Annotated in this window: 57 protein-coding genes and 1 tRNA gene (1 of these 58 running past the window's edge); 25 read left to right on the forward strand and 33 right to left on the reverse strand. The window is 63.6% G+C overall.

Going from position 1 to position 54948, the window contains the following annotated elements; all coding sequences use genetic code 11:
* Window positions 1–143 precede the first annotated feature (143 nt).
* Both HNQ39_RS19035 and HNQ39_RS19040 read right to left on the reverse strand, forming a co-directional pair.
* Window positions 144–1508, reverse strand: coding sequence for a DUF7133 domain-containing protein (locus HNQ39_RS19035; protein WP_184200183.1), 1365 nt, complete (start codon window positions 1506–1508; stop codon window positions 144–146).
* Window positions 1474–2235 carry a hypothetical protein gene (locus HNQ39_RS19040; RefSeq protein WP_184200186.1) on the reverse strand — a complete coding sequence of 254 codons (762 nt, stop codon included), beginning with the start codon at window positions 2233–2235 and terminating at the stop codon, window positions 1474–1476. The genes HNQ39_RS19035 and HNQ39_RS19040 overlap by 35 nt, the downstream gene beginning before the upstream one ends.
* 66 nt (window positions 2236–2301) lie before the next feature.
* Here HNQ39_RS19040 and HNQ39_RS19045 point away from each other — a divergent pair, with 66 nt between their 5' ends.
* The gene (locus tag HNQ39_RS19045; protein ID WP_184200190.1) at window positions 2302–4464 is read left to right on the forward strand and encodes a heavy metal translocating P-type ATPase; all 2163 of its coding nucleotides are present in this window, start codon (window positions 2302–2304) and stop codon (window positions 4462–4464) included.
* Window positions 4465–4476: 12 nt separating this feature from the next.
* Here HNQ39_RS19045 and HNQ39_RS19050 read toward each other — a convergent pair whose 3' ends face one another.
* The 5 genes from HNQ39_RS19050 to rpmG form a co-directional block, all read right to left on the reverse strand.
* A complete protein-coding gene (locus HNQ39_RS19050; RefSeq protein ID WP_184200193.1) occupies window positions 4477–7668 on the reverse strand; it encodes a DEAD/DEAH box helicase in 3192 nt (1063 codons plus the stop codon).
* 242 nt (window positions 7669–7910) lie between these two features.
* Entirely contained in the window at window positions 7911–8609 is a 699-nt protein-coding gene (locus tag HNQ39_RS19055; protein ID WP_184200195.1) for an esterase family protein, read from the reverse strand.
* 2 nt (window positions 8610–8611) lie between these two features.
* Window positions 8612–9802 (reverse strand): ATP-grasp domain-containing protein, encoded by a 1191-nt coding sequence (locus HNQ39_RS19060; protein ID WP_184200198.1) that lies wholly within the window; start codon window positions 9800–9802, stop codon window positions 8612–8614.
* A 154-nt stretch (window positions 9803–9956) separates the two neighbouring features.
* Window positions 9957–10205: a L28 family ribosomal protein gene (locus HNQ39_RS19065; RefSeq protein WP_184200201.1), complete on the reverse strand. Its 249-nt coding sequence runs from the start codon at window positions 10203–10205 to the stop codon at window positions 9957–9959.
* Window positions 10205–10372, reverse strand: a complete 168-nt coding sequence (gene rpmG, locus HNQ39_RS19070) for a 50S ribosomal protein L33 (RefSeq protein WP_184200205.1) — start codon at window positions 10370–10372, stop codon at window positions 10205–10207. The genes HNQ39_RS19065 and rpmG overlap by 1 nt, the downstream gene beginning before the upstream one ends.
* 82 nt (window positions 10373–10454) lie before the next feature.
* Between rpmG and HNQ39_RS19075 the strand changes: the two genes are divergently transcribed.
* The 3 genes from HNQ39_RS19075 (at window position 10455) to HNQ39_RS19085 (ending at window position 12484) form a co-directional block, all read left to right on the forward strand.
* Window positions 10455–11420, forward strand: a complete 966-nt coding sequence (locus HNQ39_RS19075; RefSeq protein ID WP_184200210.1) for an NAD(P)H-dependent flavin oxidoreductase — start codon at window positions 10455–10457, stop codon at window positions 11418–11420.
* Between the two features lie 13 nt (window positions 11421–11433).
* Window positions 11434–11901: a hypothetical protein gene (locus HNQ39_RS19080; RefSeq protein ID WP_184200213.1), complete on the forward strand. Its 468-nt coding sequence runs from the start codon at window positions 11434–11436 to the stop codon at window positions 11899–11901.
* 106 nt (window positions 11902–12007) lie between these two features.
* Entirely contained in the window at window positions 12008–12484 is a 477-nt protein-coding gene (locus tag HNQ39_RS19085; RefSeq protein ID WP_184200216.1) for a hypothetical protein, read from the forward strand.
* Window positions 12485–12539: 55 nt separating this feature from the next.
* Here HNQ39_RS19085 and HNQ39_RS19090 read toward each other — a convergent pair whose 3' ends face one another.
* The 7 genes from HNQ39_RS19090 to HNQ39_RS19120 all read right to left on the reverse strand — a co-directional run bounded on the left by HNQ39_RS19090 (window position 12540) and on the right by HNQ39_RS19120 (window position 18514).
* Window positions 12540–12839 (reverse strand): winged helix-turn-helix domain-containing protein, encoded by a 300-nt coding sequence (locus HNQ39_RS19090; protein ID WP_184200219.1) that lies wholly within the window; start codon window positions 12837–12839, stop codon window positions 12540–12542.
* A gap of 9 nt (window positions 12840–12848) precedes the next feature.
* Window positions 12849–13502, reverse strand: coding sequence for a hypothetical protein (locus tag HNQ39_RS19095; RefSeq protein WP_184200222.1), 654 nt, complete (start codon window positions 13500–13502; stop codon window positions 12849–12851).
* An 11-nt stretch (window positions 13503–13513) separates the two neighbouring features.
* Window positions 13514–14191: a ribonuclease III gene (gene rnc / locus HNQ39_RS19100; RefSeq protein WP_184200224.1), complete on the reverse strand. Its 678-nt coding sequence runs from the start codon at window positions 14189–14191 to the stop codon at window positions 13514–13516.
* A gap of 214 nt (window positions 14192–14405) precedes the next feature.
* Entirely contained in the window at window positions 14406–15605 is a 1200-nt protein-coding gene (locus HNQ39_RS19105) for a pyridoxal phosphate-dependent aminotransferase (RefSeq protein WP_184200227.1), read from the reverse strand.
* A gap of 145 nt (window positions 15606–15750) precedes the next feature.
* Complete coding sequence (locus tag HNQ39_RS19110; RefSeq protein WP_184200230.1) at window positions 15751–16986, reverse strand: MFS transporter; 1236 nt, start codon at window positions 16984–16986, stop codon at window positions 15751–15753.
* 100 nt (window positions 16987–17086) lie between these two features.
* Entirely contained in the window at window positions 17087–18049 is a 963-nt protein-coding gene (cysK, locus tag HNQ39_RS19115) for a cysteine synthase A (RefSeq protein WP_184200233.1), read from the reverse strand.
* A 9-nt stretch (window positions 18050–18058) separates the two neighbouring features.
* On the reverse strand, window positions 18059–18514 hold the full coding sequence (locus tag HNQ39_RS19120) for an RrF2 family transcriptional regulator (RefSeq protein WP_184200236.1): 456 nt from the start codon (window positions 18512–18514) through the stop codon (window positions 18059–18061).
* 104 nt (window positions 18515–18618) lie between these two features.
* Between HNQ39_RS19120 and HNQ39_RS19125 the strand changes: the two genes are divergently transcribed.
* From HNQ39_RS19125 to HNQ39_RS30640, 6 genes are read left to right on the forward strand one after another with little or no spacing between them, the layout of a single operon-like run.
* A complete protein-coding gene (locus tag HNQ39_RS19125; protein WP_184200239.1) occupies window positions 18619–19695 on the forward strand; it encodes a GNAT family N-acetyltransferase in 1077 nt (358 codons plus the stop codon).
* The gene (locus tag HNQ39_RS19130) at window positions 19692–20102 is read left to right on the forward strand and encodes a hypothetical protein (protein ID WP_184200243.1); all 411 of its coding nucleotides are present in this window, start codon (window positions 19692–19694) and stop codon (window positions 20100–20102) included. The genes HNQ39_RS19125 and HNQ39_RS19130 overlap by 4 nt, the downstream gene beginning before the upstream one ends.
* Complete coding sequence (locus HNQ39_RS19135) at window positions 20099–20845, forward strand: M48 family metallopeptidase (RefSeq protein ID WP_184200246.1); 747 nt, start codon at window positions 20099–20101, stop codon at window positions 20843–20845. The genes HNQ39_RS19130 and HNQ39_RS19135 overlap by 4 nt, the downstream gene beginning before the upstream one ends.
* Window positions 20842–21513, forward strand: coding sequence for a glycosyltransferase (locus tag HNQ39_RS19140; RefSeq protein ID WP_184200249.1), 672 nt, complete (start codon window positions 20842–20844; stop codon window positions 21511–21513). Before HNQ39_RS19135 ends, HNQ39_RS19140 begins: the two co-directional genes overlap by 4 nt.
* 24 nt (window positions 21514–21537) lie before the next feature.
* Window positions 21538–22263: a zinc ribbon domain-containing protein gene (locus HNQ39_RS19145; protein ID WP_184200252.1), complete on the forward strand. Its 726-nt coding sequence runs from the start codon at window positions 21538–21540 to the stop codon at window positions 22261–22263.
* A gap of 51 nt (window positions 22264–22314) precedes the next feature.
* Entirely contained in the window at window positions 22315–23016 is a 702-nt protein-coding gene (locus tag HNQ39_RS30640; RefSeq protein WP_184200255.1) for a matrixin family metalloprotease, read from the forward strand.
* Here HNQ39_RS30640 and HNQ39_RS19155 read toward each other — a convergent pair.
* From HNQ39_RS19155 to HNQ39_RS19180, 6 genes are all read right to left on the reverse strand, one after another.
* Entirely contained in the window at window positions 23013–23519 is a 507-nt protein-coding gene (locus HNQ39_RS19155; protein WP_184200475.1) for a hypothetical protein, read from the reverse strand. The genes HNQ39_RS30640 and HNQ39_RS19155 overlap by 4 nt on opposite strands.
* A gap of 72 nt (window positions 23520–23591) precedes the next feature.
* Window positions 23592–25532, reverse strand: a complete 1941-nt coding sequence (locus tag HNQ39_RS19160; RefSeq protein ID WP_184200258.1) for a FecR family protein — start codon at window positions 25530–25532, stop codon at window positions 23592–23594.
* 136 nt (window positions 25533–25668) lie between these two features.
* Entirely contained in the window at window positions 25669–26739 is a 1071-nt protein-coding gene (locus HNQ39_RS19165; protein ID WP_184200261.1) for a type IV pilus twitching motility protein PilT, read from the reverse strand.
* Between the two features lie 28 nt (window positions 26740–26767).
* The gene (locus tag HNQ39_RS19170) at window positions 26768–27487 is read right to left on the reverse strand and encodes a hypothetical protein (protein WP_184200264.1); all 720 of its coding nucleotides are present in this window, start codon (window positions 27485–27487) and stop codon (window positions 26768–26770) included.
* Window positions 27484–28890 (reverse strand): cryptochrome/photolyase family protein, encoded by a 1407-nt coding sequence (locus HNQ39_RS19175; protein WP_184200267.1) that lies wholly within the window; start codon window positions 28888–28890, stop codon window positions 27484–27486. Before HNQ39_RS19175 ends, HNQ39_RS19170 begins: the two co-directional genes overlap by 4 nt.
* A 54-nt stretch (window positions 28891–28944) precedes the next feature.
* Window positions 28945–29017 (reverse strand) — tRNA-Ala (locus HNQ39_RS19180).
* Window positions 29018–29132: 115 nt separating this feature from the next.
* Here HNQ39_RS19180 and HNQ39_RS19185 point away from each other — a divergent pair.
* A complete protein-coding gene (locus HNQ39_RS19185) occupies window positions 29133–29564 on the forward strand; it encodes a DinB family protein (protein WP_184200270.1) in 432 nt (143 codons plus the stop codon).
* Between the two features lie 3 nt (window positions 29565–29567).
* On the opposite strand, the gene HNQ39_RS19190 is transcribed toward HNQ39_RS19185, so the two are convergent.
* Window positions 29568–30251, reverse strand: coding sequence for a hypothetical protein (locus HNQ39_RS19190; RefSeq protein ID WP_184200273.1), 684 nt, complete (start codon window positions 30249–30251; stop codon window positions 29568–29570).
* A gap of 18 nt (window positions 30252–30269) precedes the next feature.
* Between HNQ39_RS19190 and HNQ39_RS19195 the strand changes: the two genes are divergently transcribed.
* Together HNQ39_RS19195 and HNQ39_RS19200 are read left to right on the forward strand one after the other, a co-directional pair.
* The gene (locus tag HNQ39_RS19195) at window positions 30270–30920 is read left to right on the forward strand and encodes an HAD family hydrolase (RefSeq protein WP_184200276.1); all 651 of its coding nucleotides are present in this window, start codon (window positions 30270–30272) and stop codon (window positions 30918–30920) included.
* A 10-nt stretch (window positions 30921–30930) separates the two neighbouring features.
* Window positions 30931–31587, forward strand: a complete 657-nt coding sequence (locus HNQ39_RS19200; protein ID WP_184200279.1) for a hypothetical protein — start codon at window positions 30931–30933, stop codon at window positions 31585–31587.
* 741 nt (window positions 31588–32328) lie between these two features.
* Here HNQ39_RS19200 and HNQ39_RS19205 read toward each other — a convergent pair.
* Window positions 32329–32916 carry an ankyrin repeat domain-containing protein gene (locus HNQ39_RS19205; RefSeq protein WP_184200282.1) on the reverse strand — a complete coding sequence of 196 codons (588 nt, stop codon included), beginning with the start codon at window positions 32914–32916 and terminating at the stop codon, window positions 32329–32331.
* A gap of 86 nt (window positions 32917–33002) precedes the next feature.
* Window positions 33003–33884 (reverse strand): branched-chain-amino-acid transaminase, encoded by an 882-nt coding sequence (gene ilvE / locus HNQ39_RS19210; RefSeq protein WP_184200285.1) that lies wholly within the window; start codon window positions 33882–33884, stop codon window positions 33003–33005.
* A gap of 75 nt (window positions 33885–33959) precedes the next feature.
* Between ilvE and HNQ39_RS19215 the strand changes: the two genes are divergently transcribed.
* A complete protein-coding gene (locus HNQ39_RS19215; protein ID WP_184200288.1) occupies window positions 33960–34610 on the forward strand; it encodes a zinc ribbon domain-containing protein in 651 nt (216 codons plus the stop codon).
* Between the two features lie 138 nt (window positions 34611–34748).
* A complete protein-coding gene (locus tag HNQ39_RS19220) occupies window positions 34749–35507 on the forward strand; it encodes a PEP-CTERM sorting domain-containing protein (protein WP_184200291.1) in 759 nt (252 codons plus the stop codon).
* Here HNQ39_RS19220 and HNQ39_RS19225 read toward each other — a convergent pair.
* Window positions 35478–36194 carry a polyprenol monophosphomannose synthase gene (locus tag HNQ39_RS19225; protein ID WP_184200294.1) on the reverse strand — a complete coding sequence of 239 codons (717 nt, stop codon included), beginning with the start codon at window positions 36192–36194 and terminating at the stop codon, window positions 35478–35480. The genes HNQ39_RS19220 and HNQ39_RS19225 overlap by 30 nt on opposite strands.
* Window positions 36195–36237: 43 nt before the next feature.
* On the opposite strand from HNQ39_RS19225, the gene metF reads away from it, so the two are divergent.
* Window positions 36238–37083 (forward strand): methylenetetrahydrofolate reductase [NAD(P)H], encoded by an 846-nt coding sequence (gene metF, locus HNQ39_RS19230; RefSeq protein WP_184200297.1) that lies wholly within the window; start codon window positions 36238–36240, stop codon window positions 37081–37083.
* Here the strand turns inward: metF and HNQ39_RS19235 are convergent.
* Window positions 37080–37556, reverse strand: coding sequence for a hypothetical protein (locus HNQ39_RS19235; RefSeq protein ID WP_184200301.1), 477 nt, complete (start codon window positions 37554–37556; stop codon window positions 37080–37082). The genes metF and HNQ39_RS19235 overlap by 4 nt on opposite strands.
* Window positions 37557–37746: 190 nt before the next feature.
* Here HNQ39_RS19235 and HNQ39_RS19240 point away from each other — a divergent pair, with 190 nt between their 5' ends.
* The 6 genes from HNQ39_RS19240 (at window position 37747) to sdhB (ending at window position 43746) form a co-directional block, all read left to right on the forward strand.
* Complete coding sequence (locus HNQ39_RS19240; protein ID WP_184200304.1) at window positions 37747–38790, forward strand: rod shape-determining protein; 1044 nt, start codon at window positions 37747–37749, stop codon at window positions 38788–38790.
* 23 nt (window positions 38791–38813) lie between these two features.
* Window positions 38814–39752 carry a rod shape-determining protein MreC gene (mreC, locus tag HNQ39_RS19245; protein WP_184200307.1) on the forward strand — a complete coding sequence of 313 codons (939 nt, stop codon included), beginning with the start codon at window positions 38814–38816 and terminating at the stop codon, window positions 39750–39752.
* 14 nt (window positions 39753–39766) lie between these two features.
* The gene (locus HNQ39_RS19250; protein WP_184200310.1) at window positions 39767–40261 is read left to right on the forward strand and encodes a hypothetical protein; all 495 of its coding nucleotides are present in this window, start codon (window positions 39767–39769) and stop codon (window positions 40259–40261) included.
* 102 nt (window positions 40262–40363) lie between these two features.
* Entirely contained in the window at window positions 40364–41149 is a 786-nt protein-coding gene (locus HNQ39_RS19255; protein ID WP_184200313.1) for a succinate dehydrogenase/fumarate reductase transmembrane subunit, read from the forward strand.
* 1 nt (window position 41150) lies between these two features.
* Entirely contained in the window at window positions 41151–42965 is a 1815-nt protein-coding gene (sdhA, locus tag HNQ39_RS19260) for a succinate dehydrogenase flavoprotein subunit (protein ID WP_184200316.1), read from the forward strand.
* Window positions 42966–42978: 13 nt separating this feature from the next.
* A complete protein-coding gene (gene sdhB / locus HNQ39_RS19265) occupies window positions 42979–43746 on the forward strand; it encodes a succinate dehydrogenase iron-sulfur subunit (RefSeq protein ID WP_184200319.1) in 768 nt (255 codons plus the stop codon).
* 49 nt (window positions 43747–43795) lie between these two features.
* Here the strand turns inward: sdhB and HNQ39_RS19270 are convergent, their stop codons facing one another.
* The 3 genes from HNQ39_RS19270 to HNQ39_RS19280 are packed head-to-tail and all read right to left on the reverse strand — an operon-like array spanning window position 43796 to window position 46840.
* Window positions 43796–45394, reverse strand: a complete 1599-nt coding sequence (locus HNQ39_RS19270) for a tetratricopeptide repeat protein (RefSeq protein ID WP_184200322.1) — start codon at window positions 45392–45394, stop codon at window positions 43796–43798.
* On the reverse strand, window positions 45391–46218 hold the full coding sequence (locus tag HNQ39_RS19275; RefSeq protein WP_184200325.1) for an anti-sigma factor family protein: 828 nt from the start codon (window positions 46216–46218) through the stop codon (window positions 45391–45393). Before HNQ39_RS19275 ends, HNQ39_RS19270 begins: the two co-directional genes overlap by 4 nt.
* A gap of 1 nt (window position 46219) precedes the next feature.
* Complete coding sequence (locus HNQ39_RS19280) at window positions 46220–46840, reverse strand: sigma-70 family RNA polymerase sigma factor (RefSeq protein WP_184200328.1); 621 nt, start codon at window positions 46838–46840, stop codon at window positions 46220–46222.
* Between the two features lie 275 nt (window positions 46841–47115).
* On the opposite strand from HNQ39_RS19280, the gene sigH reads away from it, so the two are divergent.
* The 3 genes from sigH to HNQ39_RS19295 all read left to right on the forward strand — a co-directional run bounded on the left by sigH (window position 47116) and on the right by HNQ39_RS19295 (window position 50268).
* Complete coding sequence (sigH, locus tag HNQ39_RS19285; protein ID WP_184200331.1) at window positions 47116–47772, forward strand: RNA polymerase sporulation sigma factor SigH; 657 nt, start codon at window positions 47116–47118, stop codon at window positions 47770–47772.
* A 91-nt stretch (window positions 47773–47863) separates the two neighbouring features.
* Window positions 47864–48220: a tetratricopeptide repeat protein gene (locus HNQ39_RS19290; RefSeq protein ID WP_184200334.1), complete on the forward strand. Its 357-nt coding sequence runs from the start codon at window positions 47864–47866 to the stop codon at window positions 48218–48220.
* A gap of 2 nt (window positions 48221–48222) precedes the next feature.
* Complete coding sequence (locus HNQ39_RS19295; RefSeq protein WP_184200337.1) at window positions 48223–50268, forward strand: hypothetical protein; 2046 nt, start codon at window positions 48223–48225, stop codon at window positions 50266–50268.
* Here the strand turns inward: HNQ39_RS19295 and HNQ39_RS19300 are convergent.
* The 5 genes from HNQ39_RS19300 to gmd all read right to left on the reverse strand — a co-directional run.
* The gene (locus tag HNQ39_RS19300; protein ID WP_184200340.1) at window positions 50214–51371 is read right to left on the reverse strand and encodes an aminotransferase class V-fold PLP-dependent enzyme; all 1158 of its coding nucleotides are present in this window, start codon (window positions 51369–51371) and stop codon (window positions 50214–50216) included. The genes HNQ39_RS19295 and HNQ39_RS19300 overlap by 55 nt on opposite strands.
* A gap of 221 nt (window positions 51372–51592) precedes the next feature.
* Window positions 51593–52894, reverse strand: a complete 1302-nt coding sequence (locus HNQ39_RS19305; protein WP_221290121.1) for an ABC transporter ATP-binding protein — start codon at window positions 52892–52894, stop codon at window positions 51593–51595.
* Window positions 52884–53729, reverse strand: coding sequence for an ABC transporter permease (locus tag HNQ39_RS19310; RefSeq protein WP_184200343.1), 846 nt, complete (start codon window positions 53727–53729; stop codon window positions 52884–52886). The genes HNQ39_RS19305 and HNQ39_RS19310 overlap by 11 nt, the downstream gene beginning before the upstream one ends.
* On the reverse strand, window positions 53726–54679 hold the full coding sequence (locus HNQ39_RS19315) for a GDP-mannose 4,6-dehydratase (RefSeq protein WP_184200346.1): 954 nt from the start codon (window positions 54677–54679) through the stop codon (window positions 53726–53728). Before HNQ39_RS19315 ends, HNQ39_RS19310 begins: the two co-directional genes overlap by 4 nt.
* A 186-nt stretch (window positions 54680–54865) precedes the next feature.
* A protein-coding gene (gene gmd, locus HNQ39_RS19320) for a GDP-mannose 4,6-dehydratase (protein ID WP_184200349.1) crosses the window boundary here: on the reverse strand, window positions 54866–54948 show its final stretch. The gene runs 886 nt beyond the window's last position; only the last 83 of its 969 coding nucleotides appear in the window; the start codon falls outside the window, past its right edge; the stop codon is at window positions 54866–54868.

The raw sequence follows: 54948 nt of genomic DNA on the forward strand, positions 1-54948 counted from the left end.
CGGTGAGATCCTTGGCCGCGTCAAGGCCGGCACCGATCCGCTGACCCCTGCCGTGGTCGCAGAGATCGAGAAAGCACTCGCCGCTAAGTAAGCGCGTTTTGCTCTAAACCTAAAGCCGCCCCGCGCATGCGTGGGGCGGCTTTTTATTTTCCTGTCACGCGCCAGATGCGGCCTGCCCAGTCGTCGGCGATGAGCAGGGAGCCGTCGCGGTCCCACGCGAGCCCGGCGGGGCGGCCATTGACGGCGTTGTGGTTGGGATCGACAAGCCAGCCGGTGACAAAGTCCTGCGGTTTTTTACGTCCCGCGGGAATCTTGACGATCTTATAGCCCGTGAAGCGGCTACGGTTCTGGGAGCCGTGGAGCGCGACATAGGCATTTCCCGCGCGATCAAAGACCAGTCCCAGCGGGGCGGAGTGGGCGGGGAAGAGAACATCGGGGACTAGTGTCTTCTTTTTGAGGTCGGGGCGCTCGGGGAGGCGGGGATCGTGGTGCGGGCCGAGGTAGTAGTAGGGCCAGCCGTAGAAACCGTTTTCTTTAATCTCCGTGAGAAAGTCCGGGACAAGCTCATCGCCGAGGTAGTCCCGCTCGCTCACCACCGCCCAGAGCGCGCCGGTCTTGGGGTGAAAGGCCATGCCGATGGGGTTGCGTAGCCCCGATGCGAAGACCGCGAGCTTTCCAATGGGCTTGCCTGTAGGATCGAGGGCGTAGCGGACAATGCTGGCTCGGGGCGACTCCTCGATATCGGCGTTCTCCTTGCTCCCAATCGTCACATAGAGCCACTTGCCGTCGGGGGAGAAGGCGAGGTTGCGGGTCCAGTGTTGCCGCATTCCCGTCTCGGGGATATCGGAGATCACGGTCTCTGCTGGCTGGGGCGCGACCAGCGCACCGGGTTTGTAGGGCCAGCGTACCACGGAGCCAGTATTGGCGACATAGAGAAAGCCGCGATGAAACGCGATCCCAAAGGGCAGGTAGAGGTTGTCGGCCCAGACACTGCGCTGGTCCGCCTTGCCATCGCCGTCGGTATCGCGCAGGACGGTCACGCGGTTGGGCTGCTTCTGCTTCTTGATCTCTAGGCGGGACTCCACCACGAAGATATCCCCATTCTCTGCCACGGTCAGCCAGCGCGGGTTCTCCAGTCCCTCCGCCACCAGCGTGATCTTGGTGCCCCCCTTGAGAAAGCTTGTCGGTGGGTTTTCGACTTGCCGTGGGAGCCGGATGACACTCTTGCCACGGGCGGGTGGGGAGTAGCTCGCGCCCTCTTTCCCATTCTTCAGCACCCCGGGATCGTCGCTGGGGCCGCGGCTCAGGCGCAGGTCGACAGGTGCATTCCACGGCACCCGCACGCCTGCGGCGGGCACCTGCTCGCAGACCAGCCCCTTGGCGAGCGTGCTACTGCCCTCGGCCAGCGCTCCGACACGGAGGTGGGCTTGCTTTAGGAGGGCAAGGGCCTCTTGCTTGGTCTTGCCGCGTAGGTCAGGGACGAGGGTCTGTTGCTTTGGGGAGAGCATGCCCTATGATACGGGATTCCAGGGTCTCCAGGCACTCTTGTTTCGCCTCACGCACCCGCAGGCTCAGGCCGCTGGCGGTGAAGCGGATGGGATCGGCATCACGCGGGTCCCCGAGGGTGCCCAGCGCGAGCAGGGTGACCAGGAGCAGCTCCTCATCGGCGGTGGGCAGGAGGCGTAGGAGAAACCTGTGCTGGGAGGGGGTCAGGGCCGCTGCGGTGGACTCGCTGAAGTAGGGCAGAAGCCGGATGAGAGTGGCCTTGAGCGGGGGATGGGCCTCGGGTGAGCCGAGCCGGGCTCCGATCTCCAGCACCGCCGGGAGGTCGGAGGGCGTGGCCGTGGGAAGATAGTACTCTAGGAGAACCTCCGCGATCTGCGCCTGGAGCGTCCCCTTCTCGGAGGCGGTCGCGCGGTGGGCGCAGTAGAGAAACAGGGGGACGATACCGCTGAAAAGCAAGACTACAGGCCCGCTCTCAAAGCCCCAGAGAAGAAAGCTTGCCAGGGACGTGAGGGCGTAGGCAATGAGGTACTGCCGGTAGTTGGCGCGTGCTCTGGGGGCAAAGCGCTCCGCCTCGGGGTGGAGCTCCAGGAGGGTGGTAAGGGCGGTGTCGCGGTCCCAGCCCTCCAGGAGCTTCAGGCTGGTGTCTAGGCGCGTGGTGGCAACAAGCTGCGCGGCGAGCTTGCGCTTACCGTCGTGGCTGAGCTGAGCGTGCTGCTGCTGTTGCGTCATGGCCTGCTGCCTCTAGGATACCCGACAGGGAACCGGAGAGAGGGGAAGCGGGTATCCTAGAGTGTAATGGCTATCTCCCGCTACTTTATCGCCGCGATGGACTGTCCTACCGAAGAGCAGCTGATCCGCAACCGCCTGAAGACCGTCACGGGGATCGAGGCGCTCCAGTTCGACCTGATCGAGCGCATCTTGACTGTCACGCACACCGACGACGCCAAGTCCACGGCGGAGAGTGCGCTGGCGGAGCTTGGCATGCACGCCAAGCCGCTCACGGCGGAGAACGAGGGGACGCTCCAGGTGGCTCCCGCGCTCCCTCGGGCCAAGCTGATCCGACTCGTGGCGGCGGGCGTGCTGGCGGCGAGCGCGGAGGGGCTGGCATGGGCGCTGGAGGGGAGTGGGCAGGCACACGCCGATAATGCGCTTCCTGTGGTCGTGCTGGCGGTGGGCTCGCTCTTGCTCTCCGGGGCGGAGACCGCGCGCAAGGCCTGGATGGCGCTTCGGACACGAACACTCAATATTAACTTTCTGATGGGACTGGCGATTGTGGGGGCCGTGGTGATCCGGCAGTGGCCCGAGGCGGCGATGGCCTCGGTGCTCTTCACGGTCGCGGAGGTGATCGAGGGGCTCTCACTGGAGCGGGCACGCAAGGCTGTCCAGGGGCTGATGGAGGCCGCGCCCGAGACCGTGGAGGTGCTCTCAGACTGCGGGAGCTTTCACGAGAGCAAGCTGGCGCTCGTGCGGGTGGGCGACCGGGTACGGGTGCGGCCGGGGCAGAGCATTCCCCTCGATGGGACTGTCACCGAGGGGCTCTCGGCGGTGAATCAGGCGGCGATCACGGGGGAGAGCCTGCCGATGGAGAAGAAGCCGGGCGATGCGATCTTTGCGGGGACGCGCAACACGACCGGGACCTTTATCTTTGAGGTGACAGCGGCGCGTGGCGACACCACAATGGATCGGATTGTCGCCGCGGTGAAAGAAGCGCAGCAAGAGCGCGCCCCGACTCAGCGGTTTATCGACAAGTTCGCCCAGGTCTACACACCCACCGTGGTGATGCTGGCGCTCCTCTATGCCGTGCTCCCCCCGCTCTTTCTCGGGGCGGGCTGGGCGGAGCAGCTACACCGTGCGCTGGTGATGCTGGTGATCGCCTGCCCCTGCGCCCTGGTGATCTCGACCCCCGTGACCATCGTGAGCGGCTTGACTGCCGCGGCGCGGCTGGGCCTGCTGGTGCGGGGCGGGGCGTATCTGGAGGAGGGGCGCAATCTTCGCACGATCGCCTTTGATAAGACCGGCACCCTGACCAAGGGACAGCCCGCAGTGACCGATATTCTCCCCCTCACGGACCGTGCGCCCGCGGAGCTGCTTCATCTAGCGGCGAGCCTGGATGCGGCGTCGGAGCACCCCGTGGCGGAGGCGATTGTCACGCACTGTGCCCAGACCCACGACTGCCAGCATCTCCCTGTCGAGGCTTTTGAGGCCGTGGTGGGGCGCGGCGTGGCGGGGACCCTGGGCGGGCGTCGCCACTATGTCGGCAACCACCGCCTGACCGAGGAGAACCAGGTCTGCGGGCCGCATGTCGAGGCGCTCTTGGCGCGGCTGGAAGGCGAGGGAAAGACCACGGTCGTGCTCACCGATGCCCAGCAGGCACTGGCGGTGATCGGGGTGGCGGACACGGTGCGCTCCACGGCAATCGAGGCGGTGGCGCAGCTCAAGGCACTCGGGGTTGCGGTGGTGATGCTGACGGGAGATAGCCACGCGGCGGCAGCGGAGATCGCGCGGCAGGCAGGGATCACCGACGTGCGTGCGGAGCTACTCCCCGAGGACAAGCTCTCGGCGGTCACGGCGCTTGCCCAGCAGGGTGGTGGCGTGGGGATGGTGGGCGATGGGATCAACGATGGTCCGGCGCTGGCGCGTGCTCAGGTGGGATTTGCGATGGGACGTACAGGAACCGGGGTGGCGCTGGAGATCGCCGATGTCGCGCTGCTTCGCGAGGACCTGCGCCTGATCCCCGCCTTTATCCGCCTCTCCCGCATGGTCTCCCAGACCCTTACCCAGAACATCACGGTGGCACTGGGGCTGAAGTTGGTCTTCTTCATTCTCGCCTTGCTAGGAAAAGCGACCCTTCCGATGGCCGTCTTTGCCGATGTGGGCGGGAGCTTGCTCGTCACGCTCAACGGACTGCGTGTCTTGCGGATGGGAAAGCTGCCCCCCTCCTCCATCTCGGGGGGCTAGGGGGCCGACAGATCAAGAAAAGAGGGCCGCGATATCGTCGCGGGTGAGCGACTTGAAGAGGCTTGTCTCGGTTTGGATTAGCGAATCGACCAATGCCTTCTTCTTTTCCTGGAGCAGCACGATCTTTTCCTCGACCGTGTCCCGTGCTAGGAACTTGTAGACAAACACCGGGCGCGTCTGCCCGATCCGGTGCGTGCGGTCCGATGCCTGCTGCTCCACGGCGGGGTTCCACCACGGGTCGATATGGATCACGTAGTCGGCTGCCGTGAGATTGAGCCCGACTCCCCCTGCCTTGAGGGAGATGAGGAAGAACGGAATGCTCTCGTCGCTCTGGAACGTGTCCACGCGGCCCTGGCGGTCTTTCGTCCGGCCGTCCAGGTAGAGATAGGGGATCTGGCGCGCGTCGAGCTCGTTGCGCAAGAGCCCCAGCATCTGGGTGAACTGGGAGAAGATCAGCGCCTTGTGCCCCTCGGCACGGAGTGTCTCCATGGTCTCGAGGAGCGCTTCCAGCTTTGCCGAGCCCACCTTCGATGTCGGGTCCATCAGGCGCGGGTCGCAGCAGACCTGACGGAGGCGCAAGAGGCCCTCCAGCACCCGGAGCTGGGCATTGGAGCTCCCCTCGGCGTCTAAGATTCCCAGGATCTGTGCCCGGTACTTGTCGCGTGTCTGCTCGTAGAGCTTGCGCTGGGCCTTCTCCAGCTCCACCGTGATGATGCGCTCCGTCCGGGGTGGCAGGTCGCTCGCCACCTGCGCCTTGGTGCGCCTGAGGAGAAATGGACGGGTAAGTGCACGGAGAGCCGCCGCCGCGTCTTCGTCCTTGCCCCGCTCGATCGGCCCCAAGAAGCTCTCTTTGAAGAGCTCGAGCCCTCCTAGCAGGCCTGGATTGAGAAAGGCGAACTGGCTCCAGAGCTCTGCGGTTCCATTTTCAATTGGGGTGCCTGTCAGGGTTAGCTTGTGCTGCGCCTTGAGCAAGCGTGCCGCGCGGCTGGTCTGTGAGAGCGGGTTCTTGATCGCCTGCGCCTCGTCCAGGATCGCGTAGAAGAAGGGGTACTTGCTCAGCTTCTCGATATCGCGCAGCAGGATGCCATAGGTGGTGATGATCAGGTCGTGGCCATCGAACTCCTTGGTGTCCACGGCGCGTGCGCTGTCGTCGTAGCGGAGGAGCTTGAGCTGCGGGGCGAACTTCTCCGCCTCCCGCTCCCAGTTGAAGACCAGAGAGCGCGGCACCACCAGCAGGCTCGCCTTCTTGCTCTTGCCCTGGAGGGAGAGCAGCAACGCCAGGGTCTGGGCGGTCTTGCCTGTTCCCATGTCGTCGGCGAGGCAGCCACCAAAGCCGCTCGTACGGAGAAAGTGCAGCCAGTCGTAGCCGGCCTTTTGGTACGGACGAAGGACACTGGCGAGCGACTCCGGCAGCGGGGTCTCGTCCACTTTTTCGAAGCGGCGGAGCGCCTGCTTCTTCTTCTCAAACTCCGCATCCGCCACCGAGTCGCCGTCGCTGTCGGTGATTGCTTGCTCAAAGAGTAGTGCATGGAGGGGGGAGAGGCGCAGGGCATCCGTGTCCTTTGTCTCGCCCGCCAGCGCAAAGACATGCCGGAACTTCTCGATCCACTCGTTGGGGATCATCCCGATAGAGCCATCGGCGAGCTTGACATAGCGCTCTTTCTTGCGGATCGCGCGGCGCAGCTCCTTGAGGGTGGCGTGGGTGTCACCAAACTCCACCATGCCCTCGACATCGAACCAGTCGATCCCGCTGGTGACATTGAACGAGAGGTTCGGGCGGGCACGGTTGACCTTGACACTCTGGAGCGCCTCTTCCCCATAGACCGCAAAGCCCTCCTCGACCAGGCGTGGCAGGTGGTGGAGCAGAAAGTCCACGGGGGTCAGGCGTGCGCGAAGGGTGAACTCGCCCGCCTCGCCGCCCCGCTTGAGGCCGTGGGAGAGGAGGGCATCGTAGGCCGCTAGCTCGGTCGTGGTGTCGCGGTGGATTCGGTCTAGGAGGCCGGTCTGCGGGTTGAACTCCAGCAGGACCGAGACTGCATCCTTGCGCCAGGCCAGCTCGGTGCCGCCGTAGCCAAAGCGAAGCTGTGCCACGAGCTCTTTTTCTTGCTCGCTCAGGTAGAGGCGCTTCTCGGGGGTCTGCTCGCGGATATCCTCGCCAAAGAGCCCCTCCCCGGTGAGCGGCAGGCGCTCCGCGGCGCGGGGCAGGTACTCGCTCCGAAAGAACGGGACCTCTTCGGCGGGAACCACCACCGGCTCGCTCTCCAGAAGCGTGATGACAGACTTGGGAACACTACCAAAGCTGACCAGGCTATCGGGGAGCTTGAGCCAGAGGGGGTCTTTGATCAGGATCTCTGGGCGCTTGACCGTGATGGGCTCCCCGGCGATTAGCAGGCGCGGGGCGAGGGTCATGCTACCGTCGGTGCTGGTGGTCAGGTGGAGCGCGACACTACCGGCATCGGGGCGGACTCGGATTCTGCTCTGGAACGGCGCTCCCTCGGTTCCCGTGAAGACCAGCGCCTCGGGCAGGAGGGAGAGCAGGGAGTGGAGCTGGGAGGTCTCGTTGCCATAGTAGCTGTAGTACGAGAGCTGGGCGGCGGTCAGGCGCGCCGCGAGCTTGAGCTCCTGGGTGGCGTTCTCAAAGGTCTCGGCATCGGGGTTGCGGACGCGCCAGCTCCGCCCGATCTCGTCTTTGAGAACCCGCGCGATACTGTCGAAGTCTGTCAGATCGGTCACCCCGGTCAGGGCGGTCTGAGGGACGGCGTAGGCGATCAGCTGCCAGTTGCGGTACGACGGCTGCAGGGAGAAGGCTAAGATGCGTGCGCTTCGCCGGGACTTGGTTGCGGTGGTCTCGCTCCCGAGGATTGCCTGAAGGCGGCTCTCCCAGGTTTGGGGAGGATGCGAGTGGAGGTGCTGCTCTAGGCCCATCGCGGCGGTGGCGATATGGACACAGGGGCGATCTCCCGTGAAGAAGGGGCAGTTGCAGTCGCAGGAGATGCTTCCCTCTTCGAGGATCTCCACCCGGACACGGGCGCGGTCGTGTGGCCCCGCCTCGACAATCATGGTGGCGCTAGTGGGGGTACTTTCCTCAATCTGACACCGACCACGCCAGAGTAGGTTTCGTGCTTTCTCCAGGGTAATTCTGTCGGTTGCTTCCGCGATCTTGGCGCGGCGCAAAAGAGGCGCAGTCAGAAGGGGGCGACGCATGCAGGGAGATTATATCGCATATCCCCGAAGAGAGCGGGGGGAGTGGGAAGCGTCGAGTCCCCCCCGATCAGAACGGGGGGGCTTGAGAGCCTACGGCTGCGAAGGCCGTTCCGGCCATACCGAGTTTACTCGGGATTATGGGCGCAGCCCTTTGTGTCCGAGGCACGAGGACAGATAGACGCTCCCGTTCATGGGAGCGAGACGCCCCCCTCTAACGGGGGCGATACAGAATCGGGGGCGGTCTAAAAATACGTCCGGGCCATCTGCTGCCACCAGGGCCAGTCGTGGCCCGTGCCGTTGTCCCAGATGTCCAATCGGTGGGGGATGGAGCGGCGGGAGAGCACCTCGCTGAGGCGCTCGTTGTCGCGGCGGCAGATATCGTTCTCCCCGGTTGCCAAGATCAGAGTCAGCTCGCGGTAGCGCTCCCAGTACCAGCCGTCGTCGTCTTGGGGCAGGTACATCAGGGGCTGGTGGAAGTAGAAGTCCTCACCGCGGTAGTCGCCCAGGAAGCTAGTGAGATCGTAGGCACCGCCCATGCTGACGCAGTGGCTCACCACATCCGGGTGGCGCAGGGCGAAGTTGACCGCGTGGTAGCCCCCAAACGAGCAGCCCGTCACCCCGATCCGTCCTCCCCCCATCAAGGGAAGCACCTCGTGGAGTAAGTAGGCCTCGTACTCATTGTGACGGCGAATCTTATCCCAAGGCGCTGCCTGCTTGTTGTACCAGCTCTCCGCATCGACACTATCGACACAGTAGAGGTGCAGGTAGCCCGCCTCGATCTTGGCCGAGAGCGCGCTGACCATCCCGCGGTCCTCGTACTCGTAGAACTTGCCCAGGGAGGTCGGGAAGACCAAGACAGGCATTCCTGCGTGCCCAAACTCCAAGAGCTCCATCGTCCGGTTCAGACGAGGGCTGTGCCAGCTATGAAAAACACGGTTCATGACTAATCGGTTGCTTTCTCTTTGGGCGGAAGGCGCTGGAAGAAGTCCTGGTAGAAGCGCTCGGTGTAGGAGGTGAGTAGCTCGGAGATGCGGGCATGGCTCTCGGAGGCGAGGACAACTCCCGCGTGGTGTTTCTTCTTGAGCTGCCACCAGATCTCGGGAGCGTCGTAGCCGGATAGATCGGGCTCCTCTTGCTTGGCCAGCGAGACCAGCAGGCCGGCGTAGCGCTTGTAGGGCGGCTCCGGGGTGTAGCTCTCCCGCACCTCTAGCTTGGCCCACTCCGCCCAGAGGTTTAAGCCCGAGGCCGCCTCGATCATCTCCGCAATATGGGCACCGCCGACACGGGCGCTCGTCTCTAAGAAGTAGAACCGGCCGTCGGCGGCGCTCTGGATGTACTCCGTGTGCGAGACCCCGCGCACCAGCCCTAGGGTCTTGAGAACGGTGGCGTTGAGCTTCTTGAGCGCTTTTTCCTCCACCGAGCCGTAGGGGACATTCTGGGTGCAAAAGACACGCCCCTCGTGGCTCACTTCAAGTGGCGGGCGGGCGTAGCGGCTCACCAGCGCCCAGACCACTCTCTTGTCATCGACAATGGAGTCTACGTGCCAGATCGTGCCGGGAAGAAACTCCTCCAAGAGGTAGTAGGACTGCCGGTCGCCCAAGGCTTCGAGAAGCGGCCAGAGCTCTGCCTCACTCTCGACCTTCTTGATCCCAATTGCCCCCGCCTGGGTTCGCGGCTTGAGGACATAGGGCGGCGGGACCTCCGCCATAAAGGCCCGGATATCGTCGTAGTTGAGAACCCCCACGAAGCGCGGGATGGGCAGGCCACCATCACGGGCCTTGGCGCGCATTGCCAGCTTATCGCGGAAGTAGCGTGCGGTGGTGTCGCCCATCCCTCCGAGCCGCAGGTGCTCGCGCAGCAGGGCCGCTTTCTCGACATCGAAGTCGTCGAGGGGGACGATCTTATCGATCTTGACCGTGCGGGCGAGGTAGCTGACAGCGTGGATCATGTCGGTCAGGTTCCACTCTTTGTCCACATCCGGCATGAAGTAGATATCGTCGAGGCACTCCCGCGGCCAGTCTCCGTTCTCCAGGCTCTGGGAGGTCAGCAGGAGGGTTCGGCAGCCCTCCGCCTTGCACTGGCGCAGAAAGGCCTGGCCTTTTTCAAAGCTCGCAATCGCAAGAACGGTCTTCATGGCCGCATTTTACCTGATTATGGCCGAAGGCCTTTGTGTCCGAGGCACGAGGACAGCAAGACGCCCCCCTCTAACGGGGGCGATACAAATAACGGGGGCGACAAAAAAACAGCCCTCTCCGAAGCGAGGGCTGTCTTTTAATAAATTGCCTGTCTTAGAAGCTCTTAGGCAGGGGAGCCTGGCCCGCCAGGATCGCCTTGAACTTGCGGCTGGTGAGCATGCGAGCTGCCACTTTGATCTTCTGGGTGCCGCCGCCGGGAGCCGGGACGGAGACCGTCTGAAGGTTCACATTGAAGACACGGCAGGTCTTGGGGGCGCGGTGCGCCCACTGACCAGAGTGGACGTGGCGGGTGTTACGCCCGGCCTGGGCCTTGCGGCCGCTGACGGCGCAGACTTTAGACATTACTTTGTCTCCTTGAAGGTCACGTGCTTGCGCAGGACAGGATCATACTTCTTCAGCTCAATCCGGCTGGGGTCGTTGCGCTTGTTTTTGATTGTCGTGTAGGTTGCACCGCTCTCCGAAGAACGGAGGGTAATGATGATGCGGTTCTCTGAACTTTTCTTTGCCATGGGAATACGATTCGCTCCTGAAATGCCAAGGGAGAAGTATACCGGGTAAATTCGATTTTCGCAAGGAGGTACACTCTGCGATATGAAAAATCGTTTCTGTGAGGCTTGGGGCATGAGCGTGCCCGTGGTGCAAGCGCCCGTCGGAAGTGCCTCCTGCCCGGAGCTGGTCGCGGCGGTCAGTAATGCGGGGGGGCTGGGGATGCTCTCCGGGACCTGGCGCGAGCCCGAGGCGCTCCGCTTGCTCATCCGTCAGACACAGGAGCGGACCCGGAGGCCCTTTGGCGTGAACCTGGTCTTGGCGTGGGACATGACCGAGCGGCTGGAGATCTGCTTGGAAGAAGGGGTGCGCCTGCTCTCGTTCTTCTGGGGCGACCCGACACGCTCCCTTGAGACCGTGCACCGGGCGGGTGCGACGGCTCTGGTCACAGTGGGGAGCGCCGACGAGGCGCGGCAGGCGGCGGATGCAGGCGCGGATGGCATTGTCGCGCAGGGCTGGGAGGCGGGCGGACATGTCTGGGGCCAGGTGACCACGCTGGCGCTGGTGCCACGGGTGGTCGATGCGGTTCCTGAGCTACCCGTGCTCGCCGCGGGAGGGATCGCCGATGGGCGGGGGATCGCGGCCGCGCTGGCTCTGGGAGCGGAGGCGGCGTGGATGGGGACACGCTTCTTGCTCACCGACGAGGCACGGGTGCATCCGCACTACCAGCGACGGCTACAAGAGGCCACGGAGGCAGATACCCTCCACACCGAGCGGTTCTCGGGCGGCTGGCCGAACGCGCCGCACCGGGTCCTCAACCTCCCCGAGCACTGGGAGCGCGCGGGGGAGATTATCGCGCACTACGAAGATGGCGAGGCGATCCCGCGGCTCTCATCGAACCTGCCCGCGCCCGGCGTTGTCGGGGATATCGATGCCATGTGCCTCTACGCCGGGCAGAGTGTCGGGCTGACAGCCGAGCGCCTTCCCGCGGCGGCTCTCGTGGCGCAGCTAGGGGCAGAAACGCGCGCCGCGGCCCGCAACCTTTGGGAGTTGCAGGGTACAATACGGTAAGGAGAACGACAAAATGGCGCGAATGTCCCCGTGGATCATTGCAGGTGTGGGCTGTCTTGGAGTCGCGGCACTCGGGGTGGTGGGGATCGGTGGGCTTGGCCTGCTGGTCTCGAAGTCGGTGTCGGAGGAGATGAGCAAGCCGCTCGACAAAGAGGCTGTCCTGGCAAAACTAAAGCTTCCCATCCATCCTAAGGCACAGTGGGACGAAGACCTGACCAAGAGCATACGGGCGGGTTCTGTTGTGGCGTCAAAGTTCGCAAAACTGGAGATGGCGACAGCGAGCTTTCGGCTGTCGGCTCCCCAAGCAGAGGTGAAGGACTGGTACAAGAAGACCCTCACCGAAAAAGGTTATGTGTTTCAGGGGGAGACCCAGGAGAAGGCAACCACGCTTAAGTTCTCCGACAAGGACGACATAATTACCGTGAGCCTCGCAGAGCCTGCCGTGCTGATGCTCTCCCGAATGAAGGTGTCTGGGCGGTAACATTTCGCCAACAAGTGCTGTTTTAGACGTATGTAAAGGAGTAGAGACCGTGAGTTTTGATATAGGAAAAGATGCCTTTAATCCCCCCCCGCCTCCCAGGAAGCGCATGTCGCCTTGGGCGGTGACCGGGATTGGGTGCGCGGTGCTGCTGGTGGGGAGCATTGTGGGAATAGGGGCCTGCGGCGTCCAGATGTCCAATGCCATGAAAGAGGAGCTCAAGAAGCCCATCGACAAGGAGCAGGTCCTGGCAGAGCTGGGCGATACCCCCCTCTATCCCAAGATTCAGTTTGACGAGAACTCCACCAAGATCGGCCGAGCGGGCATGAAGATTGGTGGGCGCTTTGTCCCGGCACAGCGCACTGCCATTGCGGGGTTTCGCACCGAGGATGCGCCTGCACTGGTCTATGGCTGGTACGACGAGCAGCTCCTCAAGGCGGGCTATCGGCTGGAGGATGGGCGTGACAACAAGCGTGGGGGGCACTCCTACCGCAAGGACCACGACATGGTGGTGGTACGGGTGAACCCGGACAAAGGCGAGGCCAATAGCCTGATGGTGATGCGCTTCTACAACATCAAGAAGTAGAGCGACAGCCCACTAAGTACCTGAGAGCGTCCCGGCACAGGGGCGCTCTCTTGCGTTAGCGGCGAACCATCTCCTCCAGCGCGGCGACATAGGCCTCAAAGGCGCGGCGGCCCGAGTCGGTGGGGGCGTAGGTGGTGCGGGGCTTCTTTCCGTGAAACTCCTTGGTCACCCGGACATAGCCGCTCTCCTCCAGCACGGTGAGGTGGGTGGAGAGGTTCCCGTCGGAGACACCCAGGGCGGCCTTGAGGAAGTTGAAGTCGCACTCCCCAGACGCCATCAAGCTGGACATCACCCCCAGCCGAACCTTCTGGTGGATCACATCATCGATTGCATCAAGTTTCCGAACCGCTGCCATTTTCTTCTCTCACCATCCGTATTTCAGGCCCATCCAGGCCCCGTAGACTATATGAAAGCCCCCAAAGGTCAGCGCCATGAGCGCCCGCGGGCCGATAATAAAGTTATCCGGGAGGAGCAGGGCGATGATCCCCGCCCCCAGAAACGCCCAGCCCATGATCGAGACCTCGCGCCGGCTGAACATCGCAATGGCCAGCAGTGCGACTGCGTAGCACAGGATCCAAAGGCCGTAGAGATAGGTCCCTAGCGCCTCCGGGTGGAGCAGGTGGAACAGGGTGATCCCTGCGCCCGCCAGCAAGCCCGGTGCCACGGCCCGTGCCAGGTGGACACCCAGCGCGGAGAAGGCCGTCTTGCCCACCTTGGCCGCGCGCCGCTTGGTTAGGAGCACGTCGGTGACCAAGGCGAGGACAAGGGTCGCCCCCCAGAGTGCCACAAACAGCAGCTTATCGGTGAGAGTCCCCAGCTTCGTGGGGGCGAACACCGCCGCTGCGAGGGCGTAGCACCCTGCCAGCACCCCCGAGAGCCCCGAGAGGGTGGAGTGCTTGGTGGAGCGCTCCATCGCCTGCCGGATGACCCGTAGGTGCTCTTCTGCCTCCCCCGCACTGGTGACAATCCGAAAGATCGGGGTGCCGTCGGGGTGGAATTTTGTTTCTTTGCCTGGCAAAGCTCTCTCTCCTACAGCATACGTCCTGGTGGCGTGTCTGTCAAGTGCGCAAGGGCATCCAGCGCAGCGGCTCGCTCTGCCGCACGCAGAGCGCGGCCCGTCCCTGTGCCTAGCAGGGTACCCTCACAGAGCACCTCGACTGTCACGGGCTCCTGTTGTGGCCCGGAGTCTAGCGCACGGTACTCGGGCTTCTTGCGGCCTTGGGCCTGGAGCGCCTCTTGCAGGCGGCTCTTGGGGTGCTTGGTAGCGGGGTTCTGGATCACGGCCTGGAGCGGCTCGGCGAGGGTGGCCTCGACAAAGGCGAGCGCCACGGCCTCGCCCGCCTCCTGGTAGAGCGCCCCGACCAGCGCCTCGTAGGCTCCCGAGAGCAGGCGTGTCTGCTGCGCAAGGCCCATCTTCTGCCCACCCGGATCGAGCCGGAGCAGCTCGGGGACTCCCAGCACCTGGGCAGCATCGGCTTGGGTCTCGCGGTCCACCACACTCGCGCGGGCCAGGGTGAGCGTCCCCTCGGCGGCGTCGGGGAGGGCGTCCATGAGCAGTCGGGCCACATAGACATTGAGCAGCGCATCGCCCAGGAACTCCAGGCGCTCGTTGGAGTGGGGGTGAGGAGCCGCCGAGCGGTGGGTGAGTGCCTGCTCCAGGAGAGCACTCCCGGGCGCAAACCCCCAGCGCTTCGCGAACGCTGGCACTCCCCCCGCGGACACTCCCCCCGCGCTCTGTTCGTTCCTCACGACGCGCGACCCCCTCTCGCTCTGTTTCCTCCTTCGTTGGGACGAGAGGGGGTGCCGAGGCACGAGGCAGGGGAGTGCTCGGGGGAGAGCCCCCCCTCCTTTCCCGCCGACGAAGGAGGAAACACGGGGAAGGGAGGGGGCAGGGGGGAGAGATGCCTGGGGGAGGGATGCCTCACTTCAGTGCCGCCACGGCCTCGGCGATCCGTGCGACACCCTTCTCGATAGTCGCGCGGCTGGTGGCATAGCTCAGGCGCACATAGTCATCGGCACCAAAGCCCGAGCCCGGTACCACCGCGACTTTCTGGGTCGCGAGCAGGTAGTCGGCGACGTCATCGCCGCTCTGCAGGGTCTTGCCCTCAGGCGTGGTCTTGCCGTAGAGTGCGCTGACCTTGGGGAAGACATAGAACGCTCCCTCGGGCATCAGGCAGCTCAGGCCGTCGATTCCATTGAGCCCGGCGACAATTAGCTTGCGGCGGGCATCGAACTCCGTGCACCACTCGGCGAGGAAGCTCTGGTCGCCCGTGAGCGCGGCCAGACCCGCCCACTGCGCGATACTGGTCGGGTTGCTCGTGCTCTGGTCTTGCAGCCGGTTCATCGCCCCGACATACTCCGCCTCCGCCGCGACATAGCCCAGGCGCCAGCCAGTCATGGAGTAGGCCTTGGACATGCCATTGACCGTAAAGGTGCGTTTCTTGATCTCCGGTCCGAGTGCTGCAATCGAGATAAACTCATTGGCATCGTAGACAATTTTTTCGTAGATCTCGTCGGAGATGACGTAGAAATCGTGCTGGATGGCGAGCTCCGCCAGGGCCTCGATCGTGGCGCGGGGCCACATCGCGCCGGTGGGGTTGCTCGGGGAGTTCAGCACGACAATCTTGGTCTTGGGCGTGATCGCGGCCTTGAGCTGGTCGATTGTCGGGGCGAAGTTGGTCTCGTCGGTGGTCTGGAGAATGACCGGGGTGCCGTCGGCGAGCTTGACCTGCTCGGGGTAGCTGACCCAGTAGGGCGCGGGAATCACGACCTCATCGCCCTCGCTGACCATGGCCTGGAAGATGTTGTAGAGTGTGTGCTTGCCGCCGCAGGAGACAATGACGTTGCCGGGGGCGTAGTCGAGGCCGTTGTCGGTCTTGAGTTTTTCACAGATGGCTTTTCGCAGCTCGGGGATGCCTGCCGAGGGCGTGTACTTGGTCTTGCCTTTAGCCAGCGCATCGATAGCCGCATCTTTGATGTGCTGCGGGGTATCGAAGTCCGGCTCCCCGGCACCGAAGCCGAGGACATCGTGACCGTCCGCCTTGAGCTGGTTGGCCTTGGCGGTGATGGCGAGCGTGGGGGAGGGGGCGCAGTTGAGCGCACGGGGGGAAAGACGACTCATTTCACCCTCCAGTATAGCGCATGCGCTGGCGATGGGATAGAGCCGGGGATTGAAAGCCCCGGCAGAGGGAAGGGAGCGCCCCGTGGGCGCGGAAAGCGCTTATTTCTGCGCGTCCTCGGGACGCTGTCTCCGAGAGACGGGGCTTTTAATCCCCGGCTCCCTCCCCGGACTTGCCGCGCCGGAGCCCCGGGACGCATAGCGCGACTGCGCCCGTCAGGACACAGGCGAGGGCGGCTCCGAGGATCACGTTCTGGGCACTGGTGACGCGAAGGAGTGCCCCTCCCACTGCCGCACCGAGGGGCATCATCGGGGCTAAGAGCGCGGCGTGCGCCCCAAAGACCGTCCCTTGCTGGTCCGCGGGGGTGTTGCGCTGGAGGAAGCTGGCCTCTACCGCCATGTAGGGGCCCCAAACAATGCCACCGAGGAAGAAGCAGGCGAGCGCATGCCAGAGCGTTGGGGAGAAGGCAAGCGCAACCTCACAGAGGCCCCAGATCAGACAGTTCAGGGACATGGCGAGCCCTGCGGGGACGCGACGGATGAGCCAGCCCGTGGCGAGGCTTCCCACGGCTGCACCAACCCCGACAGCGGACCAGAGCCAGCCCAGCCCGCTCGCGCCCTGATGGAGCTGGTTCTTCACAAAGAGCGGAAGCGCCGCCTCCGTGGGGCCGTAGGCAAAGGTCGCGGCCGCGCTCATGAGAGTCACAAAGAGTAGCAGGGGGAAGCGTAGGAGCACCTGCGGCCCAAAGCCTCTTTTCGAGTCGGGCTTGGCTTCGGTGCGGAGGATATCGGGCATCGTGGCGGCGGCTCCCACAAAGACCAGGAAACTCGCCGCATCGAGTAGGAGGGCGCGTGGTGCCCCCCACTGTGCAATGACAAAACCGGCTAGCGCAGGTCCGACAATCACGGGGAGATGCTCCGTGAGGGCAAGGGCACCATTGGCGACCTCCAGCTCCTCGTCGGGGATCAGGTGTGGTGTGAGCAAGCGCGTTCCCACTCTCGTGGCGGGCTCAAGGGCACCCATCAGCGTGGAGATCACGTAGACGGACACGAGGGGAAGCCAGCCGAGGAGGTCGAAGAGGGGAATCAGGGCGATCAGCACGGCCCGTGCCAGGTTATCCAGGATAAGGACAGGGCGGGGCTGCACGCGGTCCAGGAGCTTGCCGATCAGCCCGCCGGTCAGTACTGCGGGCAGGGAGATACAGAGGAGCATGAGCCCAATCGCGGCTCCCGCTTCCGCATCGGAGTGGGTGCGCTCGACAAGAAACCAGGTAAGCGCGATCCAGGTGAACGTGCCCCCCAGCGACGAGACCAGCGCCCCCAGCCAGAGCCGCCGAAAGGGCGCGCGTGTCCGAAGAACCGACCAGGGAGTGGGAGTGCTCATACCAAAATTTTACCCCCTCCCAAAATTTCACCCCCTCTCCTCCCACGGAACGTGGATCCAGAGGGAGAGGGGGTGGCGAGGAACGAGCCGGGGGAGTGCCCTACCCGCGCAGGTCCTCAAAGAGAATCGTGGAGAGGTAGCGCTCGGCGTTGCTGGGGACGATCACGACGATCCGCTTGCCGGCGTTCTCGGGGCGCTTGGCGACCTCGATGGCGGCGTAGATCGCGGCCCCCGACGAAATCCCCACGGCCAGTCCTTCTTCGCGCATCACGCGGCGGGCCATCGCGACCGCGTCCTCGTTGCTCACGGGGAAGGTCTCATCGACCGCATCGGTGTTGAGGTTCTTGGGCACAAAGCCCGCCCCGATTCCCTGGATCTTGTGGGGCGCAGGGGCCAGGGCATCGCCCGCCTTGGTCTGGGCGATCACCTGAGAGGCGACGGGCTCGACCGCGATCGCCGTAAAGCTAGGCTTGCGCGCCTTGATCACCTCGGCGACTCCTGTGATGGTTCCGCCGGTGCCGACCCCGGCGACCAGAATGTCCACGGTGCCGTCGGTGTCGTTCCAGATCTCCTCCGCCGTGGTGTTGCGGTGAATCTCCGGGTTGGCCGGGTTCTCAAACTGCTGGGGGATAAAGTACTTCTCGGGATCCTCGGCCGCGATCTCATTGGCCTTCTTGATCGCGCCCGTCATGCCGATCCCGTAGCTCGGGGGAACCAGCTCCAGGGTCGCGCCGTAGCCCTTGAGGAGCAAGCGGCGCTCGATCGACATGGTCTCCGGCATGACCAGGATGATCTCGTAGCCCTTGGCGGCGGCCACAAACGCCAGCGCGATCCCGGTGTTGCCGCTCGTGGGCTCGACAATGACATTGCGTCCCGGGGCGATCCGGCCCGCTTTCTCGGCGGCCTCGATCATGTTGACACCGATGCGGTCCTTCACGGAGAGGCCCGGGTTGAAGTACTCCAGCTTGGCGAGAATCTCGGCCCCCGCGCCCTCGGTGACTCGGTTGAGACGCACGAGGGGGGTATTGCCAATCAGCTCGGTGGGGTTGTTGTAGATTTTCATAGTGGTTCCTTAGATATGCATGGCGAGGAATCCCTCGCGGGTGGCGATGCGGCGCTCTAGGAGCTCCGCGACCGTAACGGTCTCGACGACAGAGAGGAGGGCGGCACGGAGCTCGTGCCAGACACCGCGGACAACTTGCACCTCAGGGATCGCGCCCAGAGACTCGGGCTCCTCGGGGGTGCCTTGGATCAGCTCATGGGGAATCAGCGGCCCCGAGAGCGCCCGTAGGATCGCCCCCACCGTGACCCGCTCGGGGGTGTCAGCCAGCACATAGCCGCCGCCGGCTCCACGGATCGAGCGCACGACCTCGGCTCGCCGGAGCGATGCCAGAAGCTGCTCGAGAAAGGGCTCGGGGATCTGCTGTCGCGCCGCGATCTCACGCGCCTGCACGGGCGCACTGCCCCCCTGCGCGGCAAGATCCAGTACCGCACGGAGGCCATAGTCTTCTTTTGTCGTGAATGTCATAGGCGATTGACGTCTTTCTCACTCTCGCCCTTGTTAAGGTGAGTAAATTGATCGGAATTAAGTATACAGTTTCGGGGACGAAATGGCAAGGTACAATAGCCCTCGTGCTCAAGATTCACTGTATCTCCGACCTTGCGGCGCTGGAGAGCTCCTGGAAAGCGCTCGCGGCGGCATCCCCGAGCGCGACCGTCTTCCAGACCTGGGAGTGGAGTGCGGCGTGGTGGGCACACAACAAAGCCGGCAAGCGCCTCTTTGCCCTGCTGGTCGAGGACGAGCAGGTAGAGGTCGTCGGCCTCGCCCCCTTCTTCTCTGCTGCGGGGACGCTTCGGCTGGTCGGGACGGGGGGCTCGGACTACCTGGATCTGCTGGCACTCCCTGGGCAAGAAGACGCTGTTGTTCAGGCGGTAGGGCAGTGGCTCGCACAGAACTCGCTGCGCTGGCTCTGGGCCGACTGTCAGCAAGTGCCGCCCGGTGGGATAGCGACGACGCTACCCACTGCCCAGGTCTGGCAGGGGGAGACCTGCCCGTACCTGCCGCTGCCCGAGAGCTACGATGCGTTCCTGAAGACCCTGAGCAAGAAGCACCGCCAGAACATCGGCTACTACGAGCGCTCGATGGCAAAGACCCACGCGCTGGAGCTGCGCCTCGCCACGGCCCCAACCCTCACCGAGGACATGGAGGCGTTTTTCTCGCTACATCAGCTCCGCTGGCGGGGGCGCTGGATGCCCGGTGCGTTCGCTTCTCAGGCCGCCCGCGCCTTCCACACCGAGGCGGCCACGCGCCTGCTGGAGTCCGGGAACCTGCGCCTCCACACGCTCTGGCTCGATGGGCGGGCCGTGGCGGCGATCTACTGCTTTCACAAGGGACACACAACCTACTACTACTTGGGAGGCTTCGACCCAACCCTCTCCAAGCTCTCGCCGGGGACGGTACTCACGGCCAAGGCGATCCAATACGCGATCGATCACGATGGTGCTACTACCTTTGACTTTCTGCGCGGCGACGAGGGCTACAAGTACCGCTGGGGCGCACAAGATCGGTACAATCAGCGTGTCTCGTTGACCACCACGGGAGCGGGCCGGCCACTAGGGGCGCTCCTCGCAACGTCGGGGCGGCTTGCGCTGTCTCTAGAGCTACGGCTGAAGCACGCGATGCACGCAAAACAAGGGGGAGTGAAATGAAGTTCTTTGGCGCGATTCTGCGCGGGCTCTTTTTTGTCGCACTGACCGCGGCGCTGGCCTGGAACATCTGGCAGGTTCAGAAGCTCAAGACCGAGGTCGCACAGCTGCGTGCCGCCACGGGGAAGCATCGCGCGGTGCCAGGGGACAAGCCGACTCTCACCCGCTCGCTGGCACTCCTCCGTGAGTCTAAGTCCCACGCGGAGAGAGCCCAGACTCTCCTGAAGGCCAAGCGCCTCGACGAAGCGGCCAAGGAGACCAAGCTCGCGGCGGAGACAGCGCAAAAAGCCTATGCCGGGGCACAAGGCGCCGACCCGGTCGGGGAGCTACAAAGTACGGTACAATCCCTATCAAAACAAGTGGGCTCTCTCTGGGAGACCGAGAAGAAGAAAGAACCAAAGAAGCCATGAGACGGTTCTGGTGCGCCTCGCTGGCGGTAGTTGCCCTGGTCAGTGTCGGTTGCAAGGGGGGCTTGCCCTCCAAAGATAAAGAGATAGAGATGGGGCAAGATGTCGCACGTGAGTACGAGCAAAAGCTCCCGGATGGTCCCATCATCACGCGCGGCCCCGAGGTAGAGCGCGTCCAGCGCGTCGCCGCCAAGCTGCTCCCGCTGGCACGCAAAGACTGGGACGTCCCCTACAGCGTGAAGGTGGTCCAGTCGGACCAGATCAATGCCTTTGCGATCCCCGGAGGACCGATCTACTTCTACACGGGCCTGATCAAGCTGGCCGAGTCCGATGACGAGCTCGCGTCGGTGCTGGGCCACGAGATCACCCACATCACCAAGCGCCACTCGGTAAAGCAGCTCAAGAAGAACCGGGATCTCATGGTGGGTCTGGCTACTCTGGATGTCCTCCTCAAGGGGGGGAACTCTATCAAGAGCGCCGCAGAGGTCTATGCCAACTTCAAGTCGATGGCCTTCTCCCGGAGTGATGAAAACCAGGCCGATGAGTTTGGCTTTAAGTACCTGGTCTCCATGGGCTATAAACCCGAGGCGATGGCGGGCTTCTTCACCAAGATGGGCGCAAAGACAGGAGGCGGGGGCGGCAAACTCGCGGAGTTCTTCTCGACCCACCCCATGACAAGTGAGCGAGTGAAGGCCGCCACCGAGCGAGCGGAGAAGTTTCGGAAGGGAACCTACAAAGCCCCGTGAGGGTTGTCGCGATTGTTCCCGCCTACAACGAAGGTCGCCGTATCGTGCCCGTTCTCGACGTGCTCGCGGCAGCGCCCTCGGTGGATGGCATCATTGCGGTCGATGATGGCTCTATCGACGATACCTTCCAGGTCGCTAGCCAGCATGCGGCCGCACAAGGAAAGCTAAGAGTCGTCCAGCAGGCCAAGAACCAGGGCAAGGGCGCGGCGATGCAGCGGGGTGCCGACGAGGCCGAGGACGCTGATATCCTGCTCTTTTTGGATGCGGACTTGATTGGGCTTACCGTCGCGCATGTCGAAAGCCTGCTCGCTCCGGTGAAGAGTGGGGAGAAAGTGATGGCGCTCGGGGTCTTTCGCGGTGGAAACTTCTGGACCACCCTCGCCCAGATCCTCGCCCCCAATATCTCCGGCCAGCGTGCGATCCGCCGGGAAGTGTTTCTGAGTGTCCCCTGCCTCGCCGATGCCCGCTATGGGGTCGAGCTGGCGATTACGAGCTTTGTGATGGGGGAGGGCCTCCCCATGACCGATGTGGTGCTAAAGGATGTCTCCCATCCCACCAAAGAGCGCAAGCTCGGCCTCTGGCGCGGCGCAGTCGCCCGGGGCAGGATGTACCAGCAGATGCTGCCGTTTCTCTTGCGCCGCTACCATCCGACAAAACGAAAACGCTGAGCGATTCAGCAAGAAGCGAGAACCATGAGCAAGTCTCTTCGTGAGAACCTTCTGAGCCTCCTGGCCCTCCAGGCCATCGACTCCCTGATCGAGAAGGCCAAGGCGACCCTGGCCGCCACCGACAATGGCGCGGCGGCGCTCGGGCTCTACAACACCAAGAAGAAAGAGGCCGAGGCACTCCGCGCACTCGCCACCAAGGCGCAGTCGGAGCAAAAAGACGCCGAGCTGAAGCTGGAGACGATCGAGACCAAGCGCAAGCACGAGGAGAAGCGGCTCTACGGTGGCAGTGTGACCGGCTCCCGTGACCTGGAGAACCTCCAGAAAGAGCTGGACATGCTCGGGCGGCAGAAAGACAGCGCGGAGGAGGTTGTGCTCCTGGCAATGGACGCCGCCGCCGAGGCCGTCGCCCTCGCGGAAGAGGCCGAGCGGGAGCAGCTCCAGCAGGCAAGCCGCTTTAAGAAAGTGCGTGCCCACTTTGAGGCGCGGCAAAAAGAGCTCATGGCGGAGCTCGCCAGCCTGCAGGCTCCACGTGAGGCGGCAGCCAAGGAGGTGACCGACGCCAGCCTGCTCGCCCGCTACGATGCGCTCCGCGGGAAGAAACAAGGGGTCGGCTGCGCACCGGTCGGCGAGGACGACTCTTGTGGGGCCTGCCACACGCGGGTCAACTCCCAGTCCGGCGAGGCGGCGCGCCGCGGGGAGGTGCTGGTTTTCTGTGAGCACTGCGCCCGCATTCTGACCCCGCTCCGCTAGACTCGCAAGGATGCGGTAGAGGATTTTACTCCCCGCTCCGATCTTACAGGTGTGAAAACAAAACGCTCACTTCGTCCTTTGTGTCTCGTTTTTGGCCTCGTCAGCGCTCTTTCGGGATGTGCCGGGGCCGGGGCTGGCCCTGCGTCGACGCTGGGAGCGACCCCGGCCCCGGCACCTGCCGTACCTGGCCGCTACGAGCCTAACTACCGGGCGACGCTGGGGGCGGGGCGCCAGTGGAGCCTCACCAACCTGACCTACGCCATCGCACCCGCTGAGGGGAAGGACATGCCGGCGCTCTTTCAGCAGGCACTGGAGACCTGGGCCCCCTACACCAAGAATATCGTCACGCTCGCACCCGCCACCGCCTCCGAGGCGGTTCTCACGGTTGAGGTGGTTCCTACAGGCTCCCTGGGCGGGGATACCGTCGGCACGACCACTGTCACCTACCGGCTCAGCGACACGCGCATTATTCGGGCCCACATCAAGGTGGATGCGAGCCTCGGAAACGACCTGATGCCCCAAGTCCTCGCCCATGAGCTGGGGCACGCTCTGGGGCTCGATGGACATAGCCCCGAGCCAAAAGACCTGATGTTTGCCCGCGCCCACCTTCCGCTTGCACTGACGGAGCGTGATCGCAATACGCTCTTCACGGTCTACGCCGATGCGCTTGCGGCGCAGGGGCGGGCGGCAAAAAAAGACGCTGACAGTGAGCTGGTCACTGTCAGCGTCTGTGCGCTTCCGAAGGGCGGCTAGTTGCCGCCCGGTCCACCAGGCCCACCCGGACCGCCGGGTCCACCTTCAGGCCGGGGTAGGGTCGCCTTCGCCGTGAGCTTGAGCCCATCGACCGAGTACTGGAGAAGCTGGTCGCCGCGGAGGACGTAGACATACTTCTCCGTGGCGGTGATGCTCGCGCCGCCGCCCATGGGCATGCCCATCATTCCCATCCCACGGCCGCCGCCGGGACCGCCTTGGCCCCCGAAGCCACCACCAGGTCCACCAAAGCCGCCTCCCGGGCCACCCTGGCCTCCGAAACCGCCTTGACCACCGCCGGGAGGGCCCCCGAAGCCACCACCGCCCTGGCCGCCAAAGCCGCCCTGACCACGCTGTGGGGGGGAGGGAAGCTCCTGCTCGACCGCATCCTTGGTGCTACTGGACGACTTTTGCGCATTTGCATGCTGCATCGTCGCCGCAAACCCGAGGGTCAGTACCGCGCCCAGTGCCATACCGCCCATCACTTGCCATCTTGCTGTTGTCATATCCAACCTCCTGTGTTCTGATAGTCTACGCGTGAATCGTGAAGAAGTCCTGAAGGTCGCTCAGGTCGCTCACTAGCGCTTGGTGAGGGGGTAGCTCAGGCCCACGCCGCCATAGAAGTTGCCTGTCTGAAGGAACGTCCGGCGTCCGTTGCCCACAAAGGCCCGCAGGCTGCCACCACCGCTGAGCTCACGGCTGGCGGTCAGCGTGGTGCTGGAGCCGAGGTCCTGGTGGCTGGAGTACTCCAGGTAGATGTCGAGGTCGTTGGCCTGGTAGAGCCACGGGAAGTAGAGGCCCACGGTCGCAATTCCCGCCTTGTCCGGAGCAACTCCCAGCTCGGCGTAGCCGTCGATCTGGTCCATGCCCTTGGCGAGCGGGAGGGAGCCACTGACACTATAGCCCGTCCCCGAGCTCAGGCTGCCCACACGCAGGAACTGTCCCCCGACCGTTCCGCCACCCACCTGCCGGACCGCCGAGGCGAGAAAACCGGTCTGAGCGCCACGGACATCGGGGTTGGAGTCGTAGAGCCAGGCTGCCTCCGCACGGACTCCGTTGCGGTTGAGGGTCCCGCCAAACGCACTGTAGCGCTCCCCGAGGAGCTGGGAGCGGTTGAGGGCGAGCAGCGCAGGCCCACTGTAGAAGCGCCGGCGGCCCACAAACGCGGTAAGGCCATTGCCCATGTCGCGGTCTAGCGAGGCCACCGAGAGGGCATCGTAGCTGGTCGGGTTGGAGCCGGAGAGAAGACGGAGGACGTTGCCCTCAAACTGGAAGTGGGTCTTGCCCAGGCTCCCAAAGAGCCGCCCACGTCCGCCAATGCCCTGCGGGTCCGATGTAAAGCCAAAGGCCTCCGCATCGCCGAGGATATCGGTGGTCTTGGACTTGCCATCGAGGAGCGCTGCCGCCGCGACCCCGAGGAAAAACAGGCTGTTGGAGCGCTTGGCACCATCGAAGAAGGGCGTCCGTACATTGCTGGCACCCTGCCACGCCGACGGCCGGTAGACCGAGCGTGAGGTGGGGCGGGAGCGCAGGTCTAGCCCAAAGCTCGCCCCGGAGGCATTGAGGGCATCGAAGAGGTTCCCCACACTGGCGATCCCATTGGTGCGCAGGAAGCTCAGGTCGCTGCCGGAGAGCGTGTACTGCGACGTGAGATCCTCGGCACCAAACTTCTGGCGGTAGCCGCTCAGGGTCAGCGACGTATCCGAGGCAAGCGTGCGCTCGATGGCGGGGACGACCGAGGCCTGCGCGATGGAGAGCAGGCGGGCCTTGTCGGCGGGGTTGTTGATGATCTCGCCGGGACGAGGGGGAAGGTTGAGCGAGGCCTGGATCGCCTCGGTGAGGGCGGAGGAGCGGATGGCCATACCAGCGCTACTGCCAGGCAAGGTAAGCAGTCCCCGCTCCCGCTCGACGGTCACCCACCACGCATCGCGTGGGCCACCGAGGTCGCTGGTGCGCTGGTCGCCCGGAATCTCCTCGACCGTCTCCACCGCGACAACATTGCCGCTCACATTCAGCCCCGAGAGCTCACCGGCCTTCACAGGCACGGTGCGGGACTCCCGGCTCAGCTTTAGGCTACCGTCGTAGCAGTACACCCGCACGCCGCCGGGCTTGACAATGACTTCAAACGTCGCATTGGTCGCGGTGATCGTCCCGGAGGGCGTGTCCACCCGTACGGAGTTCTTGCCGGTGCGCACCCACGCGGTGCCCTCGGTGACAAAGAACGAGTCGGCGCGGACAATCACCTCGGAGCGGTCTTTCAGGCGAAGCACTGTCCCATTCTTCAGGGCCACCTCCGCCATCGAGCGCTTGAGCGTGTGGATCAGCTGCTCGGCAAAGACACTCTCTCCCTGGGAGGCGATCTCACGCGAGACATTGGCCCGAATCTCCGGGGTGGCGCGGGTGCGGGTAACCTCCACCTGACGCACAATCGAGAGCGTCCCCACGGTCGTTCCCTGCGCCGAGGCAGAGGCCGCCAGAGCAGAGAGGGCTAGCAACGAGACAATCACAGGACGCGTCAAAACAAGACTCCTTTTTCCATAAACCTAACAGGCTTTCCTTTCGGCACAGACCCCGGTGATTCCTGCCCAATCACGAAAAAGGCCCCCAGGCTCCCGCAAAGGGGTGCCTGAGGGCCGTGTACGGGGCCTTGGGAGCCTATCCGCCGGGGCGGCGGATCATCTGACGTAGCTCGGTGAGGTTTCCGGCGGCGGCGAGCGCGTCGTCCTCCGAGATAATCCCGGCCTTGAAGTAGCGGGTGAGACACTGGTTCATGGTCTGCATGCCCCAGAACCCGCCCTCTTGGATCGCGGTGTAGATATTGCCCGTCTTGCCCTCTTCGATCAGCTTCGCGACCGTGGGGGTGGCGATCATGATCTCGACCGCCGCGACACGTCCGACCGTGTCCACGCGGGGCAGGAGCTTCTGGGCGATAAAGCCGCGCACCGACTGGCTCATACGCATACAGAGCAGCATCTTGTCTTCTGGGGGGAAGAGGTTGACGATACGCTCTAGGGTCTCGGCGGCGCTCGCGGTGTGGAGCGTTCCAAAGACAAGGTGGCCCGTTTCCGCCGCTTGTAGCGCCACGGAGACCGACTCGACATCACGCATCTCACCGATCAGGATGATGTCCGGGTTCTGGCGCAGGACGTACTTAAGGGCATCGTTGAACGAGTCCGTGTCGATCCCCACCTCGCGCTGGGAGATAATACACTTCTTGTCCGGGTGAACAAACTCGATCGGGTCCTCAATCGTGACGATATTCTTGGACTGCTCTTCGTTGATCTTGTTGATCATGCCCGCAAGGGTCGTGGACTTGCCCGATCCGGTCGGCCCGGTGACCAGCAGGAGGCCCTGACGGCTCTTGGTCAGCTCGCCGACAGCCGGGGGCATCCCAAGCTGCTCGAGGGTGTAGAGCTTGAGGGGAACGAGGCGGCTCACCACTCCAATCGTGCCACGCTGCTGGTAGACATTGGTTCGGACACGGGTGAGGCCATCGAGCTCCCAGCCGATATCAAGCTCGTGGCGGTGCTCAAAGCGCCCAATCTGCTCATGGGTCATGATCGAGTAGGCCATGCGCCGTGTATCGTCCCCCGAGAGCTTTTCTGTCCCTTCCACCGCCGCAATGCGCCCGTGGAGACGGAGCATGGGTGGGGAGTTAGCCTTGATGAACAGGTCCGACGCCTTCAGCTCGTAAGCCTGTCGGATCAGGTCGCGAATGTCATACATCGTCTTTTCGGATGTCCTCGTCTAATAATTATCTGTGGAGAAAGCGCTGGGCGAGGGCGTAGGCAATGCCTGCGATTCCAAGCGCGAGCAACGCTACCAGGCCTGTCCCCAACAGGAGCTTGCGACCCGGCGCGGTAGTATTCTCCGCTGCCCGGTAACTTTCCTGCCGCGCGACTTCTTTTGTCGGCAAGTTCAATACGTCGAACTTATGGTCCTTGAGCAGGGCTTGGTAGGTATAGGCTCCCTCCTGGGCAGAGAGCGCGATCTCGACCTTGGTGTCGTTAAACTGACGCGGCCCTCGGTAGGTGAACTGACCGGGAATGAGGTAGGTGACATTGACCTTATTCATGTCCCGAAACGCCCGCAAGAACGGCTCCAGCGCCAGCGTGCCCTGCGTGTAGTCTACCAGGTTCGCACTGGTCTGGAAGGAGACACTACTCATCACGGGAGCCGGCCCGACTTCCTGGGAGCCCTTGCGGATATTGGGGTCCTTGGAGCTGACCGAGTCGCGGTCCAGGCGCTTGTCTTCGTACTCGGGCTTCTCCAGCTTCCAGCCGGTGATCGTCCCCAGCCGCTTGATCCGGGCCTCGGTGTCGGCGTGTCCCACTTGTTTTGGGTAGACCACCGCAACACTCCAGTTGCCCAGGCCCGGCGCGACCAGGATCTGGACATCGGGCATGCTCACTTGCGCCCGGCCCACTCCGGCCAGGAGGAGCACGGTAAGAACTGCCAGAAGTTGTCGTCTCATTCTTCGTCTTCTTTCGCCACCATTTTATAGAGAGCTAGGGCACGCGCGCGCTGCTCGCTGTGCTCCACAATCCGCTGGGGGTAGTCCTTCCCCAAGACACAGTTTACCGCCGCTTGCTCATTTCTGGAAAGCTCCCATGGTTTATGAGCCCACTTTGCGGGCACACGCTTCAATTCCGGGCACCAGAGTTTTACGTACTGGGCATCAGGGTCGAACTTCTCTCCCTGGCTGACCGGGTTGAAGATGCGAAAGTAGGGCTGCGCATCGGTGCCCGTGCCGGCGGCCCACTGCCAGCCGCCGTTGTTTGCCGCTTGGTCACCATCGAGGAGCTGCTGCATGAAGTAGCGCTCTCCCAGCCGCCAGTCGCAGAGCAGGTCCTTGGTGAGAAAAGAGGCGACTATCATCCGCACCCGGTTGTGGAGTGTCCCGGTCTGGGCGAGCTGGCGCATTCCCGCATCCACAATCGGGTAGCCGGTCTCGCCGCGCTCCCAGGCGGCGTAGAGAGTCGGGTCGTTGGGCCAGGCCAGGGCATCGAACTTGGGCTTGAAGCTACCCGTTGCCACATGGGGAAAGTGCACGAGAATCTGGTAGTAGAAGTCTCGCCACGCCAGCTGGCGCACCCAGGCATCGACCCCGGCCCGTCGGTCCACGGGGAGCTGCTCTCGGCACTGCCGCGCCGCCCCTAAGGCCTGCCTTGGCGAGAGCATCCCGAGCTTCAGGTAGGCGGAGAGCTGGCTCGTGCCCGGGAGCGCAGGAAAGTCACGCTCGGTGTCGTAGGCACGGAGCGCCGCACGAGCGAAGCCTTGGAGCTGCTCCTGCGCCGCTCGCTCGCCCGCGGGCAGCACCGAGACGCTCTCGGGGAGTGGCTCCGACGCGATCCCTTGCGGCGTCGGGATGCGCTCGGGAGCCGCGACCGGCGCGAGAAATGCCTGCTCCTGCCAGAGGCGAAAGTAGGGGGTAAAGACCGTGTAGGGGGTACCCGCCTTGGTCGCCAGGCTCTCGGGCTCCGCCAGCAGGTGGTCCCGGCAGGCGACACTCTCTAGGTTGCGGAGCGCCTCCACGACACGCTGGTCGCGCGCCTTGCCTGCAGGCTCGTACTCCTGGCCGTAGTAGAGCGCGGTCGCCCCTGTCTCCTCCGCGAGCCGCGCGAGCTCCTGGGCGGGCTCTCCACAACGGACGATCAGGGCGCTGCCGCGCTGGCGAAGCTCCGTGTCGAGTGCCCGTAGGCCCGCCCACAGAAACGCGACCCGTCGCTCTCCCGTGTCCGGGCGCTTGAGGATCGCCGGGTCGATCACAAACACAGGGACGACAGACTCCGAGGCGGCGAGGGCAGTGCGGAGGGCACGGTTGTCCGTAACACGGAGGGCACGGCGGAACCAGACGAGAGAGGTCTTGTGGGGCATGGCACCAAAAACAAGATCGGCGAGGGAGAAGTTCCCTCGCCGATCTCTCTGGAGTGGAGGATAGCGGGATCGAACCGCTGACCTCTTCAATGCCATTGAAGCGCTCTCCCAGCTGAGCTAATCCCCCAGAGTTGGCCACAAGTGGCGCGAGGGAAATTCTATCGCACAAAAAAAAACTCCGCAAGTGGCAAACGAAAATTTGCGTTTTTGGGTAGAATCTCTCCCGGAGGTTTTTGATAGACATGAGTACTTTACAAGCACTGCGCCAGTCGGCGGAGTCCCTGGCAAAGCTGATCACTGACATGGGAGACAAGGCGGCGTGGTCGCCGCTGGACAAGGGACGAACCGCGCTCAACCAGGTGGCGGAGTGTGCGCTGATGACCGGAGCGTGTATCGGGATTATCCAGGCCAAGGCCGTCCCCGCCTTCGACTGGGAGGCATTTGGCAAGGCACAGGCGGAGCTCGAGGCCAACCCCGAGGCGCTGCTCGCCGCTCTGGCCACCAACACCGACGGTCTGATTGCCGCGATTGAGGGCCTCTCCGCGGAGGATGCCGCCACCGAGATCACCATGCCCTGGGGCGCGACCTACACGCTCGCAGGCCTCGCCGACGTGAACTACTGGAACAACACCTACCACGAAGGGCAGATAAACTACATCCAGACGCTGATCTAAGCGCTAGTTCTTCCACCAGGGAGAGTCGGGTTTGGTACGGACACCCACTTCTTGCTTTGTCGCAGGGGTGGGTGTCGCTGTCTCACCGGGGAGCTTGCGCCAGACGATCTCGGGAGCTTGTGTCTGGACGGCGCTGGGGGCGGGGATGTGGGCGTGGCGGAGCGCATTGACACTCTGCTCGAAGTGCTGGGGGTCGGCGGGGGGGAAGAAGAAGAAGCCTTTTTTGTGCCGCACCTTGTAGTGGCCCTGCGCCGTCATGGAGAAGGTCTGCTCCTTGGGGGGCCAGCAGGCCCAGCCCTCCATCACCAGCTCTTTGCGTCCCACGGGGCGAATCTCCTCGATCTCGCTCCAGGGAATGGTCTCGGTGGGAGCGAGGAGGCGCTTGATGTGGACCCCGTGCGAGTCGAGCTCAAGCCGGAGGACACTGATCTTACGGAGCAAGAAGAGAAAGACAAGCGGCCCGAGGAGGGCCAGCCAAGCACCGTTGAGCGCCCCGAAGGCCAGGGTTCCCAGCCAGCCCGTGAGTGCGATCAGCGCGATCATGGAGAGCAGGAGCAGGGGGAAGGTAATGGCCGCATAGGTCCACCCAATCTTCACATCGGCATCGTCACGCGGCGGCAGGTGCGGCTGAACGACAACGCGTTGCTGCGCGGATTTGGCGGTAGGGCGGGGCTTCTGACGGATCATCGGGGTACACTCGGAGACATGCGTGCGCTGATTTTTGACTTTGATGGAACTATACTGGATACAGAGACCCCGGAGTTCCTGGCCTGGGAGAAGATTTACCACCAGCACGACCAAATCCTGCCTCGTGAGCTCTGGCTCTCGGCGATCGGGGTGGCGCCAGAGGAGGCGACATTCAATCCCTATACGCACCTAGAGCTACTTGTGGGGACACCGCTGGACCGGGAGCGGCTCCGACAGAGGCGACGTAAGATCTTCTACACCGCGCTCGACACCGAGCCCATCCGTCCTGGTGTGGCGGACTGGCTTGCTCAGGCGGGGCAGCAAGGACTCGCAATCGGGCTTGCGTCGTCGTCGCCGTCGGTGTGGGTCGAGAGCCACTTGGAGCGCCTGGGGCTGCGGGGGCACTTCTCCGCGATCTACACCAGCGACCACGTGGCGCGTGCCAAGCCCCACCCGGAGCTGTATCTCAAGACCGCCGCGCACTTTGGCCTCGCACCAAGTGAGTGTATCGCGATCGAGGACTCGTACAACGGGGTCACGGCGGCCAAGGCGGCGGGGTGCTACTGTATCGCGACTCCCAACCCCATGACCGCGGCGATGGACCTCTCTGCGGCGGATCGGGTTGTCGGCTCGCTGGCGGAGCTTTCGTTGGAGAGCGTGCTATACTGAGCCCACAGCGATGTGGTGGACTCTCGACCTGCTCTTCCCCCTCTGCCCCTGGGCCTGGCTCGCCCAGCGCCGCGCTCGCGCGAGCCTGTCTCCCGCCTACACCGCCACCCTGACCCGCACCGAGCGCTTCCGCTGGGGCTGGGTCTTTACCTACACCCTGACCCACCCTGAGGACGGAACCTTTGCGACGCCGCGGGTCGTGCTCCAGGGGACGGGGGTGGTCTACCGAGCCGTGGGGGGCTATCCGGGGCGCAAGGGCACGGAGCGCTACTTCCGCCGCCACCAAGCCGCGCTTCCCGCAAATCTCTGGGGTGGCAGGCGGGTGTGGTGCCTGACGATCCCCTGTAGCCGGAGCGAGTGCGGCACGATTGCCCGTACCCTCAACGACATCTTTGAGACCCCCGAGCTTCCGGGGGAGGCAGAGAACTGGCCCGCGCTCCCTAGCCCGCTCTTCTACGGCTCCCGCACCGCCATGCAGTGGCTCTCCGACCGCCTCGCCGAGCAGGGGCTCCCAAGTCGTGTCCAATGTGTCCTGCGCTCGCAAGCACGCAAAGCAAGGCTCTTTCGTGTCACGCACTTTGCTATGTCCCTCCCCGATGCCCTCCGCGATAACGGCGATTCGTGGCACGGCAACGCGCCCTTCAACCGCTTCGAGGAGACACGGTAATGGCTCTACGGATCAACCTGATTCCCGAAAGACAGCGGCCCGGTTTTGTGATTCGTCAGAGAAAACTGAGCGAGGTGAAGCACTGTGTCTGCGCTCCCGCGATCCGTCCCTTCATCTGGCTTGCGACACTTGTGGCAATCTTGGCTCAGGGGATTTTTGTCTTGCTGGTTGCCATTCTCGCTGTCCCTCTCGGAGCTATCGCGGGGGTATTGCTCACTCCTCTGTGGCTCTGGTTTGCGTTCCACTGGCTTCGCGACATCTACCGAGATGGCGGCGCGCCGTTCTTTCGCTGGTGCATCGTCGTGGAGTGTGCCCCCGAAGAAGTTGCCGCTCTCGCTCAGACTCTTGATGACCAAGTTGACCGTCAGGAAAGCCCGTCATGGTTGGTGGCAAGGAGCTGGGAGTTGCTTGACATGGAATCGCGTCGTAACACTCGATCTGCAACGGATGGAATTGTCTTAAGGAACGGGTTTTACGCCGGCCGGAAGTACCCCCAACAGATGTGCTACCCAACCCAACCAGGCGCAGTGTTCTACGGAGGGCGCTTGACGATGCACTGGCTAGCCGACAAGCTCCGTGCGGCGCAAATCCCTTGCCATGTCGTGTGGCGGCACCGACGCTTTTGTGGCCCTGCGCTTCGTGTCCAGCCTGAAACCCTCCACGACGACTGGGTGAGCTTAATTGCGCAGTGGACATGGGCAAGTCAATCACCGGAGCCAGAGAATAGAACTGCTGGTGTTCTTAAGAACGGTTCTTGGCTCGGGTGAGTAGCGTGACCATCTCGGTGTAGCCGCGCTGCTGGGCGTGCTCTAGGGCCGTGACACCGTCGAGGTCGGGGATTTGGGGGTTGGCACCGGCGGCGAGGAGCTGCTGGAGGATGTCCTGGTGGACGGGGCCACCGTCGGAGAGGAGCACGGTCTCCAGGAACGCGGTCCAGCCAAGGCGGTTGACGTGATCGATGGCGATCTCGGTCTTGAGGAGCACGGCGACCGTCTCCGGGTGGCCGTGGTGGCAGGCGGGGATGAGAGCGGTGCCGCCGTAGCGGTTGGTGTCCTTGAGGTTCGCGCCTGCGGCGAGGCAGAGGCGCAGGATCTCCAGGCGACCCTCGGCGCCGGCGTAGAGGTAGGGCGTGTCGTGGATCGCGTCTTTGGCATTGACATCCGCCCCCGCCTCGATCAAGAGCCGCGCTGCCTCGACCGCATTGGCCCGCGTGGCAAGCAGAAGCGGTGTGCGACCGTCGCCGTCCCGCGCCTCGGTAGCCGCGCCCTGAGCGAGCAGGGCTTGGAGCGTCTCCGTGTCGTTGGTGGTAGCGGCGGTGAAGATATCCATGAGCTTGATCACCCCCTTCGCCCCGCGGAACGCGGGTTTCAGGCGAAGGGGGGCGCGAGCAGTGCGAGCGGGGGGATGCCCGGATCCTAGAACGCCGTTCCGGTGGTCTTTGTGTAGGCGCGGAAGGCCTCGACCAGCTTGGCGGTGATCGGGCCAGGCTTTCCCGTGCCGATCTTGCGCTCGTCGAGCGAGACAGCCGGGATGATCTCGGCGGCGGTTCCCGTGAGGAAGCACTCGTCGGCGGAGTAGAGGTCAAAGAGAGTCAGGTTCTCCTCCACCACCCGCAGGCCGAGCTGCTCGGTGGCGAGCTTGATGGCGACCCCGCGCGTGATGCCCTTGAGGCAGCCCGCCGACGGATGCGGGGTGGAGACGACATCGCCGCGCAGGATAAAGACATTGTCCCCGGTGGCCTCGGCGACATAGCCTTGCTGGTTGAGCATGATGCCCTCGCCCGCCCCGACCCGGTTGGCCTCCATCTTGGCGAGGATATTGTTGATGTACTTGCCCGTGCACTTGATGCGCGCGTCGATGGCATCGGGCGAGGGGATACGGGTGGAGCAGGTGATCATGTCCAGCCCCTTCTCGTAGAGCTCCGGCGGGTAGAGCGCGAGCTGGCGGGTGGCGACCATGAAGTTCACCTTGGGCTCGATGTGCTTGGGGTCGAGGCCCAGACCCGTGCCGCGCGTGAGATTGACCCGGATGTAGCCGTTCTGGTGGTCGTTCTTGCGGCAGGTGGCGAGGATCGCCTCGGTGGCAGCGGCTTCGTCGAGCTCCCCGAGGGGGAAGTGCAGCGCACGGGCTCCCGCAAGGAGGCGCGAGACATGGGGCTCCAGCTCAAAGACACGTCCCCCGTAGACACGAATCCCCTCAAAGATTCCGTCGCCGTAGAGAAAACCATGATCGTAGAGCGGGATCGTCGCCTGCTCCTTGGGGAGAAACTCCCCGTTGAAGTACACAAACTCGGCCATGGAGCTATTGTACCCTGCGCGAAACGCATCGACGCTACTCCGTAACCCGTGGGGGCGGTGTTGCGTTAGAGGGCTGTGATCTCTGCGATTTTTTTGATGATTGTCTTGGTCTGGTGGGGCGTGGAGCGCCTTCAGCTCCACCAGGAGCACGCACTGGAGGCGCGTCGGCGTGAGCGCGTACTGACCCTACGACAGCGCTACGTGGGGCTACGGCCCGACGATCCCGTGGCACAGGAGCGGCTGGGGGATGCGCTTCGGGAGGCGGGCTACCCTGCGGAGGCGATCCAGGCCTTCGCGACTGCGGAGCGCCTTCACTCGGGGAGCCCGGCGGGGGCGGATCTGGCAAGCAAGATTCGTCTGACACGGCTGGAGCTGACCGAGCGCACGCGGCCCGAGCAGCTCGGCCAGACCCTCCAGACACGCGAGTCGGTGTGTCGGCGCTGTGGCACCCTCAACCTGCCCCACAACGAGGCCTGCTCGCACTGCGGGGCCGCGCTCCTGGTGAGTGGGTTCTGGGAGACCGCTACGAAGGGAGGGAAGATGCGCGGCGAGCTTATGCGGGAGGTCTGGCCCTTGCTGGCAAAGGCGGCCTTGGTCGTGGCCGCGATTGCCTGCGCGAGCTTCCTGCGCTATGAGGTCCGGATGGCGGTCCTGATCGCGGCGGTGATCGTGGTTCCCTTTGCGGTGCTACGACAGCTGGGAAATCCGACGATCGACGAGGGCTAGAGAGGGAGAACTCGGTTAGGATGGGCAATTCCAGGGTAAAATACCAGCAGGGAGAAATACGTGTTTCGCCCTGCCAGAAGTGTTCGATAAACAGGCAGTGGGGCCGTAAGCACACAGCGACCTGTGGTAGGAGAGTAGATGAAAAACCTGAAGTACCTTGCCCTTGCCCTTGTCTTGGCAGGGGGAGCACACGCCCAATCTTATACCACCGTCCCAAATCTCTTCGGTGGGGTTGAGGGAGCCAATGCCTTAAGCACGATGGTTCGCTCGCAGCCACGAACCTTGCAGATGGTCATCTCTGCATCGGAGCTGGTTCCGGTTGCGCACGGGGATATCACGGGACTGACCTTTCGCTTGGATGGGCTTGAGGCCGCCGGAAAGCCCGACTTCAATATTAGCTTTACCAACTACGATATCTACTTAGGCCAGGCGGCGGTGACCCCGTCCACGATCAGTACGGACTTTGCGAGCAACTATGTCGCCGGGACCAAGACCCAGATGCGCTCGGGGGCGCTCAACCTGGCCGCGGGCTACTTCACGCAGACTACTGCGGGCGGCCCCAATGCCTTTCCGGTGGTGACGATCGCCTTCAACAGTGGCAGTGGGAGCTACCACTACACCGGTGGGGACTTGGTGGTGGAGCTTACCCATACCGGAAACTCCGCGACAGACTTTCGGCTCGATGCCACTCCGGTGACGAGTACCTACAGTGCGATTGCCGCGGCGGGCTACAACGCCACCACCGACGATGGCACGAACCTCTCGCCGCTTTTGGTACGCCTGATGCCGGTGACACAGTTTCAGTTTACGTCGGCGTTTATCCCGGAGCCGGGGACGCTGGCGCTCTTTGGGGTTGGGCTTTTCGGGCTAGCGCTTCGCCGCCGGCGCACTGCCTAGGCGAAGGCGCCAGACCATCCCTACGGCCTCAAAGACAATCCGCTTGCTCATCTTCGACACGCCATCGACCCGGTCGGTGAAGAGGATGGGCACCTCGGTTGCACGGAAGCCTGCCTGAAGCGCCCGCCAGGTCATCTCGATCTGGAAGGAGTAGCCGTTGGAGCGAATCTCAGGCAGGTTGACAGCCTCCAGCGCCGCGCGACGCCAGCACTTGAACCCCCCGGTGAGGTCCTGAAGGGGGAGCCCCAGGATCGTCCGGGCGTAGAGACAGCCGCCGCGGGAGAGGAGGCGGCGCCCCAAGCCCCAGTTGGCCGTCCCGCCCCCCGCAACATAGCGCGAGCCGATCACCAGATCCGCGTCGGCGGCCAGGAGCCGGGGCACATCACAGGGGTTGTGCGAGAGGTCCGCGTCCATCTGAACCAGGCGCGTGTAGCCCTTCTCCAGCCCCCAGGTAAAGCCGGCGACATAGGCGCGCCCCAGCCCGTCTTTGGTCGTGCGGTGCAGGACATGGACCTGAGAGTCGGTAGCGGCGTAGCTATCCGCCATGCTGCCGGTTCCATCGGGAGAGCCATCGTCGACAATGAGGAGATGGGCGGTGGGGACTTGCTCACGGAGCTGGGTCACCAGGGTGGGGAGGTTCTCTTTTTCGTTATAGGTCGGGATGACAATCAGGGTGGACTCGGGCATAGGGTTCCCAGCAGTATACCGCCTTGCGATACAATGGGAGGCTATGCGGATCGATGCACTCTTTGGGGGCGAGCGCCCCACCCTCTCGTTTGAGTTCTTTCCTCCCCAGAAGACGGCGGGTGCCGAGGCGCTCTTTCAGACCATCCACCAGCTCCAGGCGCTCCAGCCCGACTTTATCTCGATCACTCGCACCGGGGGCGGCACCGAGCCCACTCTGGAGCTCACCCTGCGGATCCAGCAAGAGCTTGGCATCCGTGCCATGTCCCACCTGACCTGCCTGCACCACTCCCAGCCCGAGATGGAGGCCCACCTAGAGACCCTGTGGCAAGGCGGGGTCCGCAATGTCTTGGCGCTACGTGGCGATCCCGAGAACGGCCAGCTTGTCTTTAAAGCGCCCAAGAACGGGTTCGCCTACGCCAACGAGCTCACCGCGTTTGTCGCGCAGCGCCACGACTTCTGCATTGGGGTAGCGGGCTACCCCGAGGGCCATCCGCAGTGCCTGAACCTGACCCGCGATATCGAGACCCTCAAGGCCAAGCTCGATGCGGGGGGACGCTTTATCATCACGCAGCTCTTCTTCGACAACGCGGACTTTCTCCGCTGGCGGGAGCGCTGCCGTGCGTCGGGGATCACCGTGCCGATTGTCGCAGGGATCATGCCCATTGAGAACGTGGCGCAGATCAAGCGCTTTGTTACCCGGTGCGGTGCCAAGATCCCTCAGGAGCTCCTCCTAAAGCTCGAGGCAGTGGAGGGCAACCCGGACGAGGTCTATAATGTCGGGATTGGACATGCGATCGCCCAGTGTCAGGAGCTGCTCCGCGAAGGGGTCGATTACACGCTCAACAAGAGCAAGGCGACCGCCCAGATCGGTGAGGCGCTCACCCGCTAGCGACGAAGCTGGCGTGCGGCTTGGAGGGCGAGCTTAGCAAACTTGCCAAGGGGCGCGAGGCGGGTGAGCGCGGGCGGCACCAGACCAAGCTTGACCGCAAGGGACTTCTTGCGGCGTGGCTTTTGTGCGGGGGCCTTCCCGCGGAGCCGAAGTGCCTGGACAAGGCTGAGTGCCTGGCGGACATGGCGTGGCTCGATCCACATGCCTTCGGGAGCTTCCGTAACATTGAAGTGACCACGAATGGCGCGGGTTCGGGTCAGAACGGCGAGCGTTCGTCCCTTCAAGCGCTGGGCGAGAGTGGCTCCGGAGCGGGCTAGCTGCTGACCTTGCTTGGCCAGAGGAAGCGTCCGCGTTTGCAGGCGAGTCACTGGGCCGGCCTTGATCTTCCAGAGTGCTGCTCCTACCGCGCACCAGCCCACGAGCTGGGCGAAAAAGACCAGGGCCACGACAATATCCAGAGCGCTCCATGTCATGGTTTTAGTGTACACGCCCCATGGAGAGTTGGCGATAGTTGTTGTGAATTTTTTACTATTTGACACAAGTCCGTGATATACTTTTCGATAGCGTCTCGCCTCCACCGATTCCTGTTTGCATGCCTGTTTGGGATCTGCATGCCTACCTGAGAACGGACTCTGGGCAGATCGTCAGGCAAGCGAACACACTATGCGTCTTTTTGGTTTTTTTGGTCGGCGTCGCCGCATGGGGATTGATCTGGGCACCGCCAATACACTCGTCCACGTTCACGGGAAAGGCATCCTCCTGCGTGAACCATCGGTGATTGCGTTTGATGTCAATCGTCAGGTTGTGGAGGCAGTCGGGGATGAGGCCAAGCGTATGCTGGGACGAACACCGGGGCATATCGTCGCAGTTCGGCCTCTCAAAGACGGAGTGATCGCAGATTTTGATCAGACAGAGCGAATGTTGCGTTATTTTATAGAAAAAGTAACACGGAAACGCCCGTTTGACCTTCCCCAAGTCGTTGTTGGGATTCCGTCTGGCGTTACCGAGGTCGAGAGGATGGCGGTAATCGATGCGACCAAGAAAGCGGGAGCAGGCGAGGCTTTTTTAATTGAGGAGCCGATGGCGGCGGCGATCGGGGCGGGGCTGCCCGTCGCGGAGCCAACGGGCTCGATGATTGTCGATATCGGGGGCGGAACCACAGAGGTTGCGGTGATCTCGCTCTCGGGGATCGTCACGAGCCGCTCCATTCGGGTTGCGGGTGATGAGATCGACGAGGCAGTCGTGGCCTACATCCGGCGACAGTACAATCTCTATATCGGGGACCGGACCGCCGAGGAGGTAAAGCTCCAGATCGGCTCCGCCTTTGTCCTGGAGCAGGAGCTGGAGATGCTCATCAAGGGGCGTGATCTCCTCACGGGATTGCCGCGCTCAACCACGATCTCCAGTGTCGAGATTCGCGAGGCGATCGCCGAGCCGGTCAACCAGATTGTCGATGCCGTGAAGATGGCGCTGGAGGCAACCCCGCCGGAGCTCGCCGCGGATATCATGGACCTGGGGATCTACCTGGCCGGAGGCGGAGCGCTCCTACGGGGGCTGGACCGCCGCATCCAAAAAGAGACCGAGATGCCGGTCAAGATCGCGCCGGACCCACTCTCCTGTGTGGCGCTCGGGGCGGGTGAGGTCCTGGAGGAAGCGGAGACGCATCCCGGGCTACGGAACGCGCTGGTCTCCAGCCGGAACATGTAGGAACTCGCAAAGGGGGAGGGGCGATGCGGCGAAGACGACTGGGGGGGGGATGGAACCCGGGTGTGGAGCGGCGCGGATTTCGGATTGCGCGCGGGACGGTTGTCGGGGGGCTGATCGTCGTGGGGATCGGTGTCGGGGTGGTTCACAACCGCCTCCAAGCCTCGGGTAAGGCCGATCCGGTGCTCTCGACGGCGCAGGCGGTCTCGGTGCCGGCCCAGGTGGTCGCTGCACGGGCGACACAGGGCGTGAGCTCTCGCTGGCAGGGGCTCTTTCGAGGCCAGGAGCTTGAGAATGAGAACGAGCGGCTCAAGGCGGAGCTTGCCACCCTAAAGCTTGAGGTCGAGCGTCGCGCTGCGGTGGATGCGGAGAACCAGCGCCTTCGCGAGGCTCTCGACTTTACCGCCTCGAAGAACCCTCGCCCGCAGGTTGCCGAGGTAATCGCCTGGCTGCCAACCTCATTGGAGCAGACCCTCACGCTAGCTGTCGGGGCCCGGCACGGGGTGCGCCGCGATCAGGTCGTGCGAACTCCCGATGGCCTCTTGGGAAAGATCGTCGACTCTGGCCCCTTTAGCGCCAAGGTCCGCCTCCTCACCGACCCCGACTGTAGTGTCGGGGTGACCGTGGCGGGAGGGAAGGCCTTTGGCATCCTGCGCGGGGTGGAAGAGGGGCGCGAGCGTCTCAACCGGCGCTATGCCCTAGAGCTGATCCATCTGGAGATAGATGCGCCGGTTAAAGTCGGAGACCGAGTGGACACGTCGGGGCAGGGAGGGGTCTTTCCACCGGGGATTCCGGTCGGGACGATCGAGAGTGTTCATGAGGACACGACCCACCTGTTGAAAGTGGCCCGTGTCAAGCCCTTTGCCCCCATGCCGGGGATGGTGCGTGAGGTGCTCGTGCTTCCCCCAAGCCCGAGCCTCGCCAGCTCCGACACCCCTGACTCCGCCGAGAGCCGCCGACCATGAGCCGGGGGAGCCTGATGGCCGCGTCTACGGGACCGGAGCTGTCCCCAAGGGCACTGGGAGGCTACGTGGTTTTCTTATTTCTGGGCCTTGGGCTCCAAGCGGTCTTTGCGGGGCGTATTACCCTCTTAGGGGGCCAGCCCGACTTTCTCCTCGCCCTCGCCCTCTGTGTCGCCCTCTTCACCGATGCTCCCACGGGCGCTGCCGCGGGCTTTGTCTCGGGCTTGATGACCGCCGCCGTGACCGGGCAGACCATGGGGACCTATCTGGTCACGCGAACAATCGCGGCGGCACTGGTCGGCTGGCTCCGCAAGCGCTTTGTCCGGGCGGGGGTCTTGATCACCTTGCTGGGAGTGGGAGCGGGCAGCATCGTGGCGGGCACTCTCTATGGCCTCTCCAACCCACGAATCGGGCTCGCCCACTGGGCATCCCTTACCTTCGTGGGCGCCTTGTTCAACATGCTCGTTGCCGTACCGGTCGCCGTGGTCCTGCGCTTGCAGACACGCTCCTAAGTACCCCCAAATTGAACAGGTTCAAATTTTGAAGCAAAACGCATAACTGTTATCGGAAAAATTCGCTTTACTTCTTACTGGCCTCTCGACTATAATTCGTTCATGGCAACAACAACGATTGAACGGGGACAGCCAGGAAGTAAGGCCTTTTTCAAGGACAGCTACCTGCTTCACAAGCTGCACTCCCTCTCGGGCGTCATTCCTATCGGGGCGTTCCTGATCTTCCATCTGACGATCAACTCCTACAGCCTCGGGCTCAGTGGCAATGGAGAGACAGCCTTCAACACCGCGGTAAAGGCAATCAGCTTCGCTCCGTTTGTCGTCCTGCTGGAGCTCGGAGCGATCATGCTGCCGATCTTCTTCCACGCCATCTACGGCCTAATGATTGTCGCGGAGCTTCCTGGGCCCGGTGGAAACACGGCCCACTACGGCTACGGTCGCAACAAGCTGTATGTCTTCCAGCGCTGGTCTGGGGTGATCGCGATTGCCTATATCTGCTTCCATATCTACGACACCACGGTGCTTAAGTATGTCTGGGAGCTGACGGCGGGTGAGGCGGGCAAGGAACTTGGCTTCCAGTCGATTAGCTACCGCGCGATGGCCTGGCGCTTCGCCGATCCGATCTATCTTGGGCTCTACCTCATCGGGATTGCCTCGGCGTGTCTGCACCTGGGAAATGGAATCCTGAACTTCTGTATCCGCTGGGGGCTGACAATCGGTAAAGAGGCGCAGAAGATCGCGGCCTTGGTGGGCTGGGGACTGGGCATTGCCCTGACACTACTGGGCTATGTCGTGGCGATCAACTTTGGCATCAAGGGGCAAGAAGACCACAGGGCCCACCCCAACCGTGATGCTTTTGTGAAGGTACTTGTCGAGGAGGCAAAGTAACATGGCAGGACCTAGAGTAATCGTCGTGGGGGGCGGGCTCGCCGGGCTCATGACCACCGTCAAGATCGCCGAGGCAGGCGGCAGTGTCGATCTCTTCTCCCTTGTCCCGGTGAAGCGCAGCCATAGTGTCTGTGCCCAAGGCGGGATCAATGGTGCCGTCAATACCAAGGGCGAGGACGACAGTCCCAGCCTCCATATCGACGATACCTGTCTGGGGGGGGACTTTCTGGCCAACCAGACCCTCGTCAAGAACATGTGCGAGGCGGCTCCGGGGATCATCTACCTGCTGGACCGCATGGGGGTGATGTTCAACCGAACCCCCGAGGGCCTGCTAGACTTCCGCCGCTTTGGAGGAACCCTCAAGCACCGCACCGCCTACGCCGGAGCGACCACGGGGCAGCAGCTTCTCTACGCGCTGGATGAGCAGACTCGCCGCGCCGAGGTCGAGGGCAAGGTCAAGAAGTTTGAGTTCTGGGAGTTCCTGGGGATTGTCCGCGACCAAGGGGGCACGGGCAAGTGCATTGGTATTGTCGCGCAGGATCTTCGGACCATGGAGATCAAGGCGTTCCATGCCGATGCCGTGGTGCTGGCAACGGGCGGCCCTGGCATGGTCTTTGGAAAGTCTACCAACTCGACCATCAACACCGGAACCGCCGCGGGAGCGATCTTCCACCAGGGAGTGCGCTACGCCAACGGGGAGTTTGTCCAGGTCCACCCGACCGCCGTGCCCGGTGAGGACAAGCTTCGCCTGATCTCCGAGTCGGTGCGCGGGGAAGGGGGACGGGTCTGGGTACCCAAGACTCCCGGCGATCCTCGCCCCGGACAGAGCATCCCCGAGGGCGAGCGCGACTACTTCCTGGAGGTCAAGTACCCCAAGTACGGCAACCTCGTGCCGCGCGATATCGCCACCCGCGAGATCTTTGCCAAGTGTGTCGATGAGAAGATGGGGGTCTATGGCGAGAACCAGGTCTACCTCGATGTGACCCATATCGACCGCAAGAAGCTCGATGAGAAGCTACGCGGCGTGCTGGAGATCTACGAGAAGTTCGTGGGCGACGATCCCCGGGACGTGCCGATGCGTATCTTCCCGGCGGTGCACTACTCCATGGGCGGAATCTGGGTCAACGACGGAACCAACCCTGGCTCGACTCCCTACCACCAGACCAATGTGGACGGCCTCTTTGCCGTGGGCGAGTGCGACTACCAGTACCATGGTGCCAACCGCCTCGGGGCCAACTCGCTGCTGTCGTGTCTGACCAGTGGCCAGATCTGCGGCCCCGCCGTGGTGAACTACATCAAGGGGCTGAGCAAGCACACCGATGGCACCGAGCCGGAGCTGGGAGCCCAGGAGCGCGACCGGATCGCACAGTACGAGAAGCTCAAGGCCATGAACGGCACCGAGAACCCGTTCTTGATCTGGCGTGAGCTGGGCAACATCATGACCGAGAACGTGACGGTGGTGCGCTACAACGACCGCCTCCGCCACACACTGGAGAAGCTAGACGAGCTCGAGGACCGCTACGAGAAGATCGGTATCAGCGATGCGGGGAGCTGGTCCAACCAGACCATTCCCTTCACCCGGCAGCTCAAGAATATGCTGATCCTAGGCAAGATCATCACCAAGGGGGCACTCCAGCGCGACGAGAGCCGCGGCGCACACTACAAGCCGGACTTCAAGGAGCGCGACGATGCCAACTGGCAGAAGACGACGATCGCGGAGTTCGATCCCGCCAACCCGCGCGATCCCAAGATCAGCTACGAGCCGATCGATCTGAGCCAGGTCAAGCCCCGTCCCCGTGTCTACACGAGCAACTAATCAGGAGAAAACGATGTCTGAAGTTACCATCCAAGTCACTGTACTGCGGCAGAAGGACCCGGACTCCGCTCCCTACGAGGAGGTGTTCGACGTTCCCTACAAGCCGCGCATGAACGTCATCTCCGTCCTCATGGAGATCCAGGCCCACCCGGTCAACACCAAAGGCGAGCGTGTCGCCCCCGTGGCATGGGACCAAGCCTGCCTCGAAGAGGTCTGTGGCTCGTGCACGGTTCGGGTCAATGGCAAGGTCAAGCAGGCCTGCTCCGCACTCATCGACACGGTCGCGCCGCTGACGGGCAATATCCGCCGCCTGCACCTGGCTCCTATGAGCAAGTTCCCCACGGTGCGCGATCTGGTGGTGGACCGCTCCCGAATGTTTGAGAACCTGAAAAAGGTCCAGGCATGGATCCCCATCGACGGCACCTACGACCTGGGGCCGGGGCAGCGCATGTCCCAGAAAGACCAGCAGCTGGCCTACCACTTCTCCCAGTGCATGACCTGTGGCTGCTGTGTGGAGGCCTGTCCGCAGGTGAGCGAGAAGTCCAACTTTATCGGTCCTGCGGCGATTGGTCAGGTGCGGCTCTTCAACTCCCACCCGACCGGCAAGCTCAACGCCGACGATCGCTTGGAGGCGGTCTCGGGTGATGATGGAATCGCGAGCTGTGGCAACGCCCAGAACTGTGTTCAGGTCTGCCCCAAGGAGATTCCTCTGACCCGCGCGATCGCGGAGATCAACCGAGATACGACGATCTACCGCATCAAGAAGTGGCTCGGTAAGTAGCCAAAATCAAAACGCCCCCCGCCAAGCATGGCGGGGGGCGTTTTGTTTTTTACGGGCCGTCCTGTCCCCGAGGGAGGTTGGCCAGCTTGCGCACTCGGTCCAGAGAGAGGTCCTGGATCGCGCGGGGGAGATCGCCCTTTCTCACAGCCTGCCCATAGCTCGCCCGTGCATCGGGGTACTCGCCGAGCCGCTCCTGCGCCTGGGCGAGCAAGAAGTAGTCCGCGCCCGAGCCACGTAGCCGCACCAGCTCACGCCGCATACTGACCTCTTCACGGACACTGCTCGTGAAGCGTAGCAGGTGCGCCAGCCCGGAGAGAGCGACAATCTCTCCCTCTTTCGAGATCGGCATGGAGCTAATCACGACTCCCGCTTGCCCCGCACTGGTGCTGCGAACGCCGGTACGGGCACCTTGGAGGTCGGCGCGGAAGCTGGCGATAAACTTCTCCGTCCAGCCCTCTGCGGCGATCAGCTCAAGGGTGTCTTTGGGGTAGAGCACGCGCTCGTTGAGCAGGGCGCGCTTGAGCTCCTGCTCCGCATTGGGCCGGTCGTTCTGCTCGATCAGGCTCTTGGCGAGGAGCCGCCGCCAGAGCGCCTCGTTCTCGGGGTCGGCGACGAGGGCTTTTTGGAGGGTCTGCTGTGCATCTCCGGGACGCTTGGCGGCGAGCTGTGCCTCGGCGAGTGCGCGCTGTAGGCTGGAGCGTGCCGAGAAGAGGCCGCCTTCCTCGGAGAGCTTGAGGGCCGAGGCATACGACTCGGTTGCTTCCGCGTAGTTACCGGTCTTCATCTGAATATCGCCGAGCGCTGCAGCGGGGGCGGGGTCGCGCGGGGCACGCTGACGGGCGCTCTTCAGGCTACTCACGGCCACGCTCGCCTGCCCAAGCGCCATGCTCGCCCGTGCGACTCCGGTGGCTGCAGGAACCGCGACCGAGTCGATGTTGGTGAGCTTGTTGTAGACCTTGAGTGCTCCCGCATTGTTTCCTGCCTGGAGCTGCGCATCCCCCAGGGCGAGCAGGGCCCGGGGATTGGCGGGCTCGAACTTGAGAGCGTTGTCCAGTGCCTCGACCGCCTGACTCGCCTTGCCTTGTGCCAGGTAGGAGAGCCCTAAGTTGATCTGGGGCTTGGGCCAGCTGGGAGCCAGTGCCGAGGCGCGGCGGTAGGCGCGACCCGCATCTTCAAAACGAAGGCTAACCTGGTAGGCATCGCCGAGCAGAAGAGTGAGGATCGGCGACTCGGGGAGCTTCTGGAGCGCCTCCTGAAGTCGCTGGATCGAGCCGGACGCATCGAGCCCAGGCTTGCCCTTTAGCGAGAAGCGCCGGACACTATCCAGATAGACTTGCTGCGCCGCGCCGGGCTCCTCGTTCTCTTGGAGCGCCCCTTGGAGCAGAAGCGCCGTGATCAGGTCGTCCTCCGCGATACGGGTGGCCTCGCGGTACTCCTTGATCGCCAGGCTTGCTCTGCGCTGCGCGGAGAGGGTCACTCCCAGGCACCAGTGGGCCATGAGCGAGCCCGGATCGGCCTCCTTGGCGTAGAAGTAGTGGGTGAGTGCCTGGTCTAGCCGCCCCTCCCGCAGGCTCTTGTCTCCCTGCCGGATGCGCTCAAGGCTCGCCATGCGTGGCTCCGCTGTTTTTTGAGGAACCTGCCAGCTCATTGGAAGAGGCTCCCCTGTGTGTGCTGGGCGTTGACCGTTGCGTCCGTGGCAGGGCAGCTAGCGCGCTGAGATGCCCCGGGCTCGTGGCGCTCGGCCTCCGCGACCAGGCGATTGAGCTCCTCGGTCTGGCTCTCCTCGACCACGCGGTGCATTCCTACTTCAAGGAGCGCGACCGCGTTCTTCTGGGCGCGCGACGGAAGGTTGGGCTCCGGGAGGGGAAGGGCCTTGAGTGTCCGTGGTTGCGGGCGGCTCAGGCGCACGCGGCGCACCACCTCCGCACCCAAGTCCGGGGCAGTATCGTCAGGTTGCTTACTCGCAAAGGGATCCTTGGCGGGTTTGTTGGTCGCCACAAGCCGTTCCGACTGCTGCGCCAGCTCCAGCGCCGAGGAGACCTTGGGAGCAGGCGACGGCGAGGGCTTGGGAGCGAGCGCAACCTGAGGGGCAAGACTTGGAAGGGCGCTCGCCGCGGGGGCCATGACGCGTACTTGAGGACGTGCGATAAAGAGTGCGGCAGCGGCGGCACCAGCAAGGGCCAGCCCTCCCAGAGGCGCGAGCCGTCGCGGTGTGAAGCGTGCCGGGGCAGGGGGTGCTGTCTCCGCCTCGATCGCTGCCTCAAGCCGCTCCCAGAGGTTGGGAGAGGGGAGCATGGCAGTGGGAGTGGCCTGACGGAGCGCGGCGGCCATGCGCTGCTGCGCTGCCCACTCACTCAGGCAGTCCGGGCAGACACGCAGGTGCCGCTCCACACGAGCGGCGAGCGCCTCTGGCAGGGCATTCGAGGTGAGTGCCGCCAGCTTATTTCGATAGAGAAGGCAAGAGATGCCCATTTTAAAATGATTCCCCCAGTACCGACCGCAGGCGCTTACAGGCGTAGTGCAGCCGGGACCAGACTGTACCGACGGAGCAGCCGATGATCTGGCTGATCTCCTCACAGGATTTACCCTCAAAATAATGCAGTTGAACCACGACACGCTGCTTCTCGGGCAGGCGCATCACGGCGTCGCGCAGGAGACGCTCGCGCTCCCCGCGCTGTGCCTGAGTGACCGGATCGGTCTCCTCCGACGCCTTGAGCTGCTCTAGGCCACCGCCGGTCTCCTCGGTCGGGAGTGCCTGAAGGAGCTCCGATTTCGATTTTTGTTTGTGCTTGATGGCCGTATTGACCGCGATCCGGTAGAGCCACGTGGAGAACTGACTCTCGCCACGGAAGCGCGGCAGACCCCGCCAAGCCCGTAAGAAAAGCTCCTGAACGATATCGTCCACGTCGTCCGAGCGCCGCGTCATGCGCGAGATGAGCGCCGCCATGGGGCGCTGGTAGCGGGCTACCAGCAGACCAAAGGCTCCCGTATCGCCCTCCGCAGCCCGGCGTGCCAGCTCCGCGTCGCCATGGAAGCTTACATGGCGAGAGGACTCTGCCTCAGGGGTGCCTGCGGTTTTGGTAGTGCCAGTCATTGAGTAGGCCATCTCGTACTATCCGTGAGAACGGGCATCGTTCAGCTATTATGAGCCCTGCTCTGGAGAAAACCTTCAAAAACAGTCGATTTTTTTCTTGAACCTTGGGCAGGAGGCCGGTATAATGCCAGGCGAGGAGTGAAGAGCCAACAGCAGGGAAGCGGGCAAGTGACCTCAGAGGGGAAAGTGCCCCACCTCACCCAGCTGTTTCATCTTCACCAACCCACCAAAATGAGTGAGGACAGCGTCGCGTGACCACCACGACGAAACCCGGTATGGATCTACCTCGCGTTAGTTTGCTTCGATACGCCGAACTTTCCGATCGCGAGATTGTCACTCGAGCCCAAGGGGGCGAGGCAGAGGCGGCGGAGTATCTGCTCTACAAGTACCGCAATCTGGTAAAGACAAAAGTAAAGTCCTACTTCCTGGTAGGGGCGGAGAAAGACGATTTATTGCAGGTGGGGATGATTGGGCTCTGGCAAGCGGTCGTGGACTTCCGCTGCGACAAGGCCATCTCTTTTCCTGCCTTCGCAAAGGTGTGTATCCAGCGACACATCATCACCGCAATCAAGACAGCCACACGCCAGAAACAGCAGCCGCTCAACACCTCCCTCTCTCTGGAGAGTCCTTCGGAAGACCCCCTCGCGGACTGGAACCTCTCCGAGGTCCTGACCGGGGAGAACGCCATGGACCCCGAAGAGGTCGTCCTGCGCTGCGAAGACACGCGTGAGCTCCGGGACAACCTCCAGCGCCTGCTCTCCGACTTCGAGTGGCTGGTTCTCTCGGGCTACCAGCTGGGCAAGTCCTACCGCGAGATCGCCGACGAGCTCCGCTGCAAGACCAAGTCGGTCGACAATGCACTGGCGCGCATCAAGCGGAAGGTCGCCTGTGTGGTCGTGGGGGATGCCGATCTCTCTGAGCTGCGCTTCTAATTCATCTTGCCGTGAGAACGCGAAACAGGTATACTCTGCGTACAATTTCACCCCTCCCCAACTAGGGGCGCAGTGATGGAAGGAACAGTGCATGGCGGATGACGTGGCAACACGGTTTCAAGAGGCAATTCAGTATCGAATCAACGGCAACTACGATGCCGCGGTACCCCTCTTTAAGTCCGTGATCGCGGAACAGCCGAATAACGCAGATGCCTACCACGAGCTCGGGCTGGTCTTTAGTTTTCTGGTTACCGATGATTGTTTGCCGACGCTGGAGTACGCGTGTAAGCTGGCTCCCCACAATCTGGTCTATATCATGAGCTACGGCAAGGCACTGGCCATGTTTGGTGAGTTTGAGCGGGCAAAACAGATGTTTCAGTGGGTACTCAAGGCAGATCCGTTCAACGATGATGCCCAGACCCAGCTTGATTTCCTAAAAGACTTCTAGCAGTGAGAGCACGTGGTCTGGTAGCGGCGTTTCTCCTCTTCCTCACGCTACTTCTGTTCCACCGCCCTCTCTTTCTTGGGGAGGCGTTCCTTCCCGCGGACCAGCTGACCCACCTCGCGCCCTGGAAGGGGACACAACGTCCTCCCGTTGCCTGGAATGTCCTGCGCTTCGACGGGATCACGCAGTTCTATCCGTGGCGCTTGCAGGTGGCACGCTCTTGGCGCCAAGGGCAGCTCCCGCTCACCAATCCCTACGCGTTCTCGTCTGAGGGGGGCACGCCGCTCCTAGCAAACTCCCAGTCCGCGCCACTCTATCCGCCCAATCTGATCTTTACTCTACTTGGCGAGACCAATCTCTGGTATGGCTTTGGGCTCTCCGCGGCGCTACATCTTCTCCTTGCCGCTGCGGGAATCTACCGGCTGGCGCGGGCACTCGGGGTCTCGCGGACGGGAGCGCTGCTCGCCTGCACGACGTTCTCCCTCTCCGCCCCCGTGATCTGCTGGCTCTCGCTTCCCACCTTTCTCTGTGCCGCCGCGTGGCTGCCCTGGCTCTTGCTGGCGATCCACCGGCGCTCGGCCCTCTCAGCGGGGTTGCTCGGTGGGCTGGTTCTCCTCTCGGGGCATCTTCAGGTGGCGCTCTTTGTCCTCCTGAGCGCCGGAGCCTACGCCATTGTCCTGTACGGGCGTAGCGCCAAGGCGTGGGGAGGGATCGCGGTGGCGGGGGCACTGGCGCTCTGCCTCGCCGCCCCGCAGGTGCTGCCGTCGCTGGAGCTCTCGAAGCAGTCCCACCGCGCCGCTACCGGCCGTCCTGACCTGGAACTCTTCCGCACCAAGAGTGCGCTCGGGCTCCCGCCGCAGAGCCTGCTGACCTTCACGGCCCCGAACTTTTTTGGGAACCCGACGCAGGGGAGTGGCGTGTACTGGAACGCGAATCGCTTCCCCGACGGTGGAATCGCCCCCAATAACTACGCGGAGTGGGCCAACTATATCGGTGTGGTGCCGTTGCTGCTGGCGCTGCTAGGGGCGATGGCGGCTCCGAAGGCACGGTTCTTTGCGGGGCTGGCGCTCTACACGCTGCTCATGGCCTTTGGGACCTGGGCAAATCTACCGTTCTTCTTTCTCGTTCCTGGCTGGGCCCAGACCGACAACCCCGGACGTATCCTCGTGATCTCCGCCTTTGCCCTCGCGCTGCTGGCGGGCTTTGGGCTCGATGCGCTCCCCAAGGCATCGGTGCGGCTTCGGCTAGGGGTCTTGGTTGGAGTGGTGTTCTCCCTGGCAATCGGGCTGGCGCTGGCCATGAACCATGTGAGCTCTCTACCAAAGACCACAAACATCACCTGGGCCGATGTCTTGGCTATGGGCTTGCCGGGGCTGATGCTCGCGGTGGTCTGGCTGGTGCTGGGGGCGGCGGTGCTCTTGCTGGGGCCAAAACAGCCACTTGTGCGTCCCGTTGCTGTGGGACTTGCCGCGCTGGACCTGCTCTCCTGGGGCTGGGGCTACAACACGACCCTCCCGGCGAAGGCGGTCTATCCCGTGACTCCGGGGATCGCCTGGCTCCAGAGCCACGCCAAGGACGCCCTTATCGCGCCGCTCAACGACCAGTGGAGCAATGGGATCGAGCCGCCCCTCAACGCCGTGCTGCCCCCCAACTCCCTGACGGTCTACGGCCTGCACGACCTGGCGGGCTACGACTCGCTGTTCTACAAGACCGCCAAGGACCGGATCCAAGCTGCCACCAGCGGGGACAACCCGTGCCCACAGCAGAACGGCAATATTGTCTTCATCAAGACGGTTGAGGCGGCGGTGGCGCTGGGGGCCAAGTACATTGTCGCCTCCCCCGACCGCCCACTCGTGCCCGCGTTTGAGGTGGTCTACTCCGGCCCCGACCTAGTGATCTACCACAACCCCGCTGGCACGGACGCCCCGCCGCCCAGCACGACCGTGCCAGGCTCGCTCAAGCTGGGGCTGGCCCTGTCGGGGCTGGCGCTCCTGGCCTACAGCTCGGCGAGCATCGCAAAGGCGCGCTCGAAGTCTTCCTCGGTGTTGTAGTAGGCCATCGAGAGGCGTAGGGCGTCGAACTCGGGCACGGGGCGCAGAAAAGCACGCTTCTCCTCGAGCATCTTGCCCGCAAACGCCCCGATCTGCTCGCCGGTCTTGCCCGCAATCTGGATACTGGTCAGCGCTGACGACTTCTCAAACTCCAGCGGCGTGAGCAGGGTGAAGCGCTCGGGCATCTCTAAGATGCGGCCCTTGACATGGTCGGTGAGCGCTTTTTGGCGTGCCCAGAGGTTCTCAAAGCCGAGCCCCTCTAGCCAGTCGAGGGCGGCGTGCATGGTGGCGAGCACCTGCGCGGGGCGGGTGGCGGCGAGGTCGAAGCGCTGCGCACCGGGTGCCCAGGAGCCGTGGTTGCTAAAGTCCATCGTCCCCATCCCGACCATCGTCGGGGTGAGCTCGTCCTCAAAGCCCGCCCGCACATAGAGCAGCCCGACCCCATTGGGGCCAAAGAGCCACTTGTGCCCATTGGTGATGTAGAGATCGCAGCCGAGCGCGTGGAGGTTGATGGGGAACTGCCCCGCGGCTTGGGCACCGTCGATGTAGCTCACGATCCCCCGCGCCCGCGCCCAGTCCGAGAGGGCCTTGGCATCGGTGCGGAGGCCGGTGTTGCAGCAGACATGCGAGCCCACCAGGAGCTTGGTACCTGCCGTGACCTGCGCCTCCAGCGACTCCTGCATGGTCTCAAAATCTTCGGAGAGGACAAAGCGGATCAGCCGCGCCTTGCCGATCTTCTCCAGGTAGCCAAAGACCATGTTGGTGGTGGGGTACTCGTGGTCGGAGATGAGGACATCGACCGGGCCGCCTGCCCCCCAGTGCTCCCAGGGCAGGGCGAGGGCAACATTGAGACTGACCGTCGCATTTCCCGTAAACGCCAGCTCGCTATCGTCGCAGCCGAAGACCCCCGCCAGCCGTGCCCGCGCGGTCGCTGCCTTCTGCTGAATCTCGCAGTACCCCAGGTAGCCGCCCACCTCCACCCGCCGGGTGTTCTCCAGCAGCGCCTCCACCACGGGGGCCGCGCAGATACCCTTGGTCCCCGAGTTGACCTGAAGGATCTCCGTGAGCGCGGGCATCCCCGCACGAATCTGATCGATATTCATGGGGGGGATTGTACCAGAGATTGTGGCGTGGAAGCCTAGACGGGAAGCCAGGACGGTGAACGTCCGGCTATGGGGCCTTCGGCCGCCTCCTCGTGCCTCGTCGGTACGCGTTTGTTCCGAGCGGAGCGAGGCGGCGGAGGCACGACGCCCCATAGCCTGACGATTTCCGTCAAGGTTTACCGTCGAGGGCAATCACACGAAGCCTTCACGGCAGGCAACGGCTACGCGGCTTGGAGCCCCGACGCATCCGCGGGAGGGCTGAGAAGAACGTCGCTGCCGGGGATTAGCTCGGTCTTGTAGCGGCAGGTGTAGGCGCCGGGGAGGGTGAGGGTTGCCTGCGCGGCATCGGGGTCCACGGCCACCTCCAGGGTGCCGGCGTGCTCGATGGTATCGAAGTCCTCGATCTCCGGGCGGCCCAGGGAGACCCCGAGCGTGTAGAGGCCCGGCTTGAGGAGCAGCTCACCGAGGGTGAAGCGGACACGGGCGGTCTCACCGGGCTCTAGGCGGACCAGCTTACCGTGCAGCGCCGATGAGCAATCGATCAGGCGGTAGGTATTGGAGTCGGCGATCCAGAGGGTGACCGCGGCATCGGTGAGGACCTGCTCGGCCTGGACCGTCAGCTCAAACTGCACCGCATGGCCGTTGTAGACCAGGGGCTGGGGCGTGCCATCGGGGGCGAAGGGTTGGACCCCGAGCGAGAGAAAGCGCCCCGCACCACTGCCCGAGCGCTGGGCATGGGTCAGGTCGCCGCCGAGGTCCGCACCGGAGCGGGTCATGAGCTGGTAGGTCGCCGCCACCCGGGCCACGGGGCCGTCTTCGTGGAGCTGCCCGCCGTGCAGGAGCAGGGCACGGTTGCAGAGCGCGGTGACCGCGGCGAGGTTATGGCTCACAAAGAACACGGTTCGCCCACTGCCCGCCACCTCCTGCATCTTGCCCAGGCACTTCTTCTGAAACTCCGCATCGCCCACGGCTAAGACTTCATCGACAATCAGAATCTCCGGGTTCAGGTTCGCCGCCACCGCGAAGCCCAGGCGCATGGTCATCCCCGACGAGTACCGCTTGACGGGGGAGTCTAGGTGCAGCGCGACCCGTGGGCCGGCAAAGTCGATGATCTCGTCGAAGCGGCTCTCGATCTCCTTGCGGCTCATCCCTAGGATCGCGCCGTTCATAAAGACATTCTCCCGGCCCGTCAGCTCCGGGTGAAAGCCCGTCCCTACTTCCAGAAGGCTCCCGACTCGTCCATAGAGCGCGATCTCCCCCTCAGTGGGCTCCGTGATGCGCGAGAGCAGCTTCAGCAGCGTGGACTTGCCCGCCCCATTGTGCCCGATCAGCCCGACCACCTCGCCTTGATGGACATCGAAGCTCAGGTTACGCACCGCCCAGAAGTCCTCTTTGGGGGGCTGCTTGCCACGGAGCGCCGATAGCAAGTTCTCGGTCAGGGTGCCAGGACGAGTCCCGCGGGGGGCGATTCGGTAAAGCTTTCCCAGGTTCTCGACCCGGAGCATGCGGGTGCTAGATGACATCGGCGAACCTCCGCTCCTGCATGCGGAAGATCAGCAGGCCGCCCAGGAGGATCACCACACTGGAGACCGCCGCGTAGCCCACCTGCCACGCCGCGATCCCCAGGCTCCCGCCCATCAGCGACCAGCGAAAGCCCTCGATCAGGATGGCGGCGGGGTTGAAGAGCAGGTAGAGCGCGCCTAGTGCCCCGAGCTTTCCCGCCATCTTCGCCAGCGGCCACTGCACCGGGGAGAAGACCATCAGGGAGTTCAGCCAGACCGGGAGGACAAACTGCACATCGCGGTAGGAGACCATCAGGGCCGCCATCATCATCCCGACCCCCAGCGCCATCGTGGCAAGTGCGGCAAACCAGAGCGGCAGCGTGAGAATCGCCAGGGTCGGCATCACGTGGAAAAACGGCATCAGCAGCAGGAACGCCCCCAGCGCCACCAGCGTATCCACCTGCGCCGCGACAGTCGAGGCAACCGGGAGGGTCAGGCGGGGGAAGAACACCTTGGAGAGCATCGCACTATTGCCGACCAGGCAGGTGCTGATCTTAAAGATCGAGAGCCCAAAGACCGTCCAGGCGATCTGCCCGGAGAAGGCACGCAGAAAGAACGCGGGGTCCCCCTGGGCGAAGCCTGCCACCTTTCCAAAGACAAAGCTCGCGATTCCGGCGGTAAGGAGCGGCTGGAGCACGACCCAGATCACCCCGAGGGCGGTCTGGCGGTAGCGCAGGAGGATCTCCCGCTGCGCAAAGGTGCGTACCAGCTCTCCGTACTGGGTTAGTTCGTGAAGGTTTAGTGCCGCCAGCCCTTGAGGCGGGCGAACCAGAATCAGCGGCTTTGTCTCGGTCACCAGATATCGACTCCTGTGGAGCGCCACCATGTGAGGGTCTCCAACAGAGTATCGGTAAGGGAGTGGGTCGTTCTCCAGCCCGTGAGCGAAGAAAGCAGCGCCGACGAGCCAATGCACTGGGGCATGTCCGACGGCCGCAGGCGCGCGGGATCGAGCTCAACGGAGACATCGACTTTTGCAAAGCCAAGCAGCGTGTCCAAAATCGTCTGGATCGCGACCGCGTCTCCGCTGGCCACATTGACAACGCGCCACGGGGCGGGCTCTAGCTCACAGAGCAGGAGACGATAGGCCCGGACAACATCGCGCACATCGAGGAAGTCCCGCTTGGCCTCTAGGTTGCCGACACGCACTACGGGCGTATCCAGCCCACGCTCGATCCGCGCGAGCTGCCGCGCAAAGCCGGGGGCGACAAACACGGGGGTCTGGCGCGGCCCGGTGTGGTTGAAGGCACGGGTCACCGTGATGGAGAGGCTCCCCGAGGCAAGCGGCGCGATCTCGGTCTCCATCTCGGCCTTGGACTGGGCATACGGACCCTCTGGGCGGAGCGTGTCGTCCTCGCGGGCGGGCTTGCCAGGCTCTGTGGTGCCGTAGACATAGCCCGTGCTGGCGAGGTGCAGGCGGCAGGGCTTGCCCCGCTCCGCCACGGCCTCGACCAGTAGCTTGGTGGCATCGACATTGGCGGCACGAATCACCGCCGCATCCGTGCCCGCCCCCGACGCAAAGCCCGCCAGATGAAAGATGAAATCGGGATCGCTTTGCTCTAGCGCCTGGCGAATCTTGGCAGGTTCGCGCAGGTCGGCCTCCAAGAGCGGCATGTTGTCCGGGAGCAGCGCCCCGGAGGTCTGCCCGTAGGTCGTGCCAAAGAGCTGTGCCTGCGGGTAGTGTGCCGCCAGCTCCGCCGCCAGATACCCCCCGACAAACCCGGTTGCACCGGTAATGAGAATACGCATGGTTTTTAATTTTGACCGCCCCGGTTAGAGCGGGGCGTCTCGCCCCCGTTGGAGGGGGGCGTCTCGCTGTCCTCGTACCTCGGACACAAAGGGCGCTTCGCGCCCATGGCCGAAGGCCTTCGTGTCGGAGCCTGCGACGACAGATAGACGCCCCCCTCCAACGGGGGCGGTCACAACGGGAGTACCCTACTTCCGGGCTTCCAGACGGGCCAGATCGGAGTCTACCATCATGTGCACCAGCTCCTTGAAGCTGGTCTTAGGGGTCCAGC

Origin of the sequence: Armatimonas rosea, assembly GCF_014202505.1 — a bacterium.
In the GTDB taxonomy this organism is placed as follows: Bacteria; Armatimonadota; Armatimonadia; order Armatimonadales; family Armatimonadaceae; genus Armatimonas; species Armatimonas rosea.

What these genes read in the sequence shown, in the direction of transcription:
- HNQ39_RS19175 (WP_184200267.1), bottom strand. Translation starts at nt 28,890, where the DNA reads ATGCCCCACAAGACCTCTCTCGTCTGGTTCCGCCGTGCCCTCCGTGTT.
- HNQ39_RS19090 (WP_184200219.1), bottom strand. Translation starts at nt 12,839, where the DNA reads ATGGCAGCGGTTCGGAAACTTGATGCAATCGATGATGTGATCCACCAG.
- mreC (WP_184200307.1), top strand. Translation starts at nt 38,814, where the DNA reads ATGCGGCGAAGACGACTGGGGGGGGGATGGAACCCGGGTGTGGAGCGG.
- HNQ39_RS19135 (WP_184200246.1), top strand. Translation starts at nt 20,099, where the DNA reads ATGAGACGGTTCTGGTGCGCCTCGCTGGCGGTAGTTGCCCTGGTCAGT.
- HNQ39_RS19075 (WP_184200210.1), top strand. Translation starts at nt 10,455, where the DNA reads ATGAAAAATCGTTTCTGTGAGGCTTGGGGCATGAGCGTGCCCGTGGTG.
- HNQ39_RS19080 (WP_184200213.1), top strand. Translation starts at nt 11,434, where the DNA reads ATGGCGCGAATGTCCCCGTGGATCATTGCAGGTGTGGGCTGTCTTGGA.
- HNQ39_RS19190 (WP_184200273.1), bottom strand. Translation starts at nt 30,251, where the DNA reads ATGATCCGTCAGAAGCCCCGCCCTACCGCCAAATCCGCGCAGCAACGC.
- HNQ39_RS19165 (WP_184200261.1), bottom strand. Translation starts at nt 26,739, where the DNA reads ATGTATGACATTCGCGACCTGATCCGACAGGCTTACGAGCTGAAGGCG.
- HNQ39_RS19035 (WP_184200183.1), bottom strand. Translation starts at nt 1,508, where the DNA reads ATGCTCTCCCCAAAGCAACAGACCCTCGTCCCTGACCTACGCGGCAAG.
- cysK (WP_184200233.1), bottom strand. Translation starts at nt 18,049, where the DNA reads ATGAAAATCTACAACAACCCCACCGAGCTGATTGGCAATACCCCCCTC.
- sigH (WP_184200331.1), top strand. Translation starts at nt 47,116, where the DNA reads ATGGATCTACCTCGCGTTAGTTTGCTTCGATACGCCGAACTTTCCGAT.
- HNQ39_RS19155 (WP_184200475.1), bottom strand. Translation starts at nt 23,519, where the DNA reads ATGACAACAGCAAGATGGCAAGTGATGGGCGGTATGGCACTGGGCGCG.
- HNQ39_RS19170 (WP_184200264.1), bottom strand. Translation starts at nt 27,487, where the DNA reads ATGAGACGACAACTTCTGGCAGTTCTTACCGTGCTCCTCCTGGCCGGA.
- HNQ39_RS19275 (WP_184200325.1), bottom strand. Translation starts at nt 46,218, where the DNA reads ATGGGCATCTCTTGCCTTCTCTATCGAAATAAGCTGGCGGCACTCACC.
- HNQ39_RS19225 (WP_184200294.1), bottom strand. Translation starts at nt 36,194, where the DNA reads ATGCCCGAGTCCACCCTGATTGTCATCCCGACCTATAACGAAAAAGAG.
- HNQ39_RS19305 (WP_221290121.1), bottom strand. Translation starts at nt 52,894, where the DNA reads ATGTCATCTAGCACCCGCATGCTCCGGGTCGAGAACCTGGGAAAGCTT.
- HNQ39_RS19105 (WP_184200227.1), bottom strand. Translation starts at nt 15,605, where the DNA reads ATGAGTCGTCTTTCCCCCCGTGCGCTCAACTGCGCCCCCTCCCCCACG.
- HNQ39_RS19195 (WP_184200276.1), top strand. Translation starts at nt 30,270, where the DNA reads ATGCGTGCGCTGATTTTTGACTTTGATGGAACTATACTGGATACAGAG.
- HNQ39_RS19085 (WP_184200216.1), top strand. Translation starts at nt 12,008, where the DNA reads ATGTCGCCTTGGGCGGTGACCGGGATTGGGTGCGCGGTGCTGCTGGTG.
- HNQ39_RS19270 (WP_184200322.1), bottom strand. Translation starts at nt 45,394, where the DNA reads ATGAGCTGGCAGGTTCCTCAAAAAACAGCGGAGCCACGCATGGCGAGC.
- HNQ39_RS19315 (WP_184200346.1), bottom strand. Translation starts at nt 54,679, where the DNA reads ATGCGTATTCTCATTACCGGTGCAACCGGGTTTGTCGGGGGGTATCTG.
- HNQ39_RS19060 (WP_184200198.1), bottom strand. Translation starts at nt 9,802, where the DNA reads ATGAAGACCGTTCTTGCGATTGCGAGCTTTGAAAAAGGCCAGGCCTTT.
- rpmG (WP_184200205.1), bottom strand. Translation starts at nt 10,372, where the DNA reads ATGGCAAAGAAAAGTTCAGAGAACCGCATCATCATTACCCTCCGTTCT.
- HNQ39_RS19205 (WP_184200282.1), bottom strand. Translation starts at nt 32,916, where the DNA reads ATGGATATCTTCACCGCCGCTACCACCAACGACACGGAGACGCTCCAA.
- sdhA (WP_184200316.1), top strand. Translation starts at nt 41,151, where the DNA reads ATGGCAGGACCTAGAGTAATCGTCGTGGGGGGCGGGCTCGCCGGGCTC.
- HNQ39_RS19280 (WP_184200328.1), bottom strand. Translation starts at nt 46,840, where the DNA reads ATGACTGGCACTACCAAAACCGCAGGCACCCCTGAGGCAGAGTCCTCT.
- metF (WP_184200297.1), top strand. Translation starts at nt 36,238, where the DNA reads ATGCGGATCGATGCACTCTTTGGGGGCGAGCGCCCCACCCTCTCGTTT.
- HNQ39_RS19145 (WP_184200252.1), top strand. Translation starts at nt 21,538, where the DNA reads ATGAGCAAGTCTCTTCGTGAGAACCTTCTGAGCCTCCTGGCCCTCCAG.
- HNQ39_RS19235 (WP_184200301.1), bottom strand. Translation starts at nt 37,556, where the DNA reads ATGACATGGAGCGCTCTGGATATTGTCGTGGCCCTGGTCTTTTTCGCC.
- HNQ39_RS19200 (WP_184200279.1), top strand. Translation starts at nt 30,931, where the DNA reads ATGTGGTGGACTCTCGACCTGCTCTTCCCCCTCTGCCCCTGGGCCTGG.
- HNQ39_RS19050 (WP_184200193.1), bottom strand. Translation starts at nt 7,668, where the DNA reads ATGCGTCGCCCCCTTCTGACTGCGCCTCTTTTGCGCCGCGCCAAGATC.
- HNQ39_RS19055 (WP_184200195.1), bottom strand. Translation starts at nt 8,609, where the DNA reads ATGAACCGTGTTTTTCATAGCTGGCACAGCCCTCGTCTGAACCGGACG.
- HNQ39_RS19045 (WP_184200190.1), top strand. Translation starts at nt 2,302, where the DNA reads ATGGCTATCTCCCGCTACTTTATCGCCGCGATGGACTGTCCTACCGAA.
- HNQ39_RS19240 (WP_184200304.1), top strand. Translation starts at nt 37,747, where the DNA reads ATGCGTCTTTTTGGTTTTTTTGGTCGGCGTCGCCGCATGGGGATTGAT.
- HNQ39_RS19120 (WP_184200236.1), bottom strand. Translation starts at nt 18,514, where the DNA reads ATGACATTCACGACAAAAGAAGACTATGGCCTCCGTGCGGTACTGGAT.
- sdhB (WP_184200319.1), top strand. Translation starts at nt 42,979, where the DNA reads ATGTCTGAAGTTACCATCCAAGTCACTGTACTGCGGCAGAAGGACCCG.
- HNQ39_RS19110 (WP_184200230.1), bottom strand. Translation starts at nt 16,986, where the DNA reads ATGAGCACTCCCACTCCCTGGTCGGTTCTTCGGACACGCGCGCCCTTT.
- HNQ39_RS19290 (WP_184200334.1), top strand. Translation starts at nt 47,864, where the DNA reads ATGGCGGATGACGTGGCAACACGGTTTCAAGAGGCAATTCAGTATCGA.
- HNQ39_RS19185 (WP_184200270.1), top strand. Translation starts at nt 29,133, where the DNA reads ATGAGTACTTTACAAGCACTGCGCCAGTCGGCGGAGTCCCTGGCAAAG.
- HNQ39_RS19250 (WP_184200310.1), top strand. Translation starts at nt 39,767, where the DNA reads ATGGCCGCGTCTACGGGACCGGAGCTGTCCCCAAGGGCACTGGGAGGC.
- ilvE (WP_184200285.1), bottom strand. Translation starts at nt 33,884, where the DNA reads ATGGCCGAGTTTGTGTACTTCAACGGGGAGTTTCTCCCCAAGGAGCAG.
- HNQ39_RS19220 (WP_184200291.1), top strand. Translation starts at nt 34,749, where the DNA reads ATGAAAAACCTGAAGTACCTTGCCCTTGCCCTTGTCTTGGCAGGGGGA.
- HNQ39_RS19300 (WP_184200340.1), bottom strand. Translation starts at nt 51,371, where the DNA reads ATGAATATCGATCAGATTCGTGCGGGGATGCCCGCGCTCACGGAGATC.
- HNQ39_RS19065 (WP_184200201.1), bottom strand. Translation starts at nt 10,205, where the DNA reads ATGTCTAAAGTCTGCGCCGTCAGCGGCCGCAAGGCCCAGGCCGGGCGT.
- HNQ39_RS19040 (WP_184200186.1), bottom strand. Translation starts at nt 2,235, where the DNA reads ATGACGCAACAGCAGCAGCACGCTCAGCTCAGCCACGACGGTAAGCGC.
- HNQ39_RS19255 (WP_184200313.1), top strand. Translation starts at nt 40,364, where the DNA reads ATGGCAACAACAACGATTGAACGGGGACAGCCAGGAAGTAAGGCCTTT.
- HNQ39_RS19130 (WP_184200243.1), top strand. Translation starts at nt 19,692, where the DNA reads ATGAAGTTCTTTGGCGCGATTCTGCGCGGGCTCTTTTTTGTCGCACTG.